This window comes from Pseudomonas sp. GW460-LB5, assembly GCF_059423245.1.
Map to the genome: position 1 here is coordinate 1 of NZ_JBWKXT010000023.1, position 54119 is coordinate 54119.

Here is a 54119-nt window from a genome sequence, read left to right on the forward strand (position 1 = left end):
GCCCCAGATTTTCAGCTTCGCAGCAAAACTTTCCGGGGCCGCTTCGCGCCCCATCGCGGCACAAGGCCGCTCCTACAGGGGGCTGCGGTGTGTTTGTGTCCTGTGTTCTGGCAACAAGGAGTGCCCCATGCTCAAACCCCTGCTACAAGGACTCGCCTTCATGGCCACAGCCACCACCCTTCAGGCCGCCCCCATCGACCTGATCATCGACACCGACCCTGGCGCCGACGACGTGGTCGCGCTGTTTCTGGCCATGGCCTCGCCCGACGAGCTCAATATCCGCGCCATCACCACCGTGGCAGGCAACGTGCGCCTGGATAAAACCTCGCGAAACGCCCGCCTGGCCCGCGAATGGGCGGGTCGCGAAGACATCCCCGTGTACGCCGGCGCCGGCCGCCCACTGGTGCGCGCGCCGATATACGCCGCCGATGTTCATGGTGAAGAAGGCCTTACCGGGGTACAGGTGCACGAGCCCAAAGCGCCTCTGGCCCAAGGCAATGCCGTGCAATACCTGATCGACACCCTCGGCACAGCCAAACCGCACAGCATCACCGTGGCCATGCTCGGCCCGCAGACCAACCTGGCCTTGGCGCTGATCCAGCGCCCGGACATCGTCAAGGCCATCAAGGAGGTGGTGGTCATGGGCGGTGCCCATTTCAACGGAGGCAATATCACCCCTGTGGCGGAATTCAACCTCTATGCCGACCCGCATGCCGCCGAAGTGGTGCTGGCCAGCGGTGTGCAGCTCACCTACCTGCCGCTGGACGTCACTCACAAGCTGCTGACCAGCGACGCACGCCTGAAACAACTGGCAACCGTGAACAACCAGGCCAGCAAGCGCGTGGTGGATATCCTGAATGCCTACATCACCCACGACATGGACCTGTACGGCATGCCCGGCGGCCCGGTGCACGACGCCAGCGTCATTGCCTACCTGCTAAAGCCCGAGCTGTTCAGTGGCCGGCGTATCCACATGAGCATCGACAGCCGCGAAGGCCCGACTTTCGGCCAGACGGTTGCCGACTGGTACGGCGTGCTCAAGCAGCCGGCGAATGTGTTGTGGGTGGAGCAGGGCGATGCTCAGGGGCTGTTTGACCTGCTCAGCGCCCGTCTGGCGCGATTGGAATAGCCGCGTGCGGCGCGTAGCGCTCGAACACCTGGTCGATGAAGCTGCGGGCCGCCTCGGCACCGTTGTCGCGTACCAACAGGTCGATGGCGATCAACAGCAATTCTTCCGGTGTGCCAGGGCTGTACGCGCTCTGGCCCTCCGCCCATTTGACCTTGATGTCGGCATCGATGCTGTGGGTACTCATGAAAAGCTCTCGCTGGGGCCCGGGACGAAGGGGTGAACACCTGACCCTGGTGTTCGATGGAGGCGGGATGCGCTCCACTTCTTGCAGTAAATCATGGCTTTGCGCCAGTGACCGTGCGCGCTAAGCATATGGCAAACGCAGTGGGTTGTGCAAAATCCGGTCACGATTGCTTTTCGCCTCGCTGCCAGAGTTCAGGCAGACTTGACCGGTTTTGCAACGAATACCCAGCGGAGCTGTCGGAACAGACAGTTCCCGGACCTATTTAGGAGGCTTCATGTTCCGTACCCGTGCTTACCTGGCAACCCTGGCGGTGGCTGCTGTCCTGGCTGGTTGCAGCACTGGTGGCAACGCCGATGGTGGTGCTGTGCCAGCTTCGCCTGTAGCCAATGACGGCCGCTGCGATGCCAGTGGCGCCGATTTTGCCATTGGCAAGCCTGCCAGCGCCGAGCTGCTGGAGCAGGCACGCAAGGCCAGTGGCTCGCAGATGGCACGCATTCTCAAGCCGCACGACGTGGTAACCCTGGAGTACCGCTCCGAACGCCTGAACCTGAACGTGGACGAGCAGGGCAAGGTAACCCGCGTCAACTGCGGTTGATGCAGCTCCAAAGACCCATGCGGTCCCTGTAGGCGTGGCCTTGCCGGGGCGCCGGACCGGCCGGAAAGGGCCGCAAAGCGGCCCCAGGTTTTTAGCTTCACCGCCTGAAGCAAAGAGCAGCGTGTGCCGCCTGGTCAGCGCCCATAAAAAAACCCGCCACAAGGGCGGGTTTTTTCACAGCTTCCGAATTACTCCGGACGAACCTGAGCAGCCTGCATGCCCTTCTGACCGCGCTCGGCGACGAAGGAAACAGTCTGACCTTCTTTCAGGCTCTTGAAGCCGTCGGATTCGATGGCTTTGAAGTGAACGAACAGGTCGTCGCCGCCGCCTTGTGGGGTGATGAAGCCGAAGCCTTTCTCATCATTGAACCATTTGACGGTGCCGGTTTGGCGATTGGACATGGGATGAATCTCCAGAAACTTGAAATTTTTCGAAGTGCCTAGACGCCTGAGCTGTCTGGCACAGAGGACATCATAGTCTAATTCTGCAGAACTAGCGCCTTTTACCTTCACCAGATGTTGATCTAACGCAAAATAGTTACCGGCGGTCACCGGCTTTAAGGGTTCAGCGCTTCGGTGCGCAGGCCTGTTGCACCACAGTCTGGGCCTTCTGCATCAGCTTGGCGTCAACGCCATCGTTGCTGTTAAGGTCGGCAATCTCGGCGTCGGTGAAATTCTTTTCGATGGCTCGTGCGCCGCAGTCGCAGTGTTTTTTCGCGGTGGCAGCGTCAACGCCCTGGCTGCCGGCCACTTGCGTGCACTGGGCGGTGTAGGCGGCCTCCTTCCCGGCGGGGAAGTTGCCAGCGTTCGCAGCCACGGGCAGCAGCAGGGCGCCAGCGGCCGCCAGGGCCAGAAGAGACGGAACTCGCATAACCAGTTACTCCTTGGGTCAAGGTCTCATCAAGAGTAGGTTGCTTCCTAAGGTCTGAGCCGTATTTTTCCGCGATAGTTCACCGCTGCGGTGCAATTTCCAAATATTTCTGCCTGGGGCGCAACCCGCGTGCTAGCATGCCCGGCTTGTAGTCGCGCTGTGCCGGCTGCAGCTATCTTTTTTCTTTCCAGTCACTCTGGTTCGTCCCTTGCAAGCCGAAAGGCTTCTGCCACTGTGAGGCAGGCTTCCTTATGAAGGAAGGCAGGCCGGATCTTGTACTGGCTCATCCCAACCCACGTGACCTTTGGTAGGGGTCACCACTAGGAGAGGAGGCGCCATGCCCATTATTACTCTTCCCGATGGCAGTCAACGTTCGTTTGACCACGCCGTATCCGTCGCCGACGTAGCCGCATCCATCGGTGCCGGCCTGGCCAAGGCCACGGTCGCCGGCAAGGTCGATGGCAAACTGGTCGACGCGTGCGACCTGATCAGCCACGACGCCACCCTGCAGATCATCACCCCTAAAGATGAAGAGGGACTGGAGATCATCCGTCACTCGTGCGCCCACTTGGTCGGCCACGCAGTGAAGCAGCTGTACCCGACCGCCAAGATGGTCATCGGCCCGGTTATCGATGAAGGCTTCTATTACGACATCGCCTACGAGCGCCCCTTCACCCCTGAAGACATGGCTGCCATCGAAAAGCGCATGATGGAGCTGATCGAGAAAGACTACGACGTGGTCAAGAAAGTGACCCCGCGCGCCGAAGTCATCGATGTGTTCAAGGCCCGTGGCGAAGACTACAAGCTGCGCCTGGTCGAGGACATGCCGGATGAGCAGGCCATGGGCCTGTATTATCACGAAGAATATGTCGACATGTGCCGTGGCCCGCACGTGCCGAACACCCGCTTCCTCAAGGCATTCAAGCTGACCAAGCTGTCCGGTGCCTACTGGCGCGGTGATGCCAAGAACGAGCAGCTGCAGCGCGTGTACGGCACCGCCTGGGCCGACAAAAAGCAGCTGGCTGCCTACGTTCAGCGCATCGAAGAAGCCGAAAAACGCGACCATCGCAAGATCGGCAAGCAGCTCGACCTGTTCCACCTGCAGGAAGAAGCCCCGGGCATGGTGTTCTGGCATGCCAACGGCTGGACTGTATACCAAGTGCTTGAGCAGTACATGCGCCAGGTTCAGCGCGCCAACGGCTACCTGGAAATCAAGACCCCGCAGGTTGTTGACCGTATTCTCTGGGAGCGTTCCGGGCATTGGTCCAACTACGCCGAGAACATGTTCACCACGTCGTCGGAAAGCCGTGACTACGCGGTAAAACCGATGAACTGCCCGTGCCACGTGCAGGTGTTCAACCAGGGCCTGAAAAGCTACCGCGACCTGCCGCTGCGCCTGGCCGAGTTTGGTGCCTGCCACCGTAACGAGCCGTCCGGCGCCCTGCACGGCATCATGCGCGTGCGTGGCTTCGTGCAGGACGACGCGCACATCTTCTGCACCGAAGACCAGGTGAAGAAAGAAGCCGCCGACTTCATCAAGCTGACCCTGGACGTGTACAAAGACTTCGGCTTCAGCGATATCGCCATGAAGTTGTCCACCCGTCCGGCCAAGCGTGTCGGTTCTGAAGAGCTGTGGGACCGTGCCGAATCGGCACTGGCCGACGCCCTGAACGAATCGGGCCTGGAGTGGGAATACCAGCCAGGCGAGGGCGCTTTCTATGGCCCGAAAATCGAGTTTACCCTGCGCGACTGCCTCGGCCGTAACTGGCAGTGTGGTACCCTGCAGTACGACCCGAACCTGCCAGAGCGTCTGGATGCCAGCTATATCGCCGAAGATAACAGCCGTGTTCGCCCGGTCATGCTGCACCGCGCCATCCTCGGTTCGTTCGAGCGCTTTATCGGCATGCTGATCGAGCACTACGCGGGTGTGTTCCCGGCGTGGCTGGCACCGACCCAGGCGGTGATCATGAATATCACCGACAAACAGGCCGATTTCGCCCTCGAGGTTGAGAAATCTCTGAACGGTAGCGGTTTCCGTGCCAAGTCGGACTTGAGAAATGAGAAGATCGGCTTTAAAATCCGCGAGCATACTTTGCTCAAGGTCCCGTACCTTTTGGTTATAGGGGATCGCGAAGTCGAAACGCAGACCGTTGCAGTGCGTACTCGCGAAGGCGCAGACCTGGGCTCCATGCCCGTCGCCCAATTCGCTGAGCTTCTGACACAAGCGGTTTCCCGGCGTGGTCGCCAAGAATCGGAGTAATGACTATTAAGCGTGAAATGAGAAACGATAAGCGTGCTGTACCGAAGGCCCCGATCAACGAGAATATCTCGGCCCGCGAGGTTCGGTTAATTGGCGCAGACGGCGAGCAGGTTGGCATCGTCTCGATTGATGAAGCGCTGCGTATCGCTGATGAAGCGAAGCTGGACCTGGTAGAAATCTCTGCAGACGCGGTACCGCCCGTCTGCAAGGTCATGGACTACGGCAAGCACCTCTTCGAGAAGAAGAAGCAGGCCAACGAAGCCAAGAAAAACCAGAAGCAGATCCAGATCAAAGAAATCAAGTTTCGTCCAGGGACGGAGGATGGGGATTACCAGGTAAAACTACGCAACCTGGTACGTTTCCTTACCGATGGGGACAAGGCCAAGATCTCTCTGAGATTCCGTGGTCGTGAGATGGCCCACCAGGAGCTGGGCATGGAGCTGTTGAAGCGGGTTGAAAATGACCTGCTTGAATACGGCACCGTTGAGCAGCATCCGAAGATGGAAGGACGCCAGCTTATGATGGTCATCGCCCCCAAGAAAAAGAAGTAATCTCCCGGGCACGGCAGGCCTGATGATTATGTGTAATTTTATCGAATGCGGAGTTCCAACATGCCAAAAATGAAAACCAAAAGCGGTGCTGCGAAGCGCTTCCTGAAGACAGCTTCGGGCTTCAAGCACAAGCACGCTTTCAAGAGCCACATCCTGACCAAAATGTCGACCAAGCGTAAGCGTCAACTGCGCGGTGCCAGCTTGCTGCACCCGTCTGACGTGGCAAAAGTCGAGCGCATGCTGCGCGTTCGTTAATTCTGGTTAAGATAGAGGAAGTTACTCATGGCTCGTGTTAAGCGTGGCGTCATCGCTCGTAAGCGTCACAAGAAAATTCTGAAACTGGCTAAAGGTTACTACGGTGCACGCTCGCGCGTATTCCGCGTAGCCAAGCAAGCGGTCATCAAGGCAGGCCAATACGCCTACCGCGACCGTCGCCAGAAGAAGCGTCAGTTCCGCGCACTGTGGATCGCTCGTATCAACGCCGGTGCCCGCAATAACGGTCTGTCCTACAGCCGTCTGATTGCTGGCCTGAAAAAGGCTTCGATCGAAATCGACCGTAAGGTTCTGGCCGATCTGGCAGTGAACGAAAAAGCGGCGTTTGCTGCGATTGTCGAGAAAGCTAAAGCCGTTCTGGCTTAAGTACCCGCGACAATCACCCGGCGGCGCTAGCGCCGTCGGGCATTGAACGTCATCGATAGGGGAAGAGCCTTCAAAGCTCTTCCCCTATTTTCGTATCTGGAGTCTGTACATGGAAAACCTGGATGCGCTGGTCTCCCAAGCCCTAGAGGCCGTGGAGCGCGCTGAAGACATCAATGCCCTGGAACAGATCCGGGTTAATTATCTCGGCAAGAAGGGCGAACTGACCCAGGTGATGAAGACCCTGGGCAACCTGCCAGCCGAAGAGCGGCCGAAAGTCGGCGCGCTGATCAACGACGCCAAAGAGCGCGTCACCGTTGTGCTCAATGCCCGCAAGGCTGCCTTTGAAGAAGCCGAGCTCAGCGCTCGCCTGGCTGCCGAATGCATTGACGTCACCCTGCCAGGCCGCGGCCAGGCCACCGGTGGCCTGCACCCGATCACCCGTACACTCGAGCGCATCGAGCAGTTCTTCACCCACATCGGCTACGGCATTGCCGAAGGCCCAGAGGTCGAAGACGACTACCACAACTTCGAAGCGCTCAACATCCCTGGCCACCACCCGGCGCGGGCGATGCACGATACCTTCTACTTCAATGCCAACATGCTGCTGCGCACCCACACCTCGCCGGTGCAGGTGCGGACCATGGAGTCGACCCAGCCGCCCATCCGCATTGTGTGCCCGGGCCGCGTATACCGCTGTGACTCGGATATCACCCACTCGCCGATGTTCCACCAGGTCGAAGGCCTGCTGATCGATCGCGATATCAACTTCGCCGACCTCAAGGGCACTATCGAAGAATTCCTGCGGGTGTTCTTCGAAAAAGAACTGGCGGTGCGTTTCCGCCCGTCGTTCTTCCCCTTCACCGAGCCGTCCGCCGAAGTCGACATCCAGTGCGTGATGTGTTCCGGCAACGGCTGCCGCGTGTGCAAGCAAACCGGCTGGCTGGAAGTGATGGGCTGCGGCATGGTGCACCCGAGCGTGCTGCGCATGTCCGGCATCGACCCTGAAGAGTTCCAGGGCTTCGCCTTCGGCATGGGCGCCGAGCGCCTGGCCATGCTGCGCTATGGCGTCAACGATTTGCGTCTGTTCTTCGACAACGACCTGCGGTTCCTTGCCCAATTCCGCTAGGCCCAATCGACGCACATTCTAGGAGAACAGCATGAAATTCAGTGAACAGTGGCTGCGCGGTTGGGTAAACCCGCAAGTCTCCCGTGACGAACTGGTCGCCCGCCTGTCCATGGCCGGCCTCGAAGTCGACAGCGTTACCCCCGCTGCCGGCCAGTTCAGCGGCATTGTCGTGGGCGAAATCCTCGCCACCGAACAGCACCCGGACGCCGACAAGCTGCGCGTGTGCCAGGTGAGCAACGGCCAGGAAACTTTCCAGGTCGTGTGCGGCGCCCCTAACGCCCGCCCAGGCATCAAGGTGCCGTTCGCCATGATCGGCGCCGAGCTGTCTGGCGACTTCAAGATCAAGAAGGCCAAGCTGCGCGGCGTCGAGTCCTTCGGCATGCTGTGCTCGGCGGCCGAGCTGGAAATCAGCGAAGAGAACGACGGCCTGCTGGAGCTGGCGGCTGATGCCCCGGTTGGCGAAAACATTCGCACCTACCTGAGCTTGGACGACGCCAGCATCGAGATCGGCCTGACGCCCAACCGCGGTGACTGCCTGTCCATCGCCGGCCTGGCCCGCGACGTCAGCGCGTTGTATGACACCCCGGTCACCCGCCCGGTGGTGCCTGCCGTAGCGCCTGCCCACGACGAAGTGCGCCCGGTGGAGGTCAGCGCCCCGGCTGCCTGCCCACGCTACCTGGGCCGCGTTATCCGTAACGTCGACCTGAGCAAGCCGACCCCACTGTGGATGGTCGAACGCCTGCGCCGCAGCGATGTGCGCAGCATCGACGCCGCCGTCGACATCACCAACTACGTGATGCTCGAACTCGGCCAGCCGATGCACGCCTTCGACCTGGCAGAAATCAACGGCGGCATCCGCGTACGCATGGCCGAAGAGGGCGAAAAACTCGTCCTGCTCGACGGCCAGGAAGTTGCCCTGCGCGCAGACACCCTGGTAATCGCCGACCACACCCGCGCCCTGGCCATCGCCGGCGTCATGGGTGGCGAGCACAGCGGTGTGAACACCGAAAAAACCCGCGACCTGTTCCTGGAAAGCGCCTTCTTCGAGCCGATTTCCGTTGCCGGTAAAGCCCGTTCCTACGGCCTGCACACCGATGCCTCGCACCGCTACGAGCGCGGCGTCGACTCGCAGCTGGCCCGCGAAGCTATCGAGCGCGCCACCCAGCTGCTGCTGGACATCGTTGGCGGCGAAGCCGGCCCGGTCGTTGAAGCTGTCAGCGAGCAACACCTGCCAAAAGTGGCCCCCGTCACCCTGCGCGCCGAACGCATCACCCAGATGCTCGGCATGGAAATGGACCCAGCCCAGGTCGAGCAACTGCTCAACGCTCTGGAGCTGACCACCACCAAGAGTGGCGGCTCTGAAGGTGTAGCGCAGTGGACCGTCAACGTCCCGAGCCACCGCTTCGACATCAGCCTGGAAGTGGACCTGATCGAAGAGCTGGCCCGCCTGTACGGCTACAACAACCTGCCGGTTCGCTACCCGCAAGCCCGCCTGGCGCCAAAAGGCAAGCCGGAAACCCGCGGTGACCTGCCGACCCTGCGCCGCCTGCTGGTTGCCCGCGGCTACCAGGAAGCCATCACCTACAGTTTCATCGACCCGAAACTGTTCGAACTGTTCAGCCCGGGCGTAGAGCCGCTGTTGCTGGCCAACCCCATTTCCAGCGACATGGCCGCCATGCGCGCCTCGCTGTGGCCGGGCCTGGTCAAGGCACTGCAGCACAACCTGAACCGCCAGCAAGACCGCGTGCGCCTGTTCGAAAGCGGCCTGCGCTTCGTCGGCCAACTGGGTGACCTGCAACAGCAGCCAATGATTGCCGGCGTAATCACCGGCAGCCGCCTGCCAGAAGGCTGGGCCAACGGCCGCGACGGCGTCGACTTCTTCGACGTAAAAGCCGACGTCGAAGCCCTGCTGGGCTACTCCGGCGCCCTGAGCGACTTCACCTTCAGCGCCGGCAAACACCCAGCCCTGCACCCAGGCCAGACCGCCGCCATCGAGCGCGACGGCAAACTGGTCGGCTACCTTGGCGCCATCCACCCAGAGCTGGCCAAAGCCCTGGGCCTGGATCGCCCGGTGTTCCTGTTCGAGCTGGTGCTGGGCGATGTGGTCGAAGGCCGCCTGCCGAAATTCAGCGAGCTGTCCAAGTTCCCGGAAACCCGTCGCGACCTGGCTTTGATTGCAGGACGTGATGTAGCTTCTAGCGCGGTGCTTGAATTAATTCGTGACAATGCAGGCGAATGGCTCACAGACCTCAGGCTGTTTGATGTCTACCAAGGTAAAGGCATTGATCCTGATAGAAAAAGCCTTGCCGTTGGCTTGACCTGGCAGCATCCATCGCGCACTCTTAACGACGATGAGGTGAACACTACCCTGCAAAACATCCTCACCTCGCTCGAACAAAGGTTGAACACCACGTTAAGGAAATAACGGCATGGGTGCTCTGACGAAAGCTGAGATGGCCGAAAGGCTGTACGAGGAGCTGGGGCTTAACAAGCGTGAGGCCAAGGAGCTGGTCGAGCTGTTTTTCGAAGAAATTCGGCACGCACTTGAAGAGAACGAGCAGGTGAAGCTGTCCGGTTTCGGCAACTTCGACCTTCGCGACAAACGCCAGCGGCCGGGCCGCAACCCTAAAACAGGGGAAGAGATCCCGATCACTGCACGGCGCGTCGTCACCTTTCGTCCAGGGCAGAAGTTGAAGGCCCGGGTTGAGGCCTATGCTGGAACCAAGCCATAACGACGAACTGCCCCCCATACCGGGCAAACGCTACTTCACCATTGGTGAAGTCAGCGAGCTGTGTGCTGTAAAGCCACACGTGCTCCGGTACTGGGAGCAGGAGTTCGACCAGCTTAACCCTGTGAAGCGGCGGGGGAATCGGCGGTATTATCAGCGGCAGGATGTGCTGATGATCCGCCAGATTCGTGCGCTGCTTTATGACCAGGGGTTCACCATTGGCGGGGCGCGGTTACGGCTCTCCAGTGATGAGGCTAAGGATGAATCCAGCCAGTACAAGCAGCTGATTCGGCAGATGATTGTTGAGTTGGAGGATGTGTTGGTGGTTTTGAAGAAGTGAGATCTTTCGCATAGGTGGAATTTTTTTAAGAAAAAGCTTCCACTTATCAGATGGTTAGGGTACATTCTTCAACGTCCTCAGCAACATTGAGGACATGCTTCAAAGCCCAGTCGGGGCGTAGCGCAGCCCGGTAGCGCACTTGCATGGGGTGCAAGGGGTCGAGTGTTCGAATCACTCCGTCCCGACCAAATAACTCCAAAGAATCCAGTCACTTAGCGGTGACTGGATTTTTTTGTGCCTGTACGTTTTTCGGCGATGGGCATTTTTGCCCCACTTTTTGCCCCACCGAAGATTTTTGATGTCTCTGGCGTTTTTTTGTTGGGCCTACCGTGGTGCTATCGCTAACCACGTGCCTTGGCCGCAAACCCGTGAGAATCTAGAGTTAATTGTCGGGTCGGAGAATCGAAGCCCGATTCGCTCCCGTTGGGTACCAACGCATGCGTTTCGCCTTAGTCTCTGTCTCTGCGGTATTCCGAGGGAGCGTCGTAGCGATGCCGTCTAGTTGGTGTGGGGCCAGGGGAGGTATCGCTAAGCGATTTTCGAGTTCGAATGTCTACGCTTCCGCCACTATTTTTCATCAAAGCCCTGATTTTTCGGGGCTTTTTTGTGCCTAGGTGTTTTTGGTCCCCCACCTGGTCCCCCATTATTAGTTTGGCTTTTGCTGGTTTACAGCGGATTGTGATGGGCATGCTGTTTTCATGGGACCTAATGACTCACGTTAGGAGGAGCGATTTTTCGAAAGCAGCGTAGGTGGGAGATACGCTTGGCTCTTCCCGGCATCTATCGACCCGGCGCTTGGATATTGGGGCCGCTTCGCGACCCATCGACGACAAGCGTGGCTGCTACCGGTGTGGCGCAGGTCTGGAAGCTGTTGATATTTTCGTGGGGCCCGGTTTGCAGCGATTAGGCCCGAACTGGGGGAACACAAAGCCTTGGAATGATGCCATCATCACACCGTCGCTATCGCCCTATAATGGCTTAACAGAGCAAAAGCGGCAGGGCATGAAGCGAAGCGTGGAAGGCGCGGCCAAAACCGGCTAGCAGCTACTACGCGAAGCCCTTGATGCGATAAGGGCGCATCAGGACACCCAAGATAGTGGAGCATCTCCGAATATGGTCGAGCGGCTTAGAGCTTGGCCGACTCCGTCTACCACGGGGTAGTGAATTTCCAGTTGCTGGAGGCCGGCATTCCGTCTGAATCGATTCACTGACATCGAGGCACTGATGCCCAGATAGGCCAAGATTTGCCGCCCGACCACCAAGCCTACACCCAGGCAATTGAGACAATGCGCCGGTACCATGAAGCTCAGGATGCTGGCGCGCCTGCAATAGAGGTGGGAAGATTACGCCTGATAGCTGAGTCTCTGTTCCAGTCAGTCACTGACTATCAAATGCGAGTTTTTGCCCGCGGGGGTTGAACCGCTCACTGATCGTCAGTTGTACCTGAAACATCCTCTGAGATGGTCGCAGCGACCCAGCGCAGACATTGTATACCAGGGCTTCTTCGCGGCCCATCGACGCATGATACCCGTTGACCTCTATCGGAAAACTACCGTCCCATGTCGATGTGTTGGATGAGGGAGAAACTAACTTGTATACGCCTTGTGGTAGGTGGTGGCTTCTCATGGAGAAGCCACTAGGTTCGGAGCTTTCCTGTCAAACGGGTCAAACACGAGCAAAGTAAAAGTCTTTATCTTTGAGCCGAACGTAGGAACTTCAGCGCAACTTCGAATCCAATAGTAGCACTTAGCTCCGCGCAATAATTCTGATAGTTGTCAGTTTTGTTTCGGTCGGCTAAATCCGATACGCATTTTATGCAGATAAATTTAGATTGAGGATCCACCGACATGTCTGCAGCAAAATATACTCCATAACATTCCATATCCACTGCAATAGCTTTGCGATGCTGCTTAACAAATATGGCATGCTTGCTAGGGTCTTCGACTACCGCACTTCCAGAAAGCATCGGTCCTACGTGTACCTTTGGTTGAGTTCCTGGGCGCTGATCTTGGCTTTTCCAGAACTGCAAAGATATATCTTCTGTTCCTCTGGCCAATGCCACGATATCCGGTGAGGCCTCTTTGTGATCCGGCGCAGAGTCAAACTCACCTGAATGTAACCATTTCCCACTTTGCCAGTCCCAACTTCTATCTGCTACAATAACATCGCCAAGGTTTACATTTCTAACTCCGCCGCATATGCCTGTCATTACGATCAATTTGGGGTAATATTTTTCCCAAAGAACTCTTGTCATAAAGGATGCAGCAATCATGCCCATTTGACTTGAGTGCGCACAGACAAACTTCCTCAACTTTCCATCAATTTCTGCCGTTCCCTCTTGTATCAGTACACCGTTGCCAAGACTCTGCTCCGGTGTCCAGCTTATAGGTAAGCCCAGTACTGCGGTTAGCTCAGGGTAACGAAGAGCAGTTATGAAGCATACATCCACCAATCTTTCTTTAGGGTGTTGTTGAGATCGGACTATATGGCTGATTAATTTTTCAAGCGAGAATCGCCATGCTGTTAGCTCTGGAGTAACTAATAAAATTTGTGTGGTGAGGTTCTTGAAAGACTCCTCATATTTACCCATGGCCTCGTTGTCTGCTGTGGTTCCAACTATACTTGTAGGAGGTAAGTACTCTTCGTCATCTAAGATTTGGCGTAAAAGTTCAATTCCCACCGATGCGCTTGGAGTGTCTCCCTCGCGATTTGGAAGTACAAGGTCGAGCAGAAGTAGGTCTATTGTTCCGGCGTGCTCGCGCAGGGCGCACCTAGTTTCATATCCGTTTTTTGCAAAGATGAGTTCTAGTCCGGAGATATCAAAGGTTGAAAGAGCGTCGGAAAGAAGCTGTGCTTTGTAGGGAGTGTCTTCAGAAATAAGTACTTTAACAGCCATTGAACTCACCGTAGATGGACAGTTTTAGTTTGTTGCGCCAGTCGCTTTTCTGGCTGGCATAAAATAGAACTGCTATTAATGTTGTTCTGAATTTTTTTAGAAGCTGGTCGGTTAAACACTCGAGGGTGGAAGCAGCGCCGTTACCGTCAGGGAACTCACTGTATTGTGTGATAATTATTGCCTTGGTTTTTTCTCTTTCACTCTGTAGGAAGCGAAGTATATCGATGCCTCCTTTTGATTGAGGTTCGCCCCCGGTTGTATCTGCATCAAAATCGTAGGTGGGGATTGACATATCTACTATGCAGAGATCAAAATTTTCTGACTCCAATAACTGCATGGCACTAGTTAGCGACTTGGCGCTTATGATGCTTTTGATCATTAGCTCTTCGCTGAGGCATTGATTAATTGCGCTAAGTTTTGGGTTGTCATCCTCTACTATCAAGATCCTGAGGTCAGTAATTGTAGACATCGTAAGCCTCGGCACGCTTGTGAAGTGGGATAAAGGCCATTACCACAAAATTGCTGCCTTCAATTTTGATATCTAATGGGAGCGGGCAAATGCCTCGATCAATCTTGTGTGACAGTCTGGCGATCTTCGGCAGTCCGGTGCCTCCCTCTGTAGCTATGTTCTCAATGACAAGTTCTTTTTGAAATCGCGCGCGAATACTCTCTAAGAACTCTGGTGTCAACTGATTCAATCGGTTTGAAGATAGAGGGTTTGAGATCGCTACAGAGAGAATGTCATTTGCGCTATTGATGCTGGACATTATATCTATGGTGTATTCCTTGTCATACAATCCTGAGTATTTCCAGCAATTTTCAAGTAGTGTGGTAAGCGCTTCAACTATGGCGGTCATCCCAATGGCTGTAAGCTTTAAATCAAGCGAGTCATTTTTCTCAACTTCAACTATTGCATTAAAACGCGGGTAGATATTTTTTGACACCTTGGTTGCAATGCTAATCGCTTCATCGAATGAAAAAACGCGATCGGTCAGATTGCTATGAGGTTGAAACCAGCCCGCAGCAACAACACATTTTTGGCATGTCAAATTCTTTATTCTTGTCAGACCCGCAACCAAGGTTCTAGAACCATCACCAATGACTTGTATTTTGTGTATGGCTTGGTCGAACATATTATAAATTTGCTGCTGGAAGTCTCCGTTGAAGTAATCGTGAAGGCTCTGCAATGAAGGTTCTAGGAGCTTCCAAAATGTTGTGAATACCACTGATACAAATGTGTTGAAGTCCAGCATCGTGCCGATTAACGGAGCCGTTCTGCTGAAGCCGGCTTGACTATTACCTATTGAGATAAATCCATGCGGATGCTTTTCGCTTTTTATACGGATCTTGTTCGCGAGAGCGTCATTAATCAGGTTAACTAGTCCAGCTGATAGCTCCAATAGTGCAGGAGTAACTATTTCTACTTTATGGTAGTGAGAAAATTCATGCATCAATCTATCAATGCTGTCGTCTAACCGCTCTCCAACAGCTAGAAAGCCTGCTTCATCTAGCGGGCCGAGTACCGTGTTTTTAATAGTCCCATGCCTAATTCTAGCGCTCAGATAGCAGTGAAGGCCGTCTAAAGGGTCGTTAAGGAATTTGTTTTCCAGGCGAGCTATGATGGTAAGCAATATTTTGTGCTCGTCCGACATGCTGCTGCCCGCTATTTCATCTAGTCGTTCTTTTGTAGGCGAGTTTGCAAACTGGAAAATTTCTTCTGCAAGATCCTCGGTGAACGTTATTGCATGTGCTTTTTTCCATGTTTCGAAATCTGGGCGAAGTTCTTTGTCTGCCCATCTTGATATTCCGGCTTCATTGACGAATATTCGTGTCTCGTCTACATGGCTTAACCCCTCCCACTGAGATTCCCGAAGAGTAATATCCATGATTTCAGCTGCATACTCTTGCTCACCTTCTGGGTGCGTTTGTACTAGCAGGCGAAGTACATCAAGGCGCTCATTCATAGCCTCGCGACTGGTCTTGAAGTTCAAGAATGTGAGGTTTTCCTCGGTCCAAACTTTGGAGAAAAGTGTAATTGCTGCCTTTTTTTCTTGTTCTGAAAGTACTGCTTTAAGAATTTCTTTGCCGCCTAGTTCCTGGTGGATGCGTTTACAGGCCATTTTACATATGTAGAGTATATCTTCGTCTTTTGATTCGAGTGTGGCGTTCGTAAAATGGGCGACAATCGCTGTCTCTGTCGGGTTGAAATGTTTGAAGTCGCCCCAGGTGTTGTCTTCGAATATAATTGCGAATGGGTATTCGAAGCTTTGTACGTGATTGTTTTCAATTGACTGATAGGCAAGAGTTAATGCGTCTTCGGTGTTATGGTTTCGGCTTAGGAGATTGAGCTTTAACTTGATTGCTTGCCTTTTCCAGAAGGGTTGTCTGCTGGATAAATGCTTGATAATGATTTCGACTTCGGTGTGGCGCCCTTCTTCAATGAAATAATAACCGAGCCATAAAGCCGAATTACATGAGATTGACTGGAATGAATCCTTGTCGACTGAGTTGTTGCGGGCATTTAAGAGTAGTTTTGCCTGCCTAACCACTTGCTCGTTGGTGTGTGAGTTCGAGATTTTCTCAATAAGTTCCCATGCGTGGTTGCATGGCAAAACAAAAAAGTCTTCAATCGCTATAGAGGAATTTAATAGCGTAATCCATGGCTGAGAGACTGATTTTTCAGGATCTTTACTGAATAGGTTTACGCTGAACCCAGAAAGACATACGCCTAGGGGGATAAATCTTAGCCCCAAACTCTCTTTTTCTAACTTTCCCAGCGCTTCAAATGCCATTGCGCCATTTTCATTGAGTTCGTAAATGAACTCAAGTGCTGATGGCACATCGGATTTGTTTGCGGAGTGGTTAATCAGTGCCTGATATGCAAGCTTTGCATTAGGTCGTGTGCTTTGACTTATAGTCGTCGGCTCACCGGTAAGCAAGAGGGAAAGCTTTTTTAATCGAGGGTCTTTGATTCCGCCAGATATCAATACCTCAATACATTTTGCTACACTTTCTTTCAGCATTCCTGGGTTGGAGGCTATTAGTGAGTGTACTGATTCTACACATGAGTTGTAGCAGTCAAATATTGATATCGAAAAATCTTGAAGTAATACGTCTCCAAGCGAGTCTTTTAAGTCGGAAATGCCTAATACATGGAATAAGTAGTGGTTTCGTATTTCTGGCTTTTCAATATATTTAGGTATTATTTCATGCCATTTCGATACAAAGTTGTCGACGGAGTACCGGTCGTCCACGCGCTCAGCGAATATGCTGGCGGCAAGTCCAATTATTCTACCGTCTGTGCTTTCTCTTATCTGCCTGGCTAGTTTTATAGTTTCTTCAGAACCATGTACCTTGTTTGTTAGATATATTACCGCCTCTAGCACCCAGAAACTCCATCCGTGAGCCTTCTGGAAGTCATGAGCCACCGCAAGCGCGGTAGCGTAATTTTCTGAAATTATCAGTTCTTGAATGGTTTCTGAAACTTCGATAAAGAGATTAAGCGCTTGAGTGTGTTTTATTAGCCAAATTGTTGCGAAGAAAAAGTCGTCGCAATAATTCTTGCCTGAAAAATGTGCGTAATATCCAACATCCTTCAGTTCTCTCTTTCCACTCCATGCGTGTTTTTTGAAGCGTTTCCCTACTTCAAAGTATACAGCTAGGAATGCTGGGTACTGGTCGGGCTTTAGTCTCTCATGATAATTTGAAGCGATCTGAATGAACGTCGAATAATCTTTCTTAGCAGCGCCATCCAGATCTTTGTAGATTATTTTTTCCAGTGCCCTAGACAAGATGCTATTCTCCCTGCGTGCAAATTTTTCTTCAGTCCGTTGTGGCAGATTGCCTCATGCTAACGAGAACATCAAGCATTCGGCTGCGTCTTTTCACGTGAGCTACGTTCAGAAACAAGCGGCACGCTATCTTCATGATTATTTTCTGTTTATGGCCAGATTTTAAGGAATTTGTTGTCCTCTGGCATCTGATCAGAAATGTAACAGCTCTCACGAAGCAAGTATCCATTAAGAGTTCCTGCTTTTCGTGGTCCTCTTACCTTGCAGATCCAAATGTTCCGGCCGTTGGGCTTTTTCACATGAACACCCAGTTTCTCAAATTCACGTTGGACGCGTTGCCATCCTTGGTTTTGAGGATCCGCTTCGGCCGACGCTGGTTGCTCAGAGACATAGCGTTGGAAAATGCCCGGCGTGACCACGAAAAAAGCACCTTCCACGGTGTGGACCTTTGCTTTGCTGTCGTTAATAACCAATCGATGACTGCGGACACCGTCGCGCAGCCACCCTAGAAATGCCAGCCCGATGGCATCCTGGGAAGGGGCAGTTGCGGACTGCAAGTTTCCAGTGCTTGATTCAGCCTCAAGCTGGCCCGGATCTTCCAACATATCCACCAAATCGTCGAGGTAGGGGAAATCCTCACCAAAGTGCGCTGCGGTCGGCCGCTCTTCATCCGCAGAAGTCTGCGGCGCATCAGTGCTCGATTCGCTGGGTTCACTGTTTGGTAGGGGATGGTCCATCATCGGTTCAACCGTGCCACGAAAGCACCGTGGCCGAGGTTCATCGGCCCAGATAAGGCTTGGCTGCAGACGAAGAAAGGTAAAGCGATGTTGCCAGTCATCGTCTGTAATGGTCGCGCTCCATACCGCTTTCCCTTCTGGTGTACCGTCCACCAATCCATGTGATTGCAGCTCATCGAACAAGGCGATATTGGAGGAGGGGATGCCATCCACGCCCTGAGCGAGCAGGTAGGCGCGCAGTTTGTCGGTGGCCGTCTTGCTTACCAGCCACAGTTCGTCCTCTGTGAGCCAACCGGCGGCGCCGGGCTGATTGAGCTTGAACTCGTTCTTGACCAGGTGTCGCAAGCCCGTGAGCAGGTGATGCTGCAGCGAGTGTTTGGGTGCCTGCAGGGCCTTGGTGGGATTGGCGCCGATGTTCTGCGCGGTGGAGACCCGGTCCGCTTGCAGCACCAGTTCGCCGAGGGTGCCGGCGTGCTCGTAATGGTTGGCGAGCAGGAAGAGCAGGTGGCCCCACAAGACCGGGTAGTGGCTGAGCCAGTCGAGCTGACGGGACGTCAAAATCTGTGTATAAAGCAGCCCGGCGGCGGCGCCGTGTAGCTTGTAATTCCGGTCGGGGTGGTAGCGGAAACGGTAGGGTTGGTTCAGTGGCCCGTGCCAAGGGCGCCACACCTCACCATTCTGATACTCCACCTGCACGTCAACGGCAATTTTGCCAATGTCATGGAGCAGGGCGCCGTAGGCAATCGCCGCGCTCCAGGCGTCCGCCTGCGCGGCCTGATCTTCCGGTGCGGCGCCGCTGGGTAGCAGGTACGACTGGCGTAACTTCAAGCTGCAGGCCACCAGTTCCAGTCCATGGTCCAGCATGCCGCCCGGATAAGCATGGTGGTGGCTTTCGCTGGCGGGGAGTTGCTGTACATAGACGGCGTAGCGGCGGATCGGATCAAGGTAGAGCTGATTGAACTGAGGTTCCGAAAGCGCCGTGTATTGCCAGATGCGCTCCAGCAGCTTTTTCCGGTGGTCGGCACACAGCAGGGATTCAGCGGGGAGCGGGAGCAAAAAACCCTCGGGCGCTAGGGCGGGTGTGGGCTCTGCGGCATTGCCTTTTTGATGTTTGAACCACCAGCGCTTCATCGCGTTACCTGCTCTGCATTAAGAAGGTCCTTTTCCTTTTCGGATAGGCCTCTTACCCTTGTGCCCCCTTACCGTTGCCGCCGTTACCCTTTAACGCCTTGGTCCTTTTCGCGAATGCGGAAATTCGAAGACTGGTGCATCGGGTTACCTGTGGGACCGGAATGGCCTGTCCTTTTCTCGGGAGGTAGAATGTCCGGCATTATTTGGGGGAAGGTAGCCTGATGACGTTGAGCGATGCCATTTTGATCGTGCTGTTGGCCGACCGGATTCATGATACCGATGCTGCCATTCGATCAGCAGCCAAGCGATGTGCGAAACAGCTGCCACGCAGTCAGCGCGATATGTTGTTCAAGATCGGCAACAGTGCTGCACCTCGTGAACTAGTAGGCCATCTTTGCCAGTTCTTGCCGGACTGATTAGTCACGTAGATATGTGCACATCTTGAGACATGAAAAGTTAGCTGAATAGCGAATTAACGCTCGGCTAGTACTTTTGCTTCAGGTAATATCGCTGCACATGCCCCAATCCTAGGAAAGATTTCACATGTCCAAACTTGCCGAATTCAAAGCGCTGGAAGCTCAACTGGCCGCTCAACTTCAACAACTGGACGCGATGAAAAACGATTCCGGCCTGAAGCAGGAAATCGAGTTCGAACAAAAGCTCAAGGCCTTGCTGGATGAGTACGGCATGAACCTGCGCCAGGTCATCACCATTCTTGACCCGTCCAAAGGCGTGAGCGTGACTACTTCCAGCGCCTCCACTGGCGCTCAGCGCAAGCCGCGTGAAGTTAAACGCTACAAGCACCCGCACAGCGGCGAGATCGTCGAAACCAAGGGCGGCAACCACAAAATCCTCAAGCAGTGGAAGCAGGAGCACGGCTCGGATGTCGTCGAGAGTTGGCTGCAGTAATCGCTTGCTCAATTGCAGCGGCCGATGCTCGCGTTGCAGGTAAAACAAAGGCCCCGGTTGGGGCCTTTCTGTTGAAGGTGAAAAGTCACGCCGTGAGCCGTTCCGCTGCCTCGGTAGCCTGATCTGGCAGCAGCGCCAACAGGTACTCGGACGCCTCTCGCGCCTGACCGCTGGCGCGGAAGATGGCCCGCTTGTCTTCCTTGAGAATTTTCAACCAGTATGCCAAGTATTCCTCATGGCGCAACTCGCCCTGGGTGCCGGTGAGGGCGCAGAGAAACGCTGCGCCCATCTCCGCGACTAACTCCTCGAAGGCGTACGCCGCAGAGCCGAATCCATGCCCGCCAGTGATGCCTTCCCGGTTGAGGCGGGCGTGGTGACCCGACCAGTGCGTCAGCTCGTGTAGGGCGGTCGCGTAGTAGCTGCCGACGTCCACGAATTGGGCTTTGGTAGGTAGTTGGATGAGATCCCGTATTGGTAGATAAAGCGCGTCATCCCCATAGCGGTGTTCGATGCTTGCGCCGCTGGCGATCAGCAGTTGCTCGGCAGGGGCATGATCGATGAACGCTGTCGAATCCATGCTCTGATTCCGTGGCTGCTCTTCGTTGGGTAGTCCCTCGGTCTGCTCAATGTTGAACAGGCAATGCGTCCGTAGCAGTGCGAACTGCACCATCTTGACGTTACCTTGCTCATCACGGACGACCTGACCGTCTTCGTCGTGTGCTTCCTTGCTCATAGGTTTGTACAGCACCGCGAGGGTCGATTGTTCACCCTTGCGCACATGCCCACCGGCTTTCCGCGCCTGGTTGTAGGTGAGCCAGCGATCCTGGCGGTACCCGCGCAGACGCGCTTCGGCCCACAGCAGTGGAATGTTGATGCCGGCGTAGGGTCGCCGGGTGATCGCGTTAATGGGGAAAGGTGCGTCAGCACTTGAGCCCGAAGTGGTCCAGGGTTTGATCCAGGGGATGACCCCTTGGCTCAGGGCACTGACAATCTTGTTGGTGACGTCCAGGTAGATATCGGACATGACGTTCTCCAGTCAAAGAAGGGGAACGCTGCCCGGCCGGGAAGGGTTCCCGGTGGGGTAGTCAGGCAGTAGCGGTGATGCATGGTTAGAGGGCGGCGATATCTACTACGATCTCGCCGGGTAGCCGGATGAGCAGAAAAGCCGGGCCCCTGTGTGGCGTGATGCGAGCCAGCTGAAGCTGCGGCAGGTGAGCAGATACTGAAGTGCCGTTGTGCCGCAAGCGGTCGAGTTGCAGCTCGATGGGGCAGTGTGAAGGACGCGGTGCCGAAGTCAGCACGCTGTTGAGCAGGTCCGCCAAGCGCAGGCCTGACTGTCCAATCGGTTCCTCGCCTGTGGCAGGTTCAATGAACTGCTGCCAAACGCCTGGGCTCAGCACCACCGCATCGGAAAAGCGCTTCATCCTGGACATTGGGACCTCCGCGTAGCTGATCCCGCGACACCTCATGTGAGGTTCGTGCGTGGACCTGCTCAATCTGAACAAGGCACTGAGCAGGGTGCGTCCATCTATTAAACCGCGCTTGGACGTGAGGTCAATCTCCGATCTACACCTCACATGGATGGCTCTATCCAGGGAGTTCCAGCGAAGACTTCCGTCCTTGGACACCTGACAAACGGCGATCTTCAAGCGACTGAAGATGGATGCGAGAGGCGCCCAGAGAGGCCCGGTTAAGGTGCCGCTCTGGGTACGCGTGGAGATCGATTCGGCGTTTAAGATTTGCCTGCCGGATCAACCTCGGCGGCCAGGTACAGGTGGGTGGAGGTGGCCTCTACCACCAACGATCCTGCAGTGCCGCGAAGGCTGGCGAGGACAGGATCATCGATGTCGAAGTACTCGGCAAAATCATCGCCGCCGAATTCTTCGCGGGCGCGATTCCACCAGGTATCGAAGTCGTCGACGTAGGGGTTGCAGCCAGTGGCATAGGCCACGCGTTTGCGGCCGCCACCGTCCGGTTTGCTTTCGCCAATCTCGGACATGAGGTAAACACCGTGGTCCTTGACCAGTATCAATCTGCAACCATTGATACCGGCCTCGGCCAACACGGCGTGAAGTTCAGTGCCTGTGAAACGCAGCATGATGAGATCCTCCAAAGAGTGCGGAGGAACGCCACCCTGTGTGGGAGAGTTCCCAGCACTGGAATGGATGTGAGTAGGGTGCAACGAAGACGCTGGTTCAGCGAACCCAGGGGATTAGAAAGCGTTCATCACCGGGGAGCGGTGACCATGCGAGCTGCCGAACGCGAATCGCATTTTGGGGTAACCATCACATCGTGACGTAGCCTCAAAGGTTATGGCTACCTGGGGTGCTGGAAAACCAGCGATTGCATAATTGGTTTACCAAGCGACCGATGTAGCGTCAATGGCGCTTTTCGGTGGATGCAATGTCCCCTATCCAATGAGCGCCACCGGCGATAACCCGCGTATTCCAAGTGATCAACGGTCATGGAATTTAGCGACGGAGGAGTAAGCTAGAGCTTGGATCCAAATTGGCGGTAGCGGCTTGGCCGCGATCGCAGTGACGGGTATAGGAGGCAACCAAATGTCGACTCCAGCTTCTGCCAGGTCCCGCCGGACCGGTCTCGGCAGGTTTCTCATTCGCACTGCGGCTGGTGCTGGTCGAATGATGCAGCGGCTCGAAACGAAAGTGCTGCACTCCAGCATATTGGCTTCAGTACCTTGCAAGTATCGGCGATTTGGCTTGCAGATTGTCAAATTGCTCCTCGTCCTTGCGGTTGCGTCAGTTGCACTGTTCCTGGCGATCGGCTTGTTGGCTCTCTGGGCCATGGCGGCACTGCCCATTACGGCATCCGGTGATGAGGAACCTGGTGTGCATCAGGTCAGTCACCCTCAACATCAACACAAGTATCCAGAGCTGTATGACGAGTACGGGTCGCTCAAGTAGAGTCTTATTTGAGTTTCTGGACACCTGCCATTAGCTGTGTGGAGCCTCTTCCTGCTTGTGTCTGAGCGGCCTCCGTTCCTCGAGTAAGAAGAGTCTGGATAGCACTTCCCACGTTATACCCCGCCCAACTCATTGCGCCGATAAAGATCATCGGTAGCAAAACAAACATTGCGCCCATGACGTACTCGATCACCTGAGCGGTGACTGTCCCATCCATGAATCCTGCTGTCGGTAACGACAACAGTGCCTGGTCTGTGGCCGACACCTGGTTGTACAGCGTTTCCAGCATGCTCGAGTCGATCCAGCGCGCGAGCTCCCACCAGAACGTCAGCATGTGCAGGGTGAACAGCGCGAATGTGATCGTCATGAGCGCCTTGAGCTGGTACGTGCTAATCAGCAGCACCAGCGGTAGGCTAATGATGGTGCCCATGATCAGAAAGGCCTGGACCATCGGCAAGGCCGCGCGTAGCGCATTCATTGCCGGGAAGTTGCTGAACGAGCCCAGCGCAAGGCCGGTGTTGGTGGCCAGGTTGTTCAGCCCTTGCGTCAACGAGCCGCCCCGGGCACTGCTGCCATAGTCCTGGAACACCTGCCCAGGCGCCATGCTCAATGACTGCTGCCGTGGGCTCACCAGTTCGCGCAGGGTGGCGTCTTCGACCTCCGTAGCGGTGCGCCCGGTCAGCCAGCCCCTGAGTTGCGACAGCAGTGAAGGATTGACCTCGGCTACCAAGCGATCGCGCAGTCCGATCGCGCCGTCGCTCCACCATTGCTTGCAGGTAGGGTAGCCAGCGCCGTTGTCGAGCTGAGGAAGGGAGGTGTCCCGGGTCTCGTCGTACGGCCAATCGACCCTGGGTACTCGCGAGCGATCGGTATCGTAGTAACCCGGTGTGTTGAGCAGGTAGGTCGAGCCAATCCAGGACGCGTCGTAGCTCTGCGATTCATCCAGCTCGGGACGATTGGTAAATAGTCGCGAGCGCGAAAAGCCGTAGCAGTCTCGAGTAAAGTCGGCGACCTCCTGTAGCAGCACCTGGTCGTTGATCCTCGAGCTGTCGATCTCCATGCGCATTGCCCGGATGTCGGGCGCGCAGGGAATCGCCGCAGTCGCTGCCGCGGTGATGCCTTTGCTCATGGCATGCACGAGAAACCACCACACCGGCACGTTTGCTGACTTCTCGCCGATGGTATTAAAGGTTGCGCCCCAGGCCGTGTCGGCAGGCTTGGCCATGGACACCCCACAGCGCTGGCTCGCCGCATCGTCGAAAGTGACGGAGGATAGGTTGAGCGGAAAGAACGGCATGCAGCCAAACAGAATGACCACGTAGCTCATCCACAGCCGGTTCTCGACGCGAGGGATCGACAGCAGACCCTTGTTGCCTTCGTCAGCACCCTGTTGGCGGGCCGATAGCCATTCCTGCAGGATGACCGCACCGAATGGGGCGGCGAACAGCCCGGTGTCCACCAGCGTATTCCAGATGCCGTTGTTGATGATCCAGGCCAGCAGCGACAGGTAGTACTCAAGGTAGCTGTTGGTGCTCATGTTCATGGCCGCACCTCACACGCGAGATAGTTCGACCAGGATGATCGAGCTGAAGCCGATCAATCCCAGGCGCTTTAGTCTTTTCTGGTCCACAGGCGCTGACCGTATGCGCAACGCTGCGGTCCACCCGGCGATGATCAGTGTGTACAGCAGGGCGCGCCACCATACGAAGTAGGTGGCAGCCGTCCCCGCCGGATTGAGCCAATCCAGTTGGGTGGCGGGCAGTTGCAGCGCCATCCAGGCAATCAGCAACATGACCAGCATGAAGCCGAGAATCAGCAGCACGTGGACGATCAGGGATCTCATAGACAACGTGATCATGGCGTACTCCTTTCCTGTTCAGCCCGGCGCACTCGGTCCGGCACCGGGTCGCGCTGATCGATGCTGCGCGAGGCGTCGGCACCGCCGGCGTGGCGATCAAGAACCAGGCTGGCGGTATTGGTGGCCAGCGACTGGCGTACCTGTAGCTCGGTTTGCAGCAGGCGGATCTCCCGTTCCAGGGTTTCGACGTTGCTGTTGAGGGCTGTGGTGGCGGGCTGCGCCGATGCCACGTTCGGCTCATGGCTGCCGGCGAACAGCGTGCGTTGCAGCAGCATCGCCTTGTAGATCACGCTGGACAGTGCGGTCTCACTGGCCAGACGCCGGGACAGCAGGTTCTGATCAGGGTCATCGCGCAGCCCCTCAATGACGCCGCGCGAGACCTGCAGCAAGGGGCTGGAGACCTTGCTGAGGTTCTCTGGGGTAGGCTGGTCGGCGTCCGAGACCATGCGCTGCAGGCCTTCCAGGTGTTCCGTGTAGGTTTCTTGGATCAGCGGCGACAGGCCTGTACCTGCGGTTACACGCAGCGTCTCGCAGTCATCGCAGGTTTCCACCTCGGTTTCACCGAGCACTCGTGTCGCCCATTCCGAGGCCTCTTCGGGGCTCGACCAGGCTTGACAGATAGCGCCATTCTGGCAAGCCGACCCGACGGCCGAGGTGTCCTCGACGGCCCGGTTGTGCAGCAGGTTGTAGCCGGCCTTGACCACATCCGAAGTCACCCGGATGGGTTGCTGTCCGTTACCACCGGCTTTCTGCCCACCGACCCAACTGACGCCGTTGTTGCCGTTGTTCGACTCGGTATCCTTCACCGCCATGACGGCATCGCCGCCGGACTGCTCGAGGTTGTGCTGCATTTCCTGATTCTGAGCCAGCGCGCCCCAGCCAGCTTGATCGACTTTGTCGGCCATTTTCGCCGCCATCGCCTGGCAGGTGAGCTTGGAACGATCAAAGTCGATGCGCCCCTGCAGCACGCCATTGCTCAGCAGCTCATACAGCCCGGGATTGGCGCGCTGGATGATCATCGCCGGCAACGACATTACTGCCTGCGTGGCGCTCTGGATGACGTTGCCCATGATCTGCTGAAAGCCCTGGGTGGCGCCGTTGAGCTGGTTCTGCAGGGTGTTCGAGAGGTTCATGTTTCCGCACATCATGTTGGCGCGCCATGACATACCGACGCCAAGGCCATTGGGACGGTAAAGCGAGGAGGGCGCTCCCGCCGCCGAACCACCGCCTATGGTGTACATCACGCGGTCGTCCAGGACCGGGGCCTGGTCACCGAGGTGGTAGCCGTTCTCTGCGGCTAAGCTCGCGGCGCACACGAGGAAGCACACCAACCCGAGCGCGAGGTTTTTCATCATTGGCCTCCATCAAAGTCGATGCTGAACAGAAACGTCTGGCCCATACGCTGGCAGCAGCGGTAGGGCCGCCACAGCGACCAGGCATAGGCACCGTCGGAGCTCTGGATCGTTGGGGTGGGGAAGATGGCGCAGGTGTTCTGGATGACCGGGACCAGCAACTGCCAGCGGTGATTGTTGACGTTGTTCTCCAACACCGGCCGCGGCGGCCAATAGCCAGGAGCCGGCATCGGCTGCAGCGGTAGATAGACATGCGGCTGGCCGACGCGGGTGATGAAGTCGCTGGCGCGCTGGGCCATCACGGCAGCCGCCTTGAAGTCATCTGGCTGCACCAGAAAACCGTGGCGCGGATACACGCTGCCCCACATGTCCCCGAGAGCCTGGTTGCCGATCTCGCGCATCCCCGGGACCATTGCCTGTGGGTAGGCGGACTCGGGGATCGCCTGGCGCCACGCCAGCGGGTCGAGCGTGCTGAGGTAGTAGGGCGCAAACGGCACGGCTCCGCTTGGGCACGCATAACCGAATGCATGCGCGAGAGCTGTGAGGGCTGCCCCGCCGGGATGGCCAATGCCGTCGACATTTTTGAAGCGGGGCAGGTTGTCGCGCTGCGGCGAGGGCGTAATCAGGTTGCCACCCCCTTGTGACGCCAGCGTCGGCGTCGACAGCGCCGACATCTCGCTCCAGGGATTGGCGCCGGTGTCGGCATAGCTCGATACCACCAGCTCGGGAATGAAGTGACGGATCTTCGGTGAGGTCCGCACCGTGCAGCCGAACGGTGTGCACAGCAGCCAGTAGCAGATTCCTACGACCCGATACTCCAGACACTGCAGCGAAGTGACGGAGGCTATGAGGGTTGGCGTAGTCAATGCCAGACACTGCTCGGCGGCCACCAGCAGAGCAGCCGCGGTGAAGGCACTGCCACGGCGAGCCTTTCTGGGTTTCGGCGCTTTGCTTCGGGTGAAGGCGGTGAGGTTCATGGGCAACGCTCGGCAGGTGGCAGCGGTGTGCATCCGTGCGCCAAGTTTCAGCATCCCGGATCCGGTGCTGGAGGAGGGCGGACAAACCGAGTCCGGGGTGATCGGTTTCGTCGGGCGCTCGATTTAGCGGCGCGAGATGAGGAAACTGCCAGGGGGGTACAAATGTGCTCTTTCCGATTTTTACTAAGCAGAAGGGCTCGGATAGCCCTGACGGTGTCGTTCACGAGATGCCGCGCAGGCGATCAATCTCCGCCGCGACCTGCAGGGCGGCTTCCAGCTCGGACTGCTGGTGCTCTTCCATCAATCGCCAGCGCTGAGCTTTTTCCTCGGGCTCGGTCATGGCCAGGGCGAGGTAGAGGCTCGGCGGCACTGCGCGGAACAGCGTTTCCAGGTTCTTCGACAGGACCACGCCCTCGGTGTATTTGCCCGAGGCCTTACTCGCGGAGAGCAGCAAGGCTTTCTGTGCCGGCGTGAGCTTCTTGAAGCGAGCAATTTCCTCGATTTCCGCTGGCGGCATGTTCAAGCAGATCCACCACTCAATCATGTTGAGCATGGTCTGCGCCGCGTCGGGCAAGTCGGCCATGTTCTGCGTTGCCAGCCAGAACCAGGCGCCGAGCTTGCGCCACATCTTCGTGCCCTTGACCACAAAGGGGGCCAGCAGCGGATTCTTGGTGATGATGTGGCCTTCGTCGGTAACCATGATGATCGGTCGCCCCAGGTACTGATCGCGCTCGGCGATGTTGTTCACCGTGTTCATCAGGCTGATGTAGCTGATCGACATCTGCGCCTCGTAACCCTCACGGGCGTACGTGGCGAGGTCGACGATCGTCACGTCGCTCTCCGGCCAGGGTGTGCCGGGCCGGTCGAACAAGGCACCTTCGAAACCTTGGCAGAACAGGTCGATGGACTCGGCCATCTCCTGCGCGCGCTCGCGGCGTTTGTCGGGCAGATGGGTGTCGCTGGCGACCTTACGCAGGGCATCGCGGACATGCCGGGTCAGCACCTGTTGCTCAGTCGCCGCGCAGTGTCGGGCGGCATCGAGGATGCATTCGCGGACCAGACTGCGGTCTGCTCGGGTCAGGCGCGCTTCTTCCTTGGCTTCGCCGCCGGTGATCATCAGCCGCGCGGTGATCTCCAGCTCGCCCAGCACATCGCGCTGCTCGTCACTGTCCGGCGCGGCCTCATCCAGGTCTTCGGTCGACAAGCTGGCGACTTGGTCCGGATGTTCGATCAGGCGCCGGGCATGTGCGAACGGCGCCAGGCTCACATCACTGCCTGGTTTGAGCTGAACCTTGTTGACGGTTAACCCGAGGGTGGCGAAATAGTCGCCCTGCAGGCCAAAGGAGTTTCCGGCTTCGACGATGAACAGCCGCGGCCGGTAAACGGCCATGACTTGCATCAGGATTGAAACCAGAGTGGCCGACTTGCCGGCACCGGTCGGGCCAAACAGCAGCAGGTGACCATTCATTGAGCGATCGAAGCGTGATAGCGGGTCGAATGACAGCGGCGCACCGCCACGGTTGAAAAAAGTGATGCCCGGGTTGCCGGTGCCGATGCTACGTCCCCAGAGGGGCAGCAGGTTGGCGACGTGCTGAGCAAACAGCAGACGGGTGTACCAGTTGCGTGTGTCCCGCGCCGGGTTGTAGACCATCGGCAACCAGCGCAGATAGCTGTTGCACGCGGCCACTTCATCGCCCTCGCGCACCGGCTGCAGGCCGGCGCCGAGCAGGACGTTGGCAGCCTGGACCGAGCGCTGGCGCAACTGCTGTTCATCGGCGCCGCGCAAGTACAGCGCCAACGTGCCGCGGTACAGCTTGTGCTGACGACCAATCAGCGCGCGGGCTTCTTCCACGTCCTGACGGGTTTGGGTCGAAGCGAGGTTCTCGCCGATGGCTTTTCGCGCCAGGCGGTTGAGCTGCTCCTCGAGCACATCCTGGGGCGTGATCACCAAAGTCAGGCTCATGACCGCCTGTTCGGGCAATTGATCGAACAAGGCGTTCAAGGCCTCGCCCTTTCGCGTTTCGCCGGTCAGCTGGCCGATATGCGGTGGCCTGCGCAGCTTGTCGACCACCATCACGGCGTGGGGCTGCTGATCGAAGTACCACAGACCCTGCTCGCTGTCGGAGCGCGGCTCTTGGAAGAACAGCCGCTCGGCGAAATCGTGGTCGAACGGCAGCGGCAGCTCCTCGCCGTCATCCCCTTCCGGATAAAGCACACGCCGATAGAACGCGGCGGGGGATTCGTCGGTGAGGGCAGGAGCGGGGTTGAACCAACGCAGCAACCAGGCGTAGAAGTCGCGCCCGGCCAGTCGCCGAGGGCTGACCCCGCAGGCCTGCAATGAGGCCACCAAGCGATCGCAGGTCCGGCTCAACAGCTGGACTGGGTTCTGCCCATCCTCGTCGGCCTGGTCGCCGAGCCAGCGGTAGACCACCATGCGAATCCGCCGATTGCTGCCGCGCCACGGCAGGTGAGACACCACATGGTCGTCGAACAACCCGCCCGGCTTGCCGACGGCGTCGAGGTGGCGTTGCATCGACGTGAGGAAGGCCTCCGTGAACGGCGTACCTCGCGCGCGCGGCGCGATATAGCGATTCAGGCGTTCAAGGTACGGGGCGAAGTCACTGTCGTCCTGGCAGAAGAACTGCACCACCCAGGGCGCCTGGTCGAACTCGTCGAAGCTGTCCTGCAGCGCATCTTCCAGGGCGTCGCGTGCGGCCATCAGCCATTCGGGCTCGCGACCCTCCGTGCCGATCGGTTGCAGCTCGAATACGGCACCCACGGAACGGTTGTCATCGAGCATAAAGCACTGCTCATCTTCGAGGTATTCGACCCAGGGCAGGTAGTCGGCGAAGCTGGGGTTGTGCGCGTACTGGGCGGCTTCGTCGGCCAGGGTGGCGCGCCGGCGCTGTGCCGCGCGCCAGGGCTTCCAGCGGGACGGATCGCGACTGGCGTCATCAGCCATCACAGATCGTCCAGGCGCTCGCCGGGCAGCGCGTACTGGACCTTCTCGTACAACGGGAACACGGTCGAGTAGCCAGGCACCGGCGTTTGTTGGGTACCAGCCAGATGCGGGTAAACGTACATGACCAGGTCTGGATTGGGCAGGCGTGGGAACTGGGCACGGATCTCGTTGGCGGCGGTGCGCGTGTAGGCGCTCTGGGCGTTGATCAGGCGCTCGGGATCCAGCACCGGGCGACGCAGTTCGCCACGCGCCTCCTGTAGCTGTTGCTGGCTGCCCACCGAGCCACTGCCGTTCCAAATGTCCAACATGGTGTGATCGCCGTGGGGCAGCATTTCCTCCTTGCTGGTGGAGCAGCCGGCCAGATGCAGGCCGAGCAGCAAGCTAATCCAGATCCAGTACCGAGACGGATGGGCTTTCATGGTTCACTCTCCGGCCTTTGGGTTCGTAGTCGATGCTGATTTCGTGGTCCAGGTGCAGGGCCACTTTGGCCCCAGGCGGTACGTAGATCGCGGCGAAGGCTTCGCCGTAGAGCTTGTTGACCCATTCACGGATATCGCCAATGCCACCGCTGATCACCGAGTTCACCGCGCTGTTACCGCTGTTCTGGGACAGGCCCAGACTGCCGCTGGCCGAATTGATGAACGAGGTGTTGGTATGCTCGCTGCCCAAGGCCGCGGCGAAGCCGGCGCCGGCCGCAGTGATCAAGCTCTGGCTGCCCAGGTACTGCTGGGCGTTGGAGCGGCGTTCGCCGGAAATGCAGGGGATGCCGTAAGGGTCGGAGATGTAGCCCAGGCCGCCGCGGATCTTCTCGGTGTCCGAGGTCTGCGTACTGCTGCGATTACGGCTGACGACCTTCTGCGGCTGCGGCACCGTGCGGACAGTACCGTCGCTGAAGACGAAAGTGATCGACTCGACCTGGCCGCGCACGCAGGACAACGTCCAGTCACCGGCGGCGGTGCCGCTCATGACCGCGCCGACTACGTCCGGCAGGTCAATGCCGTTGGCGGTGAGGTTGTCCGGTCCCACCAGCACTTTGAACGGATAGGGATCGTTCACCGTGCCGTCCACCGGCACCCGGCCAATCAGGGCGGTCATCGCGATCGAGCCCATCAGCGTCGAATTCTCGGGGATGGTATAGACGGGGCGGGCACCTTCGGTACGGTCCTGGGCGCTCTCCAGGTCACGTTCGCCTTTGGCGACGGCACGCAAGCGGTCCTGGCCACGGTCGATTGCATTGTCGTCCAGACCCCGCAGATCCTTGAACTTTGAGGTCAACGACGACAGCGGTCCGTCGGCTTTGCCGGTATCCACTTGCCCGGCGCGTGCATTCGACGGTTCGATCCACTGCACCGCATCTGCCGGCGGTTGAGCTCCTGCGAATTGCTGCTCGTCGCCCGGTTCAAGACCGAAGCCTGCGGGAACATCTGACTTCGCGGCTGGCTTGCCCGTGAGCTGATCCTTGAGCCTGGAGAGCAGCCCCTGGGTCTCGCGGTGTTGCTGCTCAGCTCTCTGCCGAGCATCGTTGGCCTGCTGGCGCTGCTCAGTGACTTGTTGGGTGACGCTGCTCAGCGTGCTCTGGATGCGTGTGTCGATGTTGCCTTCGCGGGTACGCAGCCGGTTGTTCTCGGTTTGCAGGGCATCGTTGCCTTTCTTCAGCGTCTGCATCTCACTGCGCATCGCCTTGACCTGGCCGATCAACGTGGCCACGGTGTCGCGCGGAGTGTCGCCGGCGATGCCCAAGGCTTTGGCCTGTTCCGCGCTGAGTGAGGCGTTTTCCGGATCGTGAGTGGGCTGGCCATCTGGAACGGCCATCCAGGACTTGATGATGATCAGCACGATGCCCAGTAGGACTACGGGCACCAACCATTTCAGCAGGCCGTTAGCTTTCATGATCTACAGCCTCCGGTTTTGGCGGAGGCAACAGCAGCGCATGCTTCAAGTCACCGCCACGGGTGACGAGATACGCCACGGTAGTGTCTTCAGGCGTCCCGGCGAGACCGAGGTCGGCGTGCTGGAATGTCGCGGCGTACAGCGTGGCCTGCAGGTGTCGCGGGTCCAGCGCCACCTTGCCAGGACCGCGATTCACGATCTTCACCGCGGTCACCCAGTAGTCGCCCAGCCGCCAGGCCGCGAGGGCCTTGATCGAAACCCGTTCGGTGGGCAGCAAGGTGCTGAACGCGGTGGAGTCGCTCAGCGGCACCCGCCGCACACCGGGTAGCGGTGCCACGGTACGCAGGGGCGCATAAAGGTTCTGCGCCGCATAGCGGGTGAGCACCACCGGTACCGGGGTCTCTGCAAGTGACGTGTCCTTCGCAGCTTCCACGTCCGGTGCCTGAGCCTGGGCCACGATCTTGACCGGTTCCAGTGCCTCGCTGCCCTCGAGCGCCTCGATGTCGATCAGGATGATGTCGCCTGATTTCACCGACTGCAGTTGCAACCGGGTAGGGGGAAGGGTGTCAGCGGCGCGCAGATACACCGTACCGCCGACGGACTGCACACGCAGCTTTCCGGCGATCGCATTGGGCAGGCCGACGCGCACATCCTCATCCAGCATCAGGACGCGCTCCTGGCCCACCGTAAGTGGAACGGCCAGCGGCAGGCGATCCCAGTATTTGACCTCGACCGCACCGACTGCAGAACACCAGCCTGCGGCTATCGCCAGCATCATGATCAAGACACGCATCATCCTGCACCTCCAGGTAGCGTCAGCTTTTGCGGTGTGCCTTCGTAGCAGTCCAGGGCCAGGCCCCACTTGTTGTGCTCGGGGTCGACGTCGAAGCGCACCACACGCAGGGGATAGCGCACGACCACACGCTTCACCGGCTCGGCGGCGTAGTACTCGTCGGCATTGAGGTCAAGCTTGACCAGCCAGCTGTGCTTATCCAACTGCTTCACTCGCAGGTCGGGGTCGTCGCTGTAGCCGCGGCCCAGCACCTCGTATACGCCGCGCACCCGACCGCGCAGTTCGCCTGCAGCCTTGCGGTACTCGAAGTCACCGTCGAAGAAAGTCTTGCACGCCGGGGTAAGGTAGGGTTGCAGGGCAAAGATGGCGCGGTGATAGTCGACTTCGCCGTCGGTGGGCCAGCGGTTGAGCTGGCCGAAGATGTACAGCGCGAAGGCATAGATGTTTTCCGGGGGTACATCCCACCATTTGCGTGTGCTGCCGGAGCGCAGGTCGGGCGGCACGTGAATGGTCAGCTCGGAGGGCGAGGACTGCCAGCCGTACCACAGCCCGCAGCACAGCAGTGCCAGGATCGAAACGGCCAGACGCAGGCTGAAGATATGCGCCTGCTGCGCATCCACCTTGTTGCGGAAGCGGCTCATGGCGTCGACCTCGCATGTCGACGCGTGCGGCGCACTGTCCAAGGCCCCGAGTGCAGGATCAAGTGATGAGTGCCGACACCCCAGTGCACTGCCAGGTGCCACTGTAGGCGTCGGTATAGCCAGGTTTCGGGGCGGGCGCGTTTGAGCCTTCGCATCAACTTGCCGCCGCCCAGCAACACCAGCGCCATGCAGATGAACATGCAAGTGGGGAGGGTGGCGATGGAGGCGGTGGCCACCGCCAGCGGTGCACCGAGAATTGCACCCAGCCCGGCACCGACAACTAGGGCGACCCACATCTCGTCGTTGGTGAGCCCACGGAGAACGGCCGGGTCACGATTGAGGCGCTCCGGGAGGAAGGTCAGAGTGCCGTCAGGCAGGGTGGCAGGGACGTCGGACATGGTGACCTCACAGGATCGTCGCGGCTTTGGTGAGGAACCACAGGATCACCACCACCAGCAGCGCGCCAACGCCGACCACCGCGCCGAGATCCTTCCAGGTCTTACGCTGGTTCTGCACGTCGGCGTAGACGGTGAGCGAATGCCAGGCCACGCCGAGGAAGGCGAGGGTGGCAATCAACAGACCGAGCAGGATGCCGCCGTCGTAGGCGTAGTTCTTGATGGTGTCGATCAGCCCCGAGCCTTCGCCACGAGACGGTGCTTCCATGGTCGGTAGGTCAGCCCAGGCGAACGTCGAGCTCAGCAGCGCCAGGCCACAGAACAGTACTTGCGTAGAGGATCCCCGCAACAAGGCGAGCGGGCGATGGCAACGAGGGGAGAGATTCATAGCAAGATCTCCTGATTACGACAGCATGAAAAACATCAACACGATCAGGGCGAGGGCCAGGCGCAGCGTGCTGCCGCCGAGCGCACCGAAATTGAGGTTGCCGGCCGCCCAACCGCGATAGCCGGTCCACAGGGCCCAGGTGCACCAGAGCAAGGCGAGCACCAGCACTGATGAGCGCCACAGCACTGAGCTGAGCTGCGGGGTGAACCCGGCCACGACCGAGAACGCGTTGAGTTGGGCGTCAGTCATGCTCATCGGATGCCTTCGCGAGGGGCGCTTCAGTGCGGTAATCACCGGTCAGATCGACCAAGTCAGCCGGCTGCGAGCGGGAGGGCGAAAGGTATTTGTGGATGCCTTGACGCATACGCTCGAGGTCCGCAGCGAACCTTGCATAATCAAAGCGGTAGCGAGCTCCTGCGGCGTCGATTGAGCTGCTACTTGCGCGGTGGGCCAACTGTTCGATGTAGAAAATCTGCCGCTCCACCAGTTTCAGGTCCGAGCGCTCGCGAATGTCAGCAGCAGCGGAAAGCGATACTAGGTAGGCAAGCAGCAGCAGGTAGGAAAAAATAGTCATGGCGAAATCCAGCGAGGAGTCTTTCTTTCACCTTAATGGCACAATCTGGCTTTGGCATGAGTTAAAAGGATGTGCAGATAATCGCTTATGTACGAGAGACTCTGATCTGCATTTTTTATGGTATCGATCTCAAAATTTGTTAGAAAAGATCGATTCAAAGATCGGTCTAGCTCCTGATTTGTTTCAAGCGAGTGCGCAGCATCAATAATTCAATATTTGGCGAATTCAGGGTAGGAGAAAAGCTGGCCGCTTCTCGCTTTTTCAATCCAGTGTAGAGAGGTGTCAAGGGTGTGTTTTCTAATAATGGTCTCAGCGAGATCCTTGTGGCCTAGGGCAAATAGAGAAATAAGGATGTTGGAGGCTGCGTTTGTTTTGTTGTGTATATGCATAAAGCTATCTCTAACTGCGGCAGGTCCACATTTGAATTCATGAGCTATTTCTTTGGATGCTAGCTCATATGCTGTGTCGTAGTACTCCGTGTATGTTTTATCGCGTGCGAAATAATATAGCGCATGTAGTCCTGCCAGAAAGTCGGGGGTCATTAGTTTTTCAAATTTGCTCCAGGTGGCCTGTTGTGATTCGGCTTGTTTTTTTATGTCATCAATAATGGATTCTTTTCTTTCCCAGTAGTCGATGCCGAGGCTTGGTTTTGATTCTTCTTCAGTATCACTATTTTGACTTGTCCAGTTTTCAAAGAAACTTAAGATTTGGTCTTCGGAAATTCCTTTGATTGGTAGTGGTGCGCCGATCAGGTATGATAAGAAGTAGTGATTTTTAATTTTATCAATGGCTTTTGTAAGGTCTCGGCTTCCGAGGTTGTATGTCTTCATCAGTTCTTTTTTTGTAACGGTGAACTGAGGGTGAGACCACTCGGACTTTGGAGGTAGAGCACGAGCTAACTCATAAATTTTTGGGCGAGACAGTTTGCTTGTAAAGGTCCCTTGTTGGTACTCCTGTTTAAGCCAGAGGTTGAGAGAGTGAAGGGTGTCGAGGTTTTTTTCTAGCTCGCCAAATTTATTTTTTAGAAGGAAGAAATTTATTAGCGCAATTTCAGTTAGGTGCTTTTGGCTTTCGTTGCTCACAGGGTAGCGGAATGTTTGGCCTGTGGCATCTACCGCTGCGATGTCAGATATTGTTGAGTTGATCGATTTGTTGACTTCGATATAGCGCTCGTCAAGAAGCTCCGATTGAGATTTAAAGAAGTTCCAAATATTTCCAATGTCGTGAGATCCTGATAGGTCGAAAACGAAAGGCTGGCTTTGGATTTCAGCTATGTCAGCCAACTCTTGGATTGCACCCTTAAGTCTAAGTTCGACGGAGTGGCGCATGTTGAAACAAACTGGGTATACAAGGTCGTCCACTGGTAAATCTAACCCGCGGCCCGCCAGGACTTGCTCAATCAAAATATTAGCGGCAGCAGAGAAGCCTTTGGAATACTCTATATATCCAGGGTTGCCATTATTTCCGACGCAGGCATTTGCCCAAGAGGGGTCCGCGCCGCTAAAAGTAGCGTTATTAGATGTTGTCATTGTTAATGCTCTATCAGTTGATGGAGGCGAGTTGCGGGTGTGGCGCATGCTCATTTGTCTAACTAAGGTGGTTAGTGTGTAGTGGCGGAATTTTGTTGTCGATGACGTCTGCATACATTGTTTGTGTTTCGCCAGTTTGGTTGCATGAAAACTGGCGGGTACCAATGTTGCGTCATGCGCGCTCTGTAATCGCAGCGAGTTGTAAAGCAAATTCGTAAATTTCGCTGGTTACGGACTTCAAGTGGTGGTTGGTGTCGTAGGCTATCCAGTTTGTAGAACTGCCGACAATTTTCCCAAGGCTGCATTGCATGATCTTGTTGTCGCCCCAGCTGAATTCGGGTTGACGGTAGTGAATTGAGTTAACAATTATCTTTGAGAGTTTCTGGCTTTGGGCATAGCCATCCTCACCTTTTACGGAGTGGCCGCGAGCAACGAAGTAAGCATTGTTTACCGTGTATCTTATCTTGACGTTCATGTTTGGGGCGATGTTGTCTGAAGCCCTTGGGTTTCTTACGCCGTAATCGCCGAAGTAAAGTTTTGCAGTGGGGTTCGCAGAAAGAAAGCCTTTCCAAGCAATCATTTCTTTTCGTTGCACCAAGCCAGTCGAGTCGCGGTCCTTTACGGCTTTCTCAATAGAGTCAGGGATGGAGCTCCCGCTCATGATTATGTCCTGGAATCCCAAAGTCTTCATCTGGCCATACGCAGTCTCAAGGAGCTCCATGACTTCCTGAATAGAAAATTTGGTAACATCGCCCATGTCAATAAGGACGGGTGTGGTTGATTCGATCAGTCCAGTACTGGCAATCATGTCCTCAATAACTTCTGCTAAGTGGTCTGGGTCTCCAAGATCTTCGATGGCCAAGCTGTCCAAACGAATACAAAAGAATGAACGATCAGGCAAAGTCATGGAGGTAATCGTTTCTCGATATTCGACTACCTCCCATCGGTCATAGCCGATTATAGGACAAACCAATACACCCAATTCGTTCAGTCGATTGCAGATGAAGCTCAGTACCTGCTCCCCACCCTCCGTTGTGAAATCAAGAGGCCATTGAGAAACGTCAACAATTACGTGCTTGCCTCTGAATATCTGCGCAATTTTATGCGCACGTTCATCAAGGTATTTTTCGAAAGGGGTATCGCTCCTCTTTCTGGCCGTCTCGAGAGCTTTTCCGTCTAGCTTTGTTATCTCGAAAATTGGTGTGCAGCGAGCCAGCGATGCTTTATCCAGCTTGCTCAGAAATGTTAAGGCTTCCAGCTCACCGGATTTGGCTCGAATGATAGGAAAATACTGGGTGTTCATATTTAACGCCTCATAGATTTTCGAGTTGAGCTCTTACCATTCCTTGGCCGATGAGATCAGTGAATTGGTTGTAATTACCAGCTTCTTTTCTAAGTCGGCCAGCAACTATTGCTGGATGTATGTTGAGTTCCTTTGCCAATGCGTTGATGGTCTCTTTGCTTGGCTTCAAGTACGCATCGGTTCGCTTCCATAATGACCTCGGAATGAATGCGTCACGTGCGATACGATTGGCCTCTGACTCTCTTTTGTCGGTGCTTGCGTGTTCTAAGTCGTCCAGGATTGCTTCGTTTGTGTCGTCAATGTGCTTCCAGATGTGGACTAGTTCATGCACTAGGGTAAACCAGAAGTTGTCAATCCGGTCGTACCTGAGGGTAAGTGCGATTATCGGAGTTCCGTCGATCTCTTTAAGGGCCGCGCCGTCCAGCATAGTGCCCTTTAACTGTGGTTCAATAATCACAGCTATGCCATGATCCTTAAGTAGCGATACTGCCATTTTAGGGCCGTCCTCAAAACGACTGAGGTGCACGATTTGCTTGATTAAAGAATCGCCAATCTTAGCTCTGTCATATGGTGGCAGCTCGCTTTTTATTTCGCGCGTTTTTTGGATTACTCTAGCAAGCCAGGCGTATAAGGCATAAGTTGTGGTGGGCGTAGGCGAGTCTCCGGCAAGTGTGCGGCGAAAAGAGGCCCCGCTTTCTTGTAGTCCCATGTCGGAAATGAAACCTTGGACTATTTCCTCTACAGTCTTCTTAGCCTTGCTGGTTATGTTGTCAATCCAGCCTCTAGCGACCATTTCTTTGATCGGAAATTTTGACCAGTCTACATTTTGTTTTTTATTATTGCCTTCGACTTCGTCAAGACCAATCAATGTGTCAGCGGAGATGCCGAGACCGACAGCAAGAGCTCGTATCATAGGGACTGTAAGTGGGCGCTTCCTAGCCAAGACCTCTGAAACTCGGCTCCTAGTGCCGAAGTAGGGTACTAAATCGGCTTGCTTAAGCCCCTTCTCGGTCATGCGAAACAAAATTGCATCAATAGGGTCTGGAGCCTCGACCGGATATTTTTGCTTCTCGTAATCTTCGATCAGCATCGAAAGTAATTCGAGCCTATCACTCTCCTCAGAGCCTAGTTTTGGAGAGGAAATTATCAGCGAATGCACTTCATTGAAGTATTCGAGGTACTGTTCCTCTGTTTTGATAATTTTCGGGCTCAACGTAATCATATTTTTTTCACTATAGCAGTGATGATTGCAATTCCTTGGGCAAAAGCAACCTTCAACTCTAAAAACTTGCCCGAGTCGCAGACAGAGAACAGAAAAGTATCTTCGGTAGTAGCAAGAGCACTCGGGAACTGCTCCAGCAGTTCCGATGGGATTTTCCAGCTTGCATGGTCGATTTCACTCACCCACACGCCAATCCACTTGCGGATGTGCTCGCTCTCTCCCAGCAGAATGGGTAATTTTTCTCTACCAAGCAATCTCATGATCGTAGCTTTGTTCCCAATTTGGGAACAAGGTATCTGAGCATTGGTTGTACGTCAATGGGGTGTTCCCAAATCGTGAACACCTCGTTTGGTAGCAGGAAGGTGTCGATGCCGAGAACCCGTTCCTGACTCACAGAACTCGCGGTGTTCAGCCCCATTCGGCGGAGATGCCTGTATCTGTGCATCAGGTGCATCCTCAAAGGTATTTTTTGAATGTCGCTGAGGTGAGGGCGACCATACAGCCCAGAAGAGTCGCGCATGGCAGTAACACCCAGTTGGGATTCAGCGAGCATGGTAGGGATAGGTAGATCACCCAAGGGCTGACTATAAGCGGCAAGAGTGTCCGCTTCGCTCGGTGGTACACGAAGCTGCTTTCGCGGCCTGCTCCGAACTTGCGCAGGTCACGGCGCATCAACCCATCGACCGCACCGGTGATTACAGCCAGCAAAAACAGCGGGGTGGCCAGGGTCAAAACGGCTAGCCTCACCACGAAAGTAAAGACCGTGAACAGAGCCGCCAACAGGTAGTCCTGCATCACAACGTAGACCTGCGCGAACTGCCCCTGCATTGACGCTTCTCGACTGAGCAGTTTCAGCTGTGCGTCGGAATGCGCCCATCCAGAGCGCACTACGACCCAGTTGTTGAGGTGTTCGAGGACCTTGGCGGTCGCTTGCGCCGGTTCTTGCACGAGCAGCGAATTCTTGAAGTGATTGCTTAGCCAGCCGAGCTCACTCAGCCACATGGCGTGGCTGTGATGCCAGCCCTGCTCGGGCCAGAACCAGAGCATGCCCACGAACTCCAGCACGATGGAGAAGATCAGCGAAGCGAAGAGCAGGCCGAGTAGCCGCAGACACAGCTCGAGCATGCCGAAGATGAGCCCCGGACTTCGCTGCGGGGGAGTTGGGCTGGCTGGGGTGGTCGACATATAGGCTCCAGAGTATCCGGTTGCACAAGGCGTGCTCATCAGGAGTGCCTGCGCCCTGGTGGAGGCATCTCGGGATCAAAATCGACTGTCGGCGCACCGCCAGCGCTGCTCCACCAACTCCCCGTATTGGCGTTGTAGGACTCGCGCATGCGCGCGGCCAGGGTCTGCAGGTCTGCCGGCATTTGGTCGTCACTGCCGGGTTTGGGCAGTGGCATACGCACTTTCCATAGCTGTCCGCCTTCCTGGAACGAGAACATCTGCCCCTTGGGCAAGGCGATGATGTGCGCCGGCTCGATCAGTGGTACGGCGGCGGTGGTAACCCGGTCCTGCGAGGACGAGGTGAAGTCAGTGTGGGCATCAGGATCGGCGGTGTCCGTCGCGCCGGAGACCAGGGTGCGGGTCTGCACGTTGACCTTGGGCAGTTGGTTGGTCAGCAGTTCTGCGGTGGCGGTCTCCCGTACCCGCAGCATCTGCAGGGTGTTGAAGTTGCCAATGACCTGGCCGGCCTTGGCCCGGTTGCCGATCCGAGCCTCGATGTCGCTCAAGGTCTGGGTGTAGGCAGTGACCTGGATACCGGCGCCGCCACCTTTGTTGATCAGCGGAATGAACTCGTCGCCCATCAGTTCGTTGAATTCGTCGGCGTGCAAGTTGATCGGCACCTTGTCCGCGGCGCTGGAGGAGCCTGGCAGCCCGTGGTCAATGCCGTGCTTGTAGATATGGCCGGCGACGGAGACCAGGTCGGCAAACATCGAGTTGCCGACGGCAGCCGCCACCTCGGCATCGGACAGCGCATCCAGGCCAACATACACGATGCCGCGTTTGCGGATGATCTGCAGCCAATCGAAGATCGGCCGTGGATCCTCCAGGTCGGAGTAGTTGGGGGCGAGCAGTTGCGCGGTCTTGCCGCTCGTGAGTTTTTCCAGCAGCGGCAGCAGCGAAGCCACGATCTTGTCGAAGTAGGTGCGGTCGTAGCGCACCGCCGAGCGCAGGCCGTCCATCACCGGATCGAAGATGCGCTTGGCGGTCAGGTACTGCTCGATGGCGACCACGCGTTTTTCTCGGCCGATCATGTGCCGCGGGATGTTCTTTTCGTTCAGGCGACCTTCGATCAGCACGATTGCTTCCCAGGCCTGCGGATCATGGCGGGCGAAGAAGTGCTGAGCGTACTCGATGAACAGCGCATCGATGTTCACCACATGCCGCTGGATCTGCAGGTAGTCAGGGCGCCGGCCGAGCTCGATCAACGCGCGGGCGATGATGTTGACGAAGCGCCAGGCGAACTCGCGAAACGCCGCCGAGTTGCCTTCGCCGCTCAGTTGGCCGGCGATGCGGGTGGCGACTTCGGAAATGCGGCCGAAGCGGCCGATGGCGTTGTAGCGGGCGGATATCTCCGGCCAGCCCAGGTGGAACACGTAGAACTCGTGCTCACGGCCGGCGCGGCGCGCTTCGACGTATATGCGCTTGAGCAGGTCAGCATCGCCCTTGGGGTCGAAGACGATGACTACTTCCTGGCTCGGCCGGTGGATATCCTGAGTGATGTACACCTCGGCCAGGCGTGTCTTGCCGACTCGCGTGGTGCCTAGCACCAGGGTATGCCCGACGCGCTCGCCCAGCGGCAAGCTGGCTTCCTGCTCCTTTGGCTCGACGCCGTGCAGCAGTGGCGAGCCGCCCACCGGCGGCAGTGGCCGCACCGGGTTGAATGGGCTGTCCCAGGCGGTCAGGCGGGGCAGCAGTGACAGCCAAGGTGGGGCCTTCTCCAGCAAGTGTTCCATCCGCCGCGCCCACTGGTGAGCGGCCGATTGGTTGACATAGCGGGCCAGCGCCGGGTCCTGCGCCTCGAGCAGGCGCTGGGTGTGCAGGCGAGTCCAGCGAAAGCCACGACCCATGAACAGGCGCTTGCCGCTTACCGGAATCTGCCGACTGGTCAGCGAGTAGCGCGGCAGGCGGCGGATATTGCGCCGATAGCGCAGGACGATCCGCGCCTCGTTGAGCCGCTTCAGGCCGAATGCGGTATAGGCCAGGGCCATGCCTGCCCCTACCTCGGGCGACAGGGCTACCGCCCAGGGCGAATGCAGGCACAGGGCGCCGGCGCCGGCGCAGATGCCCACGGTGTACAACTCCACCGCAGGGCGCAGCAATGACTCCATCGCATGTTCGCCCATGAGCCACCCTCACTGTTCCAGGCCGGTGGGCGTGATCAGCACCGGGTAGTGCTGCAGTTCCAGGCGCTCGGCGATGTCGTCGCCACTCACCGGCCAGATGTCCACCCCCGGGGCTGCCGCTTGGATGCGGCGCAACGCCGGGGTGTTGGCCACTTCAACAGCCAGGCCGCTGGCGCCCAACTCCTGCAGCTTCTGTGCATGCTGGGCCAACCATTCCAGAGAGGCGGCGTCGTGCCCGACCAGGAACAGCGGCGTCAACCCGGGCAGCTTCAATGTCCTTGGCGACACGGCACCGGGTGACAGGCGTGTGCTGTGTACGGGCAGGGCCCACGTCAGCGCGCGGGGATCGGGCAACTGGCTGGGGGCCGCGAGCGCGCCAACCGTCCACCAGAGACAAATACACAGCGTTACCCAGCACCGACAGTTCATGGCTGCGGCCCTCTCGGAGACGCCACGACCGCTTGTACACGCTGCCAGTGCTGGCTGAACTTGCGGCGGTAGCGCGCTGCAGGTTTACCGCCGGTAGGGCGGTGATAGCGGCCCGCCGCCATGACCCAGTCACCGCTGTCGGCGTAGTGGGCGCGCAGCAGCTCTGCCGTCACGGCCAGGTTGGCGCGAGGATCGAGAGCCTCGCAGGCGCTGTGGTAGCGGTCCGGGTGGTAGCCGAGATTGGTCTGGCCCAGCCCGACATCGATGCGCTTGGGATCGTGACGGATCAGCGCCTGTTTGAGTGCGGCACACGCCTCATCACGGCGGGCGAAACGCTGCGGCGTACCAGCAACATTCAGGGTCCAAGGCCAAGGCATGAGGTGACCTCGCAGCGGCGTGCCGCTCTCTTGGAGGGCGATGGCGAACAGCACGGAGGCGGGGATGCCGGCGCGTGCGGCAGCCAGTTGATACGCCGGCGGCGGCAGCGCGTCGGCGTGAACGGCCGTGGCGCAGGTCAAGGCCAGCGCCAGGATCAGTCGATGCGCTGCCATTTCCCGTCCACCTGCTGGTAGCGTGTGGGTAAGGGGCGGCTGGCGCCCAGGGCGAACCAGCGGCCACGGTCATGGTTGAGAGTGACCTGGCCACTGCTGACCTGGGCGGGGGTAATGCCCGCGCCCCGAGCCCACCGGCGTAGACGCGTATCGTCACCTTGGCTGCCGACCAGGTACACATCGAGGTGCGCGCCGCCACGAAGCCATTGCTGAGTGTTGGCGACACAGGGCGGGCAGCGTTCCTCCACAAACAGGGCAAAGCGGCCAGCGGGGGTAGGCGCTGGATCGTCGGCCATGCCCTGCACGGGCAGCATGCCCGGGAACAGTCGTGCCCAGGCGGCGGTGTAGGCCTTCTGGTAGGCCAACTCGCGCTCGGCGCGCTTGGCCTCGAGACGGACCTGTAGCTCGGCGTAGCGTTGCCGTTCCTGGTCCGAGTCGGTTTCCACGCCGAGGGTGGTGAGCGGGTCGAGCTGCGGCGACCAGTAGTGGCGGGGCCCAGCCTGCAAGCGCTCGAACTCGGCCCACTCATCCTCCGTCAGCCCCCAGGCCTTGGCCCGAGCCGCGTCGGATGCCTGCCGACCCAGTGGCATCTGTTCGCTGAACTGCGAAGCCGAGTCGATCAGTTTTGGCGCGGTCCACGCCAGTCCTGCGAATAGACAGGCGGGGAGCAGGATGAGCGAAAGGCGGGAGCACCTAGCCATAAGCACCTCGTCACGGCAGGGGCAGTGTGTGGTCGCCCTGTCCGGGGACATGGAACACCACCTGGTTCGTGCGGATCGCGCGCAGCTGCCAGCTGTTCAAGCTGTCGCCAGGCTGTAGCAAGTGCACGGTCGTCAGCGAATGCGCACCTTTGGGCAGGGCTGCCACGAACCTGACGTCACCTCGGGTCTCGATACCCAGCAGGGTAAAGGGCGGGGCCAGAGGCTTGGCCTTGGCTTTTGCACTGGTGAAGGACTTTACCTGTGCGTTGGTGGCCGCGGGCACAGAAGGGAGGGTCGACAGTTTCTCGAGCTTGGCTTCTGCCGTGGCCAGCCGATGTTCCAGTGCCGTCAGATCGCTGCTGCTCGGACCTGGCGGTGCTGCCTGGAGCGTCTTGAGCGAGGTGGCCAGTTCATCCTGCTGCTGACCGAGGGTGACCTGCGCCGCGGTGTGTCGACTTTGCGCCTCGCTCAGCGCGACTACCTGCGGCTGCAGCGTCGTGAGCTTGGAGGACAAAGCATCGATATCGCGGCGCAGGGCTGGCGCTGGATCCGCCGGGGCATTACGGGCCGCGGCTTGAAGTTCGGCCAACTGCTGGTGATGGTTGTACGTTTCGGCGGCGAGCACCGCAGCGCCCAGGCACAGGGCACCGACCACCAAGGCCTGAAAATGGAGGACCTTCATGGCGTGAGCTCCAGGGTCGAAAAGGGGGCAGCGGGCGATGGCACGCGCAGGGCGTAGCACACGGTCCGATCAACTGGATCGATGTCGAGTTGCCAGGCCGGGCCGCCGATGATGGTCAGGGCGTCCAGCAGCGAGATAGGTCCGAGCTGGTGCTGTACCGCGGGCAGAGGGCGACGGAACAAGCGATCCACCGCTGGGCTGTCGGCACACAGCGCGAAGCCCGAGCGGTGCAGCACGTGGCGCAGGGCTTCACCGACGGTGGCATGCAGGGCTGGCGCGATCTGCACGTTGACCAGTTGATACAGCGGTTGGCGCTGCTCCAGCGTGGGCCGGGTGGTGACGAGTGTGTAGCGGTCTTGGCGGACCCAGGCCGGAAGCGGGGTTTTCGGCTGCGGCGATACCGCCGGCAAGGCGGGTGGTGCCGTGGGGGCCGGGGCCGGCGGCGGTGTGCTACAGCCGGCCAGGACGGCCATCACGCCGATAGTGGGAAGTAGGGATGTTTGCATGACTGGGTCTCGACGAATGTTGCCGATACCATGGCGAAGACACGAGGCGAGTCCCCACTGGAAAACCGAATCCGGCGAGCCAGCTTTTCTGTCGGGCATCATAAAAAAGGCGCCCGGGAGGGCGCCTTGGTCATTCTTCGGTGAATAGCGGTAGTTCCCAGAGAGGTGCCGCGTCAGGATCAAAGATCAACAGGCGGATGTCCGCCTGGCCTGCCAGTAGGAGCAGCTTGAGTAACACCGGAGGGACACGGTCAGCGAGCATCCGCGCACTGACCTCGTCGGCGCTGCAGCTGCTGCCGCCGGCTTTAATGTCTGCGACCCAAGGCGTCGAATACAGCTTGCAGCCGACGGCATGGCTGACGTTGAGTTCGAAGCACTCGAAGAAGCTCGCCGGTGAATTGCACCAAGCGCACACCTGCAGGTACTCGAAGTCGTCTGCGGGCAGGTGGGCGCTGCTGATTTCCCAGCTGCGGCTGTAGTGCCCGGTGGCAAAGGACAGTTGTTCGATCAGGTTTTGCGCAGCTTCCACGTTGACGAGGTCGCCGATATGCATCGAGCGTCCGAGCTGACTACCCAGTATCTGGTAGAGCACGGTATTCACCAGGCCGTCGGCCGGGCAGCGCATGCGCAGAAACTCGGGTACGCATACACCATCGGTGATCACCGCGACGTCGTCATCGAACAGGCACGGCTGCAGGTTGATGGCTTCATTGGGCAGCTCGTTCTGAGCCGGGTGCAGCGCGCGGTAGCATGGAGGGCAATCGTCGGCATAGCTGATCTGCAGGACACGCTCGTAGCGCAAGTCTTGGAAACCGCGAAGAAACGGATTGGTATGGGAAGGATGCATGGTGGTTCTCCGAAAGTGCCGAGGCCACCCCGAACGGGCGGTGACCTCATGGGCAACGTGGGCTGTCACATCCAGCCGTACTCGGCCAACGAAAGCGGAGTGCCTTCGCCGACGATGATGTGGTCCAGGACGCGCACCTCGACCAAGGCCAAAGCCTCGGTCAGGCGGGTGGTGAGTACCCGATCGGCGCCGCTCGGTTCAGAGCAGCCGGAGGGGTGGTTGTGGCTGAAGATCACGGCGGCGGCATTGTGTTCGAGTGCCTTGATCACCACCTGGCGTGGATACACGGAGGCACCGTCAATGCTGCCGGTGAAGAGGATGTCGAAGCTCAACACACGGTGGCGCGAGTCGAGGCAGAGCAAGGCAAACACCTCGTGGTGGTAAGGGGCGAGTTGCAGTTTCAAGTAGGCTGCGGCATCGGCGGGGGTTATCAGCACCTCGCCGCGCTGGAAGTGACGTTGGTCCAGCAGCTGCAGGGCCTCGGTGATCAGCGCATCCTCACGGGCGCGTTGGGCCAGTACCGAATCGAGCGGGTCAACCAGGTTCAAGGCGGTGTTCATGGGCAATTCCTCGTGGCAGATGGAGCGCCCCGTGGGGGAGTGCCCCAGGCTGGTTTAAGTGCGTGATCAAAGGCGCGTGAAGCGATGTCGCGTGCCATGCAGCGGGCTTTGGCAGCCCTCGCACGGTTGCATCGAGAAGGCCTCGATACCGGCGCCGGTCTGCGGGTCGAAATCGGCGCTCAGCGGTAGCAGGGTTTGCAGTTGGGCGGGCATGTGGATGATGCGTTGCTCGACTTCAGCCTCGCTGTAGTACAACGACAGCGCGCTGAAATCGTCGTAGGCGACCGCCTGCAGGCAGTCTTCGCAGAGCCAGAAGCTTTCCATGGCGACCTCCGACGTGAATGAACAACAGGCGCTCATAAGAGCGCCTGCTGCGGGCGGTCAACCTGCCTCAAGCAGATTGGCGTGCGGCGGTGGATTTGCGTGCAGCGGGTGGAGTTGGCTGGCCTTGGCCAGTGTCACCGTCCACCTGTTCCGACTCTGCTGATTCAGCAGCCTCAGGGGCGGCGGCGTCGGTGCGCGCTGGCGCACGGTAGCTGAATTGGCCATCGACTTTGATCCACTCGATGAAGATCAGTCGGCCTTTGAGGCTGGCGCCGGGTTGCCCCTTGCGTTCGCCTTTCTCGTACATGAACGGATCGACCCAGAGGTCGCCGATGCGAAACGCGATAAGGACCTTGCGTTCAGCGCGGACGTCTTCCAGGTGTTCACGGATCAGCCGGTCGGCTTCACCGCTGGCGACCTTGCAGTCGAAGCGGGTGTACTCAACGTCGTCCGAGGCACCGTGCAAGGCAGCGATGTCACAGGCCATGAACGCTTGGCCGCGGCGAACCGGGACTTCGCGAACACGGTTCAGGTAACCGATGCCTTGGGTGTGCAGGTTGAAGTAGGTGGTGGGGGCGTTATTGCTTGCAGTCGTCATGATGGAGCTCCTGTTCAGCAGAAACGCGGACATCCACCGGCCCTGGCGGCTGGTGAGTTCCGCAAGGGGAGGTGCAAACACATGATCGGTCGAGAAGGCGCTCATCACCGATGGGACGGTGACCGTGCGAGCTGCCGAGCGCGAGTCGCACTTTGGGTAAGAACCACCCGATATGGGCGTAGCCTTGAAGGTCCTGGCTACCTGGGTGCTGTCAACGACAGCGAGGTGCAGCTCATCTATAAAACGCTGCAAAAGGCCCGTCAACCGTGGTCTGCAGGCGGTCTGGGCGGGCGGAATCGGGTGGCTTTCGGTGGATTGTCGGCGACGAAAAAATAGCCCGACGGTCATCAGGCTAGGAGGAGTTGGACCACCCTTGACCCGGCGATGTGGCACCGGAGTCCGTCGCAGACCTCCACTGCCGATCCATCTGGATCAACCGACCCTTGTCGTGGCCTGGGTCGGAATCAACTGGCACGCATCCGCGTACAAAAGGTGCCCAGTGTTTCGCCGGCGGGCACCGGAGCTGAGCATCGTCGCCGAAGCGGATGACCCCTGAGGCCTGATGCAAGCCGCACGGGTCATCCACCTGGAAGACTTGCAACGCTGAGAAGTCATCCGCAGATGCGCTGAAGTGTGGCTCCGAACTCTAGGAGTCTGACCGAGCTGCCCGGAGCGAATCGGTCTTGGTCGCCAAGCGGCGAGAGGCCAGATCACTACACCAGCGCTATGGTGTGCCGTCAAGTCATGCGTTTTTCGCCCGCTTGGGCTTCGCCACCGGTTTGGTGCCCTTGCATTCGGGGTAGCGGTTGCAAGACCAGAAACTGCCGGTGCGGCCTTTGCGCTGGCGCATGGTGCTGCGGCAAACCGGGCAGAACGGCCCCTTGCTGGGGTGCGGGCGCAGGGTGAGTGTGGCGTTACTGCGCACCAAGCGGGTCAGCCACTCTGCCTGCTTGGCGAGAAAGGCCTCGACGCTCAGCTGGCCCGATTCGATGCGGTCCAGCGCCTGCTCCCACAGCGCGGTCATGACCGGATCGGCCACCTCCGGCGGCACCGCTTCGATCAAGGTATGCGCCGCAGCTGAGGCAGCTAGGCTGCGTTTCTTCTTGGTCAGGTAACCGTGATCGATCAGCCCCTGAATGATAGCCGCGCGAGTGGCCTCGGTACCGAGCCCGCAGCTGTCCTTGAGCTTCTGCTTCAGGCGCGGATCGGCCACCTGGTTGGCGATGGTTTTCATCGCTTTGACCAGCGTGCCCTCGGTGTAGGCCTTGGGCGGCTGCGTGCGCTGTGCGTTGAGCATGGCGTCGATCAGCGCCACCGTCGCGGATTCACGCAATGTGGGCAATCGCTGCGCCTGTTCGGCCGGCTCGGTGCCGTCGGCCTCGTTGATGACTGCCTTCCAGCCGCGGACCAGGATCTGCTTGCCGCGCGCCACCAGTTGATCTGCCTGGCTGTGCAGCAGCGCCTGGGTTTTCAGGTACTCGTGCTCGGGCATGAACTGCGCGAGGTAGCGTGCGCGAATCAGCGTGTACACCGCCCGCTCGCGCTCGGAGAGCTGCGCCAAATCCAGCGTGACGGCGGTGGGAATGATGCCGTGGTGCGCGGTGATCTTGCTGCTGTTCCAGGCGCGTGAGCGGCGGCTGGGGTCAACCTCTTTCAGAACTGCCCCCAACGAGGGTGCAGCGGCGAGGGCGTGGAGCACGCGTGGGACTTCATCGAGCATGCTCTCCGGCAAGTAGCCGCAATCGCTTCTCGGGTAGGTCGTCACCTTGTGGGTCTCGTACAGGGCCTGGGCAGTGGCCAGGGTCTCCTGTGCACCCAGTCCGAGCTTGGCCGAGCAGATCTCCTGCAGCGTGCCCAGGTCGAACGGTAGCGGCGGGCCTTCGCGCACGTGCTCGACTTTGACATTGTCGATCTCGGCGGTGCCGGCTTGAATGAGGCGTCTCAGCGCCTGCTGTGCGGCGGTTTCGTCAATACAGCGTCCAACCGCATCGCTGACCGCGGCCGGGGGCTGCCAGCGCGCTTGAAAGCGGATCCCGTCCTGCTCCATGTGAGCATCGACGGACCAGAATGGCTGTGGCGCAAAGCTGGCGATCGCCCGGTCGCGCTCGACCACCAGGCGCAGGGTGGGCGTCTGCACACGTCCCACCGGCAGCAGGCCATCGAAACCGGCGCGGCGGCCGAGCAGGGTGAACAGCCGGCTCAGGTTGATGCCGACCAGCCAGTCGGCACGGGAGCGAGCGAGGGCGCAGTGGTACAGCGACAACGTCTGCTCTCCCGGGCGCATGGCGCTCAAAGCCCGGCGGATCGACGCTTCATCCAGCGCGGACAGCCACAGGCGCAAAATCGGCCCCTGGTACTGGCAGCGCTCGAGAATCTCCCGGGCGATCATCTCGCCTTCGCGGTCGGCGTCGGTGGCGATGACCACCTCGCTGCAGGTGCGCAGCAGTTGGCTGATCACCTTGAGCTGGCCAGCGACCTTGGGCTTGGCTACCAGTTGCCAGCGGCTGGGGATGATCGGCAAGTCTTCCAGTGACCAGCGCTTGTAATCGCCATAGGTCTCAGGCGGCGCGGTCTCCAGCAGATGACCGACGCACCAGGTGACGGTAATATTCGGCCCTTTCAGGCAGCCATCACCGCGGCGGCTGGCCTGCAGCACCTGGGCGATGTCGCGGGCTTGGGATGGTTTTTCGCAGATGAACAGGCGCATGCGCGGGCCCTCTCGGTGGGTACCGACAGGGTGAGGGTGTTATCGCGGAAGGCCAGGGTAAATCCGAAGGTGCCGCGTTCATATCGGCGGAGGTGCATCACTTGCGTTGCGCGAGATGGCTCGCCAGCGCTTTCAGAGATTCCAGGGCGAATTGCTTATCCGCATCATCGAGCTCCTTGATGATCGAATTAATCTGCACGCCTAAGTCCTGCGGCCGAGGGCTGATCGCGAGCAGCAGTTCATCGGCCGGGCAGCCATACAAGTCGGCCAATTGCAGCAGCTTGGAAACCGAGAGTTCAACGAAGCCTCGTTCCAAGCGCGACACCGCTTCGCCAGAAATCTGCAGATGCTCGCCGACCTGTGTCTGGGTCAAGTGCCGGGCACGGCGATACTTCGCCAACTGGCGACCAATGTGATGTGGACTAGGCTCTTTCACGGGCAATGGGGGCGCTCTTCAATTCGACCTATATGGTCGAACAGCACCCCAAAGATATGAACGACTCAAAAGGTTGACTAACAACCCGATGAGGCGTATCACCGAAAAAAATATGGATGTCTCGACCGTCATCACGGAGGCAACAAACTTGCACGTATCCCACCAGAGTGAGGCAGATGCGTTAGCGATCAAGGCCTACGAGCTATTCATGGCCACCCATCTGGAACCGGACAAGGAGCAGGCTCGGGCCCGGCTAGTCGCCTGGGTTCAGGAGAGTCCGCTGCACTGGCGGGCATTCCTTGCCCTGGACCAGTACTTGGCGGAAGTGAAGCAAATGCTGGAGCATGAGCGGCGCAAGAGCGCCCGGCGAGAGTGAGTCAAGCGGCAGCAGCCGGTGTTGCCCGCTGAGCTGCCTGTACGGCTCCAGTGATATCGCGCTGCGGGCGGCGATTCCACTGAGTACCACGCACTTATCCGGATTTGCGTGACGCTTTCTTGCCTCCCCCCTTGCGCGAATTGCTCGCGTTGTCGCTGGCTTTCTCGCGCATGGTCACCGAGGCCACGCGGTGCGGCAGGATACCGATGCGCCGCGCCTCCACCTTGAACGTCACGCGGGCGTTGTCCTCGCTGTCCTCCCATTCCTCCTTGACCGTGCGCCCCTCGACCAGGACGCGCATGCCTTTCTGGTACAGCGTGGCCCAGTGCTCGGCGTCGCGGTTCCAGAGCTCGACGGGCGCCCAATAGCCACCGCGGTCCTCGTAGCCGCCTTCGCGTGGTACCGGGTTGTCGAAATAGACATTCAGCCGCAGCAGGCGGCGCGGCTCATCCGGGTTGGTGTTGAACTCCTGATACTCAGGAACGCTGCCGATGTTGCCTTCACCAACAAACAAAGTACTCATGCGGGTTACTCCTCGGTGGGGGAACGGGTCAGGGCGAGCTCGGCGGCCTCGAGCTTGCTGGCACCAGTGATGGCCTGGCGATACAACGACTGCAGGCTGCTCATCTGCAGGTTCAGCACCACACGGTTGGTCTCCAGCTGATACAACGCCTGCCGCAGTTCCGGGTGCAGGTGCGGCTGAACCATCGCCTCCTGCCATACCTCCACGCCCATGCGCAGAAAATCCGGGCTGCGCCAGCGCAGGAAATCAGTGCCCGTCGCGCTGTGCTGGACGACCAGGCGCAGGTCCAGCAACGAGAAGGGGGGCTGGGCCATGATCGCCAGCATCACCGCCATCAACTCGGCGACCTGGGTGCGCAGGCGCAGGATCGTCTCGGCGAACTGCTGCAGCTCCCCCTTACCCTTAAAAGGCTTTAAAAGGCCTTTTAGGGAGGCACCCTGTGCGAACTCGCGATAGGCATCGGCTGACAAACGCCGGGCAATGGCTTCCGCCAGGGTCATGCCTCACCCCCGTCGTTCGGGGTGTCGGCTGTGGGCTGCTCTTCGGCTTCCGGCGGATTCGGGCTTTCGATCTCGGCGTGCGCGTTACTGCGGGCGATCGGCGGGGCGAACTGAGAGCGGCGCGTCCCTTCGAGAATGTCCTGCGGCAGGACGCCGAACTTGTCGATGGCTTCGCGGGCGCGGGCGTTGTTGGCGGCCATGTCGTCGCGGCTCACCCCCGCCAGGCGGTAGCGCTGCGCCAGGCCAAACAGGCTGCGCAGCAGATGCGCCCCGCCATCGATCCAGGACTCCATGTCGCCCCGGCCGATCAGCGCTGTGTGGTGGGCGAGCAGTACCCGCCGGACCAGGGTGTCGTAGTCGGTAAGCAGGTAGATCGCCAGAAAGCCCAACTGGCTGCCGATGAACAGCGGCAGGGTGACGGGGTGGATATTGAGGTTGTCGCCGACATCGACTTGCGTGGGCAGGGCCCGTTCCACGCGGCTCATTTGCTGCGTCAGCGTGGCCATGTCGAGCCTGGCCTGCAGTAGCTTTTCCTCCAGCTGCAACATGAACCAGTCCGCGTACGGGTCGCCTTGGCTGCTGGCGTGTTTGAGCAGGTTGGTGACGCTGATGTAACCGGGCATGCCCAGGATCGGATGTACCCCGTCGCGACCGCTACGCCCCTGCCACAGCCGTGCCGCATGGTGGGTGTGCAGAGTGAGGGTGATGCTGCTGCGCAGGGAGCCCAGGTTGAGTTGGTAGTGATCGACCATCGCCAGTACCTCGCCGTCGGAATGACGCCGACGATGGGCCTAACCCTGACTGGCGACGCGAATCATCGCGAAGGTGGTGCGGTCACATTTCCAGAAGGGTGGACGTTGTTGGAATCTATGGCATTGGCATTATATCCACCGAGTTCCAGCCCTATGTCGCCGCAGTGATCCCCCGACAACGTTGTTTCAGTTCCTCCAGGCAGGAGAGGGCGAGTGGCGAGGCGGTGCGCTGACCGCCGCGCTTCGTTCGTTCGCGGGACGGCTCCTCCGACGCTGGCTTGGCTGGGCGTGAAGCAGGGTTTGAGGATTTCTCTTGCTCGGTACGCGCGGCCCAGAGAGTGAACTTGCCCTGGCAAGCGCGCTTGATCAAACCCATTAGATAGGCGACGGGTTTTCGGATCTCTCCGCGGGCGCAGCGCACCGCCGCTTCGTTGATTACCGCTTGTTGCTGTTCCGGCTCGAGCTGACGCATTGCCTGGGAGGCCATGCGCCGCTCGTTCGGGTTCAGCGGTAAATCTTCGGGCCACCGTGCTCGACCAAACTCTACCTGCCCCAGTACCGTACTTTTTTTGCTTTGGTTTTTCTGTACTGTACGGCCAGCGTCGGCATTCCGAACCATAGCCAAATCCGCTGTATTGCCGCAGGGTTCGGGATCTGTTGCGCCAGCCGGAGAATTCCGAACGGGGCCGTGTGCGCCAGGTTCGGAATCCTCTGTCTTTGTTTCAGCGTTCATCAGCGGCAGCGTTTGCTGTTGGACCGGTGGCAGCGAGCCGATCTTGTCCTTGTCGACTTGAGCGACTTGCGGGTCGGCCTGGATCTCGGCGATCACATGCCGCGCCACGTCTCGGACCCCTTTGGTGGCATGAGAGAGGTTCTGCTGCAGCAACGCCGCGTAGCCGCTATCCAGTTCCAACTGCTCGGCCGCGGTCAACGGATCGCCGTGCAGCACGTAGACGCAACCGCGCAGGCAGCCGTTGGCATCGCGTGAGCGTTCCACCAGGCTGAGCCAGCGAGTGGTGCGTAAAACGTTGAGTGCGCGGGCGATGGTTTCGCGCGAAGCCTGGGCGCCGCAGGGACTGGTCGCCAGGTAGGGCTGCAGGTCCTGATAGCGTGGCGTCTTGACCCTACGTTCGGTGATCAGCCAGCGCAGTACCTGCCAGGTGTTGCGCTCCAGTGGCGTCAGCCGCCGATCCAGCAGCAAGGTCTGCGGCAGCGGATTGTTGTCGCCGTAGTAGATCGTCCGCACCGCCGGCTCCTGGGTGGAAACAGCCAGTTTGCCGTTCGCCACATACCACTCATTTCGGCGCCTAAGGGCGTCGTAGCACTGACGCACCACGTCCTGCCAGTCGACCTCGTAAAAGCTCAGCATGGTGTGCCTCCATACAGTTCGATCTGTTGCCAGACCAGGGTCAGGCTGATGTGTTGTTCCTCGGCCAGCATCATCATGGTGTCCAGCGGATCGTTGTCCGGATCCTCCGTGCGCAACTGGCTCCAGCGATTCCACACCGCATGCTCTTGCGCTTCACTGAGCTGGACCGGCCGACCGCGGTGCGTCTCGATCTTCAGCACACGTCGGCGCAGCGCG

Annotated in this window: 60 protein-coding genes and 1 tRNA gene (1 of these 61 running past the window's edge); 16 read left to right on the top strand and 45 right to left on the bottom strand. The window is 58.4% G+C overall.

Translation table 11 applies throughout. The features are described 5' to 3' along the window. Positions 1-127 precede the first annotated feature (127 nt). Complete coding sequence (locus AC07XM_RS15365; protein ID WP_016487889.1) at positions 128-1129, top strand: nucleoside hydrolase; 1002 nt, start codon at positions 128-130, stop codon at positions 1127-1129. Here the strand turns inward: AC07XM_RS15365 and AC07XM_RS15370 are convergent. Continuing rightward, positions 1101-1313 (bottom strand): hypothetical protein, encoded by a 213-nt coding sequence (locus AC07XM_RS15370; RefSeq protein WP_016487888.1) that lies wholly within the window; start codon positions 1311-1313, stop codon positions 1101-1103. The genes AC07XM_RS15365 and AC07XM_RS15370 overlap by 29 nt on opposite strands. A gap of 274 nt (positions 1314-1587) precedes the next feature. On the opposite strand from AC07XM_RS15370, the gene AC07XM_RS15375 reads away from it, so the two are divergent. Further along, the gene (locus AC07XM_RS15375) at positions 1588-1908 is read left to right on the top strand and encodes an I78 family peptidase inhibitor (protein ID WP_016487887.1); all 321 of its coding nucleotides are present in this window, start codon (positions 1588-1590) and stop codon (positions 1906-1908) included. Positions 1909-2096: 188 nt separating this feature from the next. Here the strand turns inward: AC07XM_RS15375 and AC07XM_RS15380 are convergent, their stop codons facing one another. Together AC07XM_RS15380 and AC07XM_RS15385 are read right to left on the bottom strand one after the other, a co-directional pair. Further along, entirely contained in the window at positions 2097-2309 is a 213-nt protein-coding gene (locus tag AC07XM_RS15380) for a cold-shock protein (protein WP_012273095.1), read from the bottom strand. Positions 2310-2472: 163 nt separating this feature from the next. After that, complete coding sequence (locus AC07XM_RS15385) at positions 2473-2778, bottom strand: hypothetical protein (protein ID WP_023049112.1); 306 nt, start codon at positions 2776-2778, stop codon at positions 2473-2475. A gap of 337 nt (positions 2779-3115) precedes the next feature. On the opposite strand from AC07XM_RS15385, the gene thrS reads away from it, so the two are divergent. The 9 genes from thrS to AC07XM_RS15430 all read left to right on the top strand — a co-directional run bounded on the left by thrS (position 3116) and on the right by AC07XM_RS15430 (position 10611). Beyond that, positions 3116-5038, top strand: a complete 1923-nt coding sequence (gene thrS / locus AC07XM_RS15390) for a threonine--tRNA ligase (protein ID WP_016487885.1) — start codon at positions 3116-3118, stop codon at positions 5036-5038. Next, positions 5038-5589 carry a translation initiation factor IF-3 gene (gene infC / locus AC07XM_RS15395; RefSeq protein ID WP_016487884.1) on the top strand — a complete coding sequence of 184 codons (552 nt, stop codon included), beginning with the start codon at positions 5038-5040 and terminating at the stop codon, positions 5587-5589. Before thrS ends, infC begins: the two co-directional genes overlap by 1 nt. Positions 5590-5649: 60 nt before the next feature. Continuing rightward, positions 5650-5844: a 50S ribosomal protein L35 gene (gene rpmI / locus AC07XM_RS15400; protein WP_003250667.1), complete on the top strand. Its 195-nt coding sequence runs from the start codon at positions 5650-5652 to the stop codon at positions 5842-5844. A gap of 27 nt (positions 5845-5871) precedes the next feature. Further along, a complete protein-coding gene (rplT, locus tag AC07XM_RS15405; RefSeq protein ID WP_009394046.1) occupies positions 5872-6228 on the top strand; it encodes a 50S ribosomal protein L20 in 357 nt (118 codons plus the stop codon). Positions 6229-6337: 109 nt separating this feature from the next. Next, the gene (gene pheS / locus AC07XM_RS15410; protein WP_016487883.1) at positions 6338-7354 is read left to right on the top strand and encodes a phenylalanine--tRNA ligase subunit alpha; all 1017 of its coding nucleotides are present in this window, start codon (positions 6338-6340) and stop codon (positions 7352-7354) included. 31 nt (positions 7355-7385) lie between these two features. After that, positions 7386-9779 carry a phenylalanine--tRNA ligase subunit beta gene (gene pheT / locus AC07XM_RS15415; RefSeq protein WP_016487882.1) on the top strand — a complete coding sequence of 798 codons (2394 nt, stop codon included), beginning with the start codon at positions 7386-7388 and terminating at the stop codon, positions 9777-9779. A 4-nt stretch (positions 9780-9783) separates the two neighbouring features. Beyond that, the gene (ihfA, locus tag AC07XM_RS15420) at positions 9784-10086 is read left to right on the top strand and encodes an integration host factor subunit alpha (RefSeq protein ID WP_003250679.1); all 303 of its coding nucleotides are present in this window, start codon (positions 9784-9786) and stop codon (positions 10084-10086) included. Beyond that, entirely contained in the window at positions 10067-10423 is a 357-nt protein-coding gene (locus AC07XM_RS15425) for a MerR family transcriptional regulator (RefSeq protein WP_003250681.1), read from the top strand. The genes ihfA and AC07XM_RS15425 overlap by 20 nt, the downstream gene beginning before the upstream one ends. A 111-nt stretch (positions 10424-10534) precedes the next feature. After that, a tRNA-Pro gene (locus AC07XM_RS15430) sits at positions 10535-10611 on the top strand. Between the two features lie 1502 nt (positions 10612-12113). On the opposite strand, the gene AC07XM_RS15435 is transcribed toward AC07XM_RS15430, so the two are convergent. The 4 genes from AC07XM_RS15435 to mobH all read right to left on the bottom strand — a co-directional run bounded on the left by AC07XM_RS15435 (position 12114) and on the right by mobH (position 18978). Continuing rightward, positions 12114-13319, bottom strand: a complete 1206-nt coding sequence (locus AC07XM_RS15435) for a 5'-methylthioadenosine/S-adenosylhomocysteine nucleosidase family protein (RefSeq protein ID WP_102690009.1) — start codon at positions 13317-13319, stop codon at positions 12114-12116. Continuing rightward, entirely contained in the window at positions 13309-13788 is a 480-nt protein-coding gene (locus AC07XM_RS15440) for a response regulator (RefSeq protein ID WP_102690008.1), read from the bottom strand. Before AC07XM_RS15440 ends, AC07XM_RS15435 begins: the two co-directional genes overlap by 11 nt. Continuing rightward, positions 13772-17110, bottom strand: coding sequence for a hypothetical protein (locus tag AC07XM_RS15445; RefSeq protein ID WP_146024555.1), 3339 nt, complete (start codon positions 17108-17110; stop codon positions 13772-13774). The genes AC07XM_RS15440 and AC07XM_RS15445 overlap by 17 nt, the downstream gene beginning before the upstream one ends. A gap of 149 nt (positions 17111-17259) precedes the next feature. After that, positions 17260-18978: a MobH family relaxase gene (gene mobH, locus AC07XM_RS15450; protein ID WP_102690006.1), complete on the bottom strand. Its 1719-nt coding sequence runs from the start codon at positions 18976-18978 to the stop codon at positions 17260-17262. A gap of 221 nt (positions 18979-19199) precedes the next feature. On the opposite strand from mobH, the gene AC07XM_RS15455 reads away from it, so the two are divergent. Both AC07XM_RS15455 and AC07XM_RS15460 read left to right on the top strand, forming a co-directional pair. Then, positions 19200-19394, top strand: a complete 195-nt coding sequence (locus AC07XM_RS15455) for a DUF7740 domain-containing protein (RefSeq protein ID WP_102690005.1) — start codon at positions 19200-19202, stop codon at positions 19392-19394. A gap of 127 nt (positions 19395-19521) precedes the next feature. After that, positions 19522-19887: a histone-like nucleoid-structuring protein, MvaT/MvaU family gene (locus AC07XM_RS15460; RefSeq protein ID WP_102690004.1), complete on the top strand. Its 366-nt coding sequence runs from the start codon at positions 19522-19524 to the stop codon at positions 19885-19887. 85 nt (positions 19888-19972) lie between these two features. Here AC07XM_RS15460 and AC07XM_RS15465 read toward each other — a convergent pair whose 3' ends face one another. The 3 genes from AC07XM_RS15465 to AC07XM_RS15475 all read right to left on the bottom strand — a co-directional run bounded on the left by AC07XM_RS15465 (position 19973) and on the right by AC07XM_RS15475 (position 21985). Next, positions 19973-20911, bottom strand: coding sequence for an ArdC family protein (locus AC07XM_RS15465; RefSeq protein ID WP_102690003.1), 939 nt, complete (start codon positions 20909-20911; stop codon positions 19973-19975). 85 nt (positions 20912-20996) lie between these two features. Then, a complete protein-coding gene (locus AC07XM_RS15470) occupies positions 20997-21311 on the bottom strand; it encodes a hypothetical protein (RefSeq protein WP_102690011.1) in 315 nt (104 codons plus the stop codon). Positions 21312-21619: 308 nt separating this feature from the next. Then, the gene (locus AC07XM_RS15475; RefSeq protein ID WP_102690002.1) at positions 21620-21985 is read right to left on the bottom strand and encodes a DUF3085 domain-containing protein; all 366 of its coding nucleotides are present in this window, start codon (positions 21983-21985) and stop codon (positions 21620-21622) included. A 544-nt stretch (positions 21986-22529) separates the two neighbouring features. On the opposite strand from AC07XM_RS15475, the gene AC07XM_RS15480 reads away from it, so the two are divergent. Then, entirely contained in the window at positions 22530-22811 is a 282-nt protein-coding gene (locus AC07XM_RS15480) for a hypothetical protein (RefSeq protein WP_256596974.1), read from the top strand. A 4-nt stretch (positions 22812-22815) separates the two neighbouring features. Here AC07XM_RS15480 and AC07XM_RS15485 read toward each other — a convergent pair whose 3' ends face one another. The 4 genes from AC07XM_RS15485 to AC07XM_RS15500 are packed head-to-tail and all read right to left on the bottom strand — an operon-like array spanning position 22816 to position 26998. Next, the gene (locus tag AC07XM_RS15485) at positions 22816-24354 is read right to left on the bottom strand and encodes a conjugal transfer protein TraG N-terminal domain-containing protein (protein WP_102690000.1); all 1539 of its coding nucleotides are present in this window, start codon (positions 24352-24354) and stop codon (positions 22816-22818) included. Between the two features lie 9 nt (positions 24355-24363). Next, positions 24364-24669, bottom strand: a complete 306-nt coding sequence (locus AC07XM_RS15490) for a hypothetical protein (protein ID WP_102689999.1) — start codon at positions 24667-24669, stop codon at positions 24364-24366. Beyond that, on the bottom strand, positions 24666-26021 hold the full coding sequence (locus AC07XM_RS15495) for an integrating conjugative element protein (protein WP_102689998.1): 1356 nt from the start codon (positions 26019-26021) through the stop codon (positions 24666-24668). The genes AC07XM_RS15490 and AC07XM_RS15495 overlap by 4 nt, the downstream gene beginning before the upstream one ends. Next, positions 26021-26998 carry a TIGR03756 family integrating conjugative element protein gene (locus tag AC07XM_RS15500; protein ID WP_102689997.1) on the bottom strand — a complete coding sequence of 326 codons (978 nt, stop codon included), beginning with the start codon at positions 26996-26998 and terminating at the stop codon, positions 26021-26023. The genes AC07XM_RS15495 and AC07XM_RS15500 overlap by 1 nt, the downstream gene beginning before the upstream one ends. On the opposite strand from AC07XM_RS15500, the gene AC07XM_RS15505 reads away from it, so the two are divergent. Then, positions 26997-27125, top strand: coding sequence for a hypothetical protein (locus tag AC07XM_RS15505; protein ID WP_256127447.1), 129 nt, complete (start codon positions 26997-26999; stop codon positions 27123-27125). The two genes, AC07XM_RS15500 and AC07XM_RS15505, sit on opposite strands and share 2 nt — an antisense overlap. A gap of 93 nt (positions 27126-27218) precedes the next feature. Here AC07XM_RS15505 and AC07XM_RS15510 read toward each other — a convergent pair whose 3' ends face one another. The 26 genes from AC07XM_RS15510 to AC07XM_RS15635 form a co-directional block, all read right to left on the bottom strand. Continuing rightward, positions 27219-29960 (bottom strand): conjugative transfer ATPase, encoded by a 2742-nt coding sequence (locus AC07XM_RS15510; RefSeq protein ID WP_102689996.1) that lies wholly within the window; start codon positions 29958-29960, stop codon positions 27219-27221. After that, the gene (locus AC07XM_RS15515) at positions 29960-30379 is read right to left on the bottom strand and encodes a TIGR03751 family conjugal transfer lipoprotein (protein WP_102689995.1); all 420 of its coding nucleotides are present in this window, start codon (positions 30377-30379) and stop codon (positions 29960-29962) included. Before AC07XM_RS15515 ends, AC07XM_RS15510 begins: the two co-directional genes overlap by 1 nt. Continuing rightward, positions 30342-31850 carry a TIGR03752 family integrating conjugative element protein gene (locus AC07XM_RS15520; protein WP_102689994.1) on the bottom strand — a complete coding sequence of 503 codons (1509 nt, stop codon included), beginning with the start codon at positions 31848-31850 and terminating at the stop codon, positions 30342-30344. The genes AC07XM_RS15515 and AC07XM_RS15520 overlap by 38 nt, the downstream gene beginning before the upstream one ends. Further along, positions 31840-32646, bottom strand: a complete 807-nt coding sequence (locus AC07XM_RS15525; protein WP_207268628.1) for a TIGR03749 family integrating conjugative element protein — start codon at positions 32644-32646, stop codon at positions 31840-31842. Before AC07XM_RS15525 ends, AC07XM_RS15520 begins: the two co-directional genes overlap by 11 nt. Beyond that, the gene (locus AC07XM_RS15530; protein WP_064492718.1) at positions 32643-33284 is read right to left on the bottom strand and encodes a PFL_4703 family integrating conjugative element protein; all 642 of its coding nucleotides are present in this window, start codon (positions 33282-33284) and stop codon (positions 32643-32645) included. Before AC07XM_RS15530 ends, AC07XM_RS15525 begins: the two co-directional genes overlap by 4 nt. Continuing rightward, positions 33281-33682 carry a TIGR03750 family conjugal transfer protein gene (locus AC07XM_RS15535; protein WP_102689201.1) on the bottom strand — a complete coding sequence of 134 codons (402 nt, stop codon included), beginning with the start codon at positions 33680-33682 and terminating at the stop codon, positions 33281-33283. The genes AC07XM_RS15530 and AC07XM_RS15535 overlap by 4 nt, the downstream gene beginning before the upstream one ends. Positions 33683-33689: 7 nt before the next feature. Beyond that, entirely contained in the window at positions 33690-34067 is a 378-nt protein-coding gene (locus AC07XM_RS15540) for a TIGR03745 family integrating conjugative element membrane protein (RefSeq protein ID WP_102689200.1), read from the bottom strand. A gap of 15 nt (positions 34068-34082) precedes the next feature. Beyond that, on the bottom strand, positions 34083-34322 hold the full coding sequence (locus tag AC07XM_RS15545; RefSeq protein ID WP_102689199.1) for a TIGR03758 family integrating conjugative element protein: 240 nt from the start codon (positions 34320-34322) through the stop codon (positions 34083-34085). After that, entirely contained in the window at positions 34309-34641 is a 333-nt protein-coding gene (locus AC07XM_RS15550) for an integrative conjugative element protein, RAQPRD family (RefSeq protein ID WP_102689198.1), read from the bottom strand. Before AC07XM_RS15550 ends, AC07XM_RS15545 begins: the two co-directional genes overlap by 14 nt. Positions 34642-34850: 209 nt before the next feature. Then, positions 34851-36218, bottom strand: coding sequence for a hypothetical protein (locus AC07XM_RS15555; RefSeq protein ID WP_207268629.1), 1368 nt, complete (start codon positions 36216-36218; stop codon positions 34851-34853). A 124-nt stretch (positions 36219-36342) separates the two neighbouring features. Further along, positions 36343-37473: a beta family protein gene (locus tag AC07XM_RS15560; protein ID WP_102689196.1), complete on the bottom strand. Its 1131-nt coding sequence runs from the start codon at positions 37471-37473 to the stop codon at positions 36343-36345. Between the two features lie 10 nt (positions 37474-37483). Continuing rightward, on the bottom strand, positions 37484-38695 hold the full coding sequence (locus AC07XM_RS15565) for an ImmA/IrrE family metallo-endopeptidase (RefSeq protein ID WP_256596930.1): 1212 nt from the start codon (positions 38693-38695) through the stop codon (positions 37484-37486). Beyond that, positions 38692-38955 carry a type II toxin-antitoxin system HigB family toxin gene (locus tag AC07XM_RS15570; RefSeq protein WP_102689195.1) on the bottom strand — a complete coding sequence of 88 codons (264 nt, stop codon included), beginning with the start codon at positions 38953-38955 and terminating at the stop codon, positions 38692-38694. Before AC07XM_RS15570 ends, AC07XM_RS15565 begins: the two co-directional genes overlap by 4 nt. Positions 38956-39151: 196 nt before the next feature. Next, positions 39152-39880 carry a TIGR03747 family integrating conjugative element membrane protein gene (locus AC07XM_RS15575; protein ID WP_102689194.1) on the bottom strand — a complete coding sequence of 243 codons (729 nt, stop codon included), beginning with the start codon at positions 39878-39880 and terminating at the stop codon, positions 39152-39154. Between the two features lie 38 nt (positions 39881-39918). Further along, positions 39919-42042, bottom strand: a complete 2124-nt coding sequence (gene traD, locus AC07XM_RS15580) for a type IV conjugative transfer system coupling protein TraD (protein ID WP_102689193.1) — start codon at positions 42040-42042, stop codon at positions 39919-39921. A gap of 9 nt (positions 42043-42051) precedes the next feature. Further along, on the bottom strand, positions 42052-42471 hold the full coding sequence (locus tag AC07XM_RS15585; RefSeq protein WP_102689192.1) for an integrating conjugative element protein: 420 nt from the start codon (positions 42469-42471) through the stop codon (positions 42052-42054). Beyond that, a complete protein-coding gene (locus AC07XM_RS15590; protein WP_102689191.1) occupies positions 42468-43022 on the bottom strand; it encodes a lysozyme family protein in 555 nt (184 codons plus the stop codon). Before AC07XM_RS15590 ends, AC07XM_RS15585 begins: the two co-directional genes overlap by 4 nt. Then, positions 43004-43723 carry a TIGR03759 family integrating conjugative element protein gene (locus tag AC07XM_RS15595; protein ID WP_102689190.1) on the bottom strand — a complete coding sequence of 240 codons (720 nt, stop codon included), beginning with the start codon at positions 43721-43723 and terminating at the stop codon, positions 43004-43006. The genes AC07XM_RS15590 and AC07XM_RS15595 overlap by 19 nt, the downstream gene beginning before the upstream one ends. 10 nt (positions 43724-43733) lie before the next feature. Further along, a complete protein-coding gene (locus AC07XM_RS15600; protein WP_102689189.1) occupies positions 43734-44405 on the bottom strand; it encodes a hypothetical protein in 672 nt (223 codons plus the stop codon). Beyond that, entirely contained in the window at positions 44402-44911 is a 510-nt protein-coding gene (gene pilL2, locus AC07XM_RS15605) for a PFGI-1 class ICE element type IV pilus protein PilL2 (RefSeq protein WP_172455948.1), read from the bottom strand. The genes AC07XM_RS15600 and pilL2 overlap by 4 nt, the downstream gene beginning before the upstream one ends. A 130-nt stretch (positions 44912-45041) precedes the next feature. Further along, entirely contained in the window at positions 45042-45758 is a 717-nt protein-coding gene (locus AC07XM_RS15610; protein WP_102689188.1) for a DUF5983 family protein, read from the bottom strand. Between the two features lie 65 nt (positions 45759-45823). Continuing rightward, positions 45824-46318: a JAB domain-containing protein gene (locus AC07XM_RS15615; RefSeq protein ID WP_102689187.1), complete on the bottom strand. Its 495-nt coding sequence runs from the start codon at positions 46316-46318 to the stop codon at positions 45824-45826. A gap of 66 nt (positions 46319-46384) precedes the next feature. Further along, positions 46385-46642 (bottom strand): hypothetical protein, encoded by a 258-nt coding sequence (locus AC07XM_RS15620; protein WP_102689186.1) that lies wholly within the window; start codon positions 46640-46642, stop codon positions 46385-46387. A 67-nt stretch (positions 46643-46709) separates the two neighbouring features. Further along, the gene (locus AC07XM_RS15625) at positions 46710-47240 is read right to left on the bottom strand and encodes an STY4534 family ICE replication protein (RefSeq protein WP_102689185.1); all 531 of its coding nucleotides are present in this window, start codon (positions 47238-47240) and stop codon (positions 46710-46712) included. 742 nt (positions 47241-47982) lie between these two features. Next, the gene (locus tag AC07XM_RS15630; protein WP_102689184.1) at positions 47983-49947 is read right to left on the bottom strand and encodes a DNA topoisomerase III; all 1965 of its coding nucleotides are present in this window, start codon (positions 49945-49947) and stop codon (positions 47983-47985) included. A 97-nt stretch (positions 49948-50044) separates the two neighbouring features. Then, a complete protein-coding gene (locus AC07XM_RS15635; protein ID WP_102689183.1) occupies positions 50045-50389 on the bottom strand; it encodes a helix-turn-helix domain-containing protein in 345 nt (114 codons plus the stop codon). Positions 50390-50531: 142 nt separating this feature from the next. Here AC07XM_RS15635 and AC07XM_RS15640 point away from each other — a divergent pair, with 142 nt between their 5' ends. Beyond that, positions 50532-50759 (top strand): hypothetical protein, encoded by a 228-nt coding sequence (locus tag AC07XM_RS15640; protein ID WP_086974480.1) that lies wholly within the window; start codon positions 50532-50534, stop codon positions 50757-50759. A 94-nt stretch (positions 50760-50853) separates the two neighbouring features. Here AC07XM_RS15640 and AC07XM_RS15645 read toward each other — a convergent pair whose 3' ends face one another. The 5 genes from AC07XM_RS15645 to AC07XM_RS15665 form a co-directional block, all read right to left on the bottom strand. Continuing rightward, on the bottom strand, positions 50854-51282 hold the full coding sequence (locus AC07XM_RS15645) for a single-stranded DNA-binding protein (protein WP_102689182.1): 429 nt from the start codon (positions 51280-51282) through the stop codon (positions 50854-50856). A 5-nt stretch (positions 51283-51287) separates the two neighbouring features. Beyond that, entirely contained in the window at positions 51288-51782 is a 495-nt protein-coding gene (locus AC07XM_RS15650) for a DUF3158 family protein (RefSeq protein WP_102689181.1), read from the bottom strand. Then, positions 51779-52534, bottom strand: coding sequence for a PFL_4669 family integrating conjugative element protein (locus tag AC07XM_RS15655; protein WP_102689180.1), 756 nt, complete (start codon positions 52532-52534; stop codon positions 51779-51781). The genes AC07XM_RS15650 and AC07XM_RS15655 overlap by 4 nt, the downstream gene beginning before the upstream one ends. A 151-nt stretch (positions 52535-52685) precedes the next feature. Continuing rightward, positions 52686-53903 (bottom strand): STY4528 family pathogenicity island replication protein, encoded by a 1218-nt coding sequence (locus tag AC07XM_RS15660; RefSeq protein ID WP_102689179.1) that lies wholly within the window; start codon positions 53901-53903, stop codon positions 52686-52688. Next, positions 53897-54119, bottom strand: partial view of a DUF2857 domain-containing protein gene (locus AC07XM_RS15665; protein WP_019098991.1) — the final stretch only. 329 nt of this gene lie beyond the right edge of the window; only the last 223 of its 552 coding nucleotides appear in the window; its start codon lies off the right edge, out of view — the gene reads right to left on this strand; it ends in the stop codon at positions 53897-53899. The genes AC07XM_RS15660 and AC07XM_RS15665 overlap by 7 nt, the downstream gene beginning before the upstream one ends.

Bases quoted from the DNA above. Each gene is read 5' to 3' on its own strand.
- AC07XM_RS15500 (WP_102689997.1), bottom strand. From the start codon at position 26,998: ATGAACCTCACCGCCTTCACCCGAAGCAAAGCGCCGAAACCCAGAAAG.
- AC07XM_RS15555 (WP_207268629.1), bottom strand. From the start codon at position 36,218: ATGCGCCACACCCGCAACTCGCCTCCATCAACTGATAGAGCATTAACA.
- AC07XM_RS15620 (WP_102689186.1), bottom strand. From the start codon at position 46,642: ATGGAAAGCTTCTGGCTCTGCGAAGACTGCCTGCAGGCGGTCGCCTAC.
- AC07XM_RS15485 (WP_102690000.1), bottom strand. From the start codon at position 24,354: ATGAACATGAGCACCAACAGCTACCTTGAGTACTACCTGTCGCTGCTG.
- AC07XM_RS15525 (WP_207268628.1), bottom strand. From the start codon at position 32,646: ATGATGCGTGTCTTGATCATGATGCTGGCGATAGCCGCAGGCTGGTGT.
- AC07XM_RS15570 (WP_102689195.1), bottom strand. From the start codon at position 38,955: ATGAGATTGCTTGGTAGAGAAAAATTACCCATTCTGCTGGGAGAGAGC.
- AC07XM_RS15565 (WP_256596930.1), bottom strand. From the start codon at position 38,695: ATGATTACGTTGAGCCCGAAAATTATCAAAACAGAGGAACAGTACCTC.
- AC07XM_RS15425 (WP_003250681.1), top strand. From the start codon at position 10,067: ATGCTGGAACCAAGCCATAACGACGAACTGCCCCCCATACCGGGCAAA.
- AC07XM_RS15375 (WP_016487887.1), top strand. From the start codon at position 1,588: ATGTTCCGTACCCGTGCTTACCTGGCAACCCTGGCGGTGGCTGCTGTC.
- AC07XM_RS15535 (WP_102689201.1), bottom strand. From the start codon at position 33,682: ATGTCCGACGTCCCTGCCACCCTGCCTGACGGCACTCTGACCTTCCTC.
- AC07XM_RS15475 (WP_102690002.1), bottom strand. From the start codon at position 21,985: ATGCTGCGTTTCACAGGCACTGAACTTCACGCCGTGTTGGCCGAGGCC.
- AC07XM_RS15385 (WP_023049112.1), bottom strand. From the start codon at position 2,778: ATGCGAGTTCCGTCTCTTCTGGCCCTGGCGGCCGCTGGCGCCCTGCTG.
- thrS (WP_016487885.1), top strand. From the start codon at position 3,116: ATGCCCATTATTACTCTTCCCGATGGCAGTCAACGTTCGTTTGACCAC.
- AC07XM_RS15470 (WP_102690011.1), bottom strand. From the start codon at position 21,311: ATGAAGCGCTTTTCCGATGCGGTGGTGCTGAGCCCAGGCGTTTGGCAG.
- AC07XM_RS15505 (WP_256127447.1), top strand. From the start codon at position 26,997: ATGGGCAACGCTCGGCAGGTGGCAGCGGTGTGCATCCGTGCGCCAAGT.
- AC07XM_RS15365 (WP_016487889.1), top strand. From the start codon at position 128: ATGCTCAAACCCCTGCTACAAGGACTCGCCTTCATGGCCACAGCCACC.
- rplT (WP_009394046.1), top strand. From the start codon at position 5,872: ATGGCTCGTGTTAAGCGTGGCGTCATCGCTCGTAAGCGTCACAAGAAA.
- pheT (WP_016487882.1), top strand. From the start codon at position 7,386: ATGAAATTCAGTGAACAGTGGCTGCGCGGTTGGGTAAACCCGCAAGTC.
- AC07XM_RS15530 (WP_064492718.1), bottom strand. From the start codon at position 33,284: ATGAGCCGCTTCCGCAACAAGGTGGATGCGCAGCAGGCGCATATCTTC.
- AC07XM_RS15495 (WP_102689998.1), bottom strand. From the start codon at position 26,021: ATGAAAAACCTCGCGCTCGGGTTGGTGTGCTTCCTCGTGTGCGCCGCG.
- AC07XM_RS15440 (WP_102690008.1), bottom strand. From the start codon at position 13,788: ATGTCTACAATTACTGACCTCAGGATCTTGATAGTAGAGGATGACAAC.
- AC07XM_RS15465 (WP_102690003.1), bottom strand. From the start codon at position 20,911: ATGTCCGATATCTACCTGGACGTCACCAACAAGATTGTCAGTGCCCTG.
- AC07XM_RS15370 (WP_016487888.1), bottom strand. From the start codon at position 1,313: ATGAGTACCCACAGCATCGATGCCGACATCAAGGTCAAATGGGCGGAG.
- pheS (WP_016487883.1), top strand. From the start codon at position 6,338: ATGGAAAACCTGGATGCGCTGGTCTCCCAAGCCCTAGAGGCCGTGGAG.
- mobH (WP_102690006.1), bottom strand. From the start codon at position 18,978: ATGAAGCGCTGGTGGTTCAAACATCAAAAAGGCAATGCCGCAGAGCCC.
- pilL2 (WP_172455948.1), bottom strand. From the start codon at position 44,911: ATGCAAACATCCCTACTTCCCACTATCGGCGTGATGGCCGTCCTGGCC.
- AC07XM_RS15520 (WP_102689994.1), bottom strand. From the start codon at position 31,850: ATGAAAGCTAACGGCCTGCTGAAATGGTTGGTGCCCGTAGTCCTACTG.
- AC07XM_RS15455 (WP_102690005.1), top strand. From the start codon at position 19,200: ATGACGTTGAGCGATGCCATTTTGATCGTGCTGTTGGCCGACCGGATT.
- AC07XM_RS15625 (WP_102689185.1), bottom strand. From the start codon at position 47,240: ATGACGACTGCAAGCAATAACGCCCCCACCACCTACTTCAACCTGCAC.
- AC07XM_RS15380 (WP_012273095.1), bottom strand. From the start codon at position 2,309: ATGTCCAATCGCCAAACCGGCACCGTCAAATGGTTCAATGATGAGAAA.
- AC07XM_RS15490 (WP_102689999.1), bottom strand. From the start codon at position 24,669: ATGATCACGTTGTCTATGAGATCCCTGATCGTCCACGTGCTGCTGATT.
- traD (WP_102689193.1), bottom strand. From the start codon at position 42,042: ATGGGCGAACATGCGATGGAGTCATTGCTGCGCCCTGCGGTGGAGTTG.
- AC07XM_RS15650 (WP_102689181.1), bottom strand. From the start codon at position 51,782: ATGACCCTGGCGGAAGCCATTGCCCGGCGTTTGTCAGCCGATGCCTAT.
- infC (WP_016487884.1), top strand. From the start codon at position 5,038: ATGACTATTAAGCGTGAAATGAGAAACGATAAGCGTGCTGTACCGAAG.
- AC07XM_RS15435 (WP_102690009.1), bottom strand. From the start codon at position 13,319: ATGGCTGTTAAAGTACTTATTTCTGAAGACACTCCCTACAAAGCACAG.
- AC07XM_RS15645 (WP_102689182.1), bottom strand. From the start codon at position 51,282: ATGAGTACTTTGTTTGTTGGTGAAGGCAACATCGGCAGCGTTCCTGAG.
- AC07XM_RS15595 (WP_102689190.1), bottom strand. From the start codon at position 43,723: ATGGCTAGGTGCTCCCGCCTTTCGCTCATCCTGCTCCCCGCCTGTCTA.
- AC07XM_RS15590 (WP_102689191.1), bottom strand. From the start codon at position 43,022: ATGGCAGCGCATCGACTGATCCTGGCGCTGGCCTTGACCTGCGCCACG.
- AC07XM_RS15655 (WP_102689180.1), bottom strand. From the start codon at position 52,534: ATGGTCGATCACTACCAACTCAACCTGGGCTCCCTGCGCAGCAGCATC.
- AC07XM_RS15610 (WP_102689188.1), bottom strand. From the start codon at position 45,758: ATGCATCCTTCCCATACCAATCCGTTTCTTCGCGGTTTCCAAGACTTG.
- ihfA (WP_003250679.1), top strand. From the start codon at position 9,784: ATGGGTGCTCTGACGAAAGCTGAGATGGCCGAAAGGCTGTACGAGGAG.
- rpmI (WP_003250667.1), top strand. From the start codon at position 5,650: ATGCCAAAAATGAAAACCAAAAGCGGTGCTGCGAAGCGCTTCCTGAAG.
- AC07XM_RS15515 (WP_102689995.1), bottom strand. From the start codon at position 30,379: ATGAAAGCCCATCCGTCTCGGTACTGGATCTGGATTAGCTTGCTGCTC.
- AC07XM_RS15615 (WP_102689187.1), bottom strand. From the start codon at position 46,318: ATGAACACCGCCTTGAACCTGGTTGACCCGCTCGATTCGGTACTGGCC.
- AC07XM_RS15550 (WP_102689198.1), bottom strand. From the start codon at position 34,641: ATGACTATTTTTTCCTACCTGCTGCTGCTTGCCTACCTAGTATCGCTT.
- AC07XM_RS15660 (WP_102689179.1), bottom strand. From the start codon at position 53,903: ATGCTGAGCTTTTACGAGGTCGACTGGCAGGACGTGGTGCGTCAGTGC.
- AC07XM_RS15600 (WP_102689189.1), bottom strand. From the start codon at position 44,405: ATGAAGGTCCTCCATTTTCAGGCCTTGGTGGTCGGTGCCCTGTGCCTG.
- AC07XM_RS15480 (WP_256596974.1), top strand. From the start codon at position 22,530: ATGATGCAGCGGCTCGAAACGAAAGTGCTGCACTCCAGCATATTGGCT.
- AC07XM_RS15510 (WP_102689996.1), bottom strand. From the start codon at position 29,960: ATGGCTGATGACGCCAGTCGCGATCCGTCCCGCTGGAAGCCCTGGCGC.
- AC07XM_RS15575 (WP_102689194.1), bottom strand. From the start codon at position 39,880: ATGTCGACCACCCCAGCCAGCCCAACTCCCCCGCAGCGAAGTCCGGGG.
- AC07XM_RS15460 (WP_102690004.1), top strand. From the start codon at position 19,522: ATGTCCAAACTTGCCGAATTCAAAGCGCTGGAAGCTCAACTGGCCGCT.
- AC07XM_RS15560 (WP_102689196.1), bottom strand. From the start codon at position 37,473: ATGAACACCCAGTATTTTCCTATCATTCGAGCCAAATCCGGTGAGCTG.
- AC07XM_RS15540 (WP_102689200.1), bottom strand. From the start codon at position 34,067: ATGAATCTCTCCCCTCGTTGCCATCGCCCGCTCGCCTTGTTGCGGGGA.
- AC07XM_RS15630 (WP_102689184.1), bottom strand. From the start codon at position 49,947: ATGCGCCTGTTCATCTGCGAAAAACCATCCCAAGCCCGCGACATCGCC.
- AC07XM_RS15545 (WP_102689199.1), bottom strand. From the start codon at position 34,322: ATGAGCATGACTGACGCCCAACTCAACGCGTTCTCGGTCGTGGCCGGG.
- AC07XM_RS15585 (WP_102689192.1), bottom strand. From the start codon at position 42,471: ATGAACTGTCGGTGCTGGGTAACGCTGTGTATTTGTCTCTGGTGGACG.